Below are 57,671 nucleotides of genomic sequence, written 5' to 3'. Positions count from 1 at the left end.
TTCAAGCAGCCTGCTGAAATAAAAACACGCATCATACCGCTTGAGACATTTTTGGTGGGAATAGAGGACGATGAGCAAAACAATGGTTTTATCTATGCGCATTTAAAAATAATGACCGGACGTGATATGGACGTTCGCAATCAGCTCGCTGAGCTATTGACGACCGCTATAGAAAATACGCTAAGTGCCGCGCAATCAGGGCGCGCAGCATTACAGATATGTGTAGAAGTCGAAGAGATTAGTGCGGTATATCATAAGAAGATGCTGGGCAGTTAAGAGCATTTGTACCTTCCATTAAGTATAAGCTGTAGCCATTAGTCATAAATGGCTACAAGTTCCTGCATAAGGACTCGCTGGCATACTTCGGTAATATCACCATCTCAACCTTGTAACCAGCAGTCTTACCCTCGGTGGCCATGAGATTACGTGCGATACGTAAGCGATACGCTCCTGTTTTGGGCAAGCAGCCTTGATAGATAATACCGCCTTTAGTGCCATCATAAGTACCATTTGGCATATGCAGTATGCCAACATTCGCCGTTTCGGGCGTGCCTGCTAATGGCAAAATATTAATGACGGCATATTGCGAGCGTTCTGCCTGAAAATGATACCAGCGCTCATTTTCATTGGGATTTAGCTTACCAGTAGTGGTGCTACTAATAGCGCCTTTAACAAATTGAATAGGGATGTCGCTACTTTTAGCCAACGCACTATTTGCGCTAACGCCTATCAACGTGGCGCTAAGCAATAGCGTTTTTAGCACTCGTACGGTTAATGAGTTGGTTTTATTATTAATGGAAAACATAATTGTCTCCTAACTGAGTTTGTAATCTATTCGATATAAAACCGATGCAAAGTGCGGGTGGGATAAATTTTTTGTAGCCTCTGTGACGCTTGCGAACAGCAAGCGAGAAAAATTTATCCCGACAGCACGAGGATATTAGTATCGACTGTATTTGGAATGAAATGCATTTTGAATTGACTGTATTTCCAGTTCTAGTATTTTCTGACTTTTAGTTAAACACAAAAAAGCGCCTAAAGGTTAGGCGCTTTTTTTATTAATGGTGGATTTTATCGAATGTTAGTCTAGAAAAGCAAAGTTATCGATTTCCATAGAGGTCATGCTTTCGCTTGGTGCGACCATCGCTTCGGCGTGACCAGAGGTACGTGGTAACAGCTTGTCAAAGTAGAATTCTGCGGTTTGAATTTTGGCTTTGTAGAATTCTGGCGATTCAGTGCCGCCGTTTTTCAGCTTGTCATAAGCGACAGCCGCCATACGCGCCCAATGATAGCCCATCATCACATAGCCTGAGTACATCAAGAAATCGTCTGAGGCGGCAGAGATGATTTCACGGTCTTTACGAGCCATGAGCATCAAGCGCACAGTCAGCGTGTTCCACTCAGCACATAACTTGGTTAGCGCCCAAACAAATTTACGCATATCTTTATCAAGGGCGTACTCACCACACCATTTCATGATGCTAGAAGTATAATCGCGGATGATTTTGCCTTTGGACTGCAAGATCACTTTACGACCTAATAAATCGAGCGCTTGTACGCCAGTCGTGCCTTCGTACATAGTAGCAATACGTGCATCACGAGCGATAAGTTCCATACCCCATTCTTTGATATAGCCGTGACCACCATAAACCTGCTGACCATGTTTGGCAGCTTCGATGCCCAGTTCCGTCAAGAAGCCTTTTAGGATAGGGGTATAGAAGCCCAGTTTGTCATCCCATTTTTCGAACTCTTCATCATCACCATTGACGATGCCTTGCGCCATCTTATCGGCATAGCGCGCAGAATGATAAATCATTGAGCGGCCACCTTCGGCGAAGGCTTTTTGCGTCAATAGCATACGGCGTACGTCGGCATGATGAATGATAGCATCAGCCACTTTTTCAGGGTCTTTAATACCTGATAGTGTCCGCATAGAACGACGCTCTTTTGCATACGGTAGGGCATTTTGGAAAGACAGCTCAGTATGCGCTAGACCTTGGATACCAGTACCGATACGAGCAGTATTCATAAAGGTAAACATGGCTTTTAGGCCTTTGTGTGGCTCGCCAATCAGGTAGCCGACTGCCCCATCAAAGTTCAATACACACGTTGAAGAAGCGCTGATACCCATTTTGTGTTCGATTGAACCACAAACCACACCATTGCGTTCACCAGACTCACCTTCAGCGTTCGGTATGAATTTTGGTACGATAAATAGTGAAATACCGCGTGTGCCTTCTGGTGCATTCGGTAAACGGGCTAAGACGATATGGATGATGTTATCTGTTAAGTCATGTTCACCACTTGAGATAAAAATCTTAGTACCACTGATTTTGTAAGTACCATCATCCTGCGGAATGGCTTTTGATTTAACTTGACCCAAATCCGTACCACACTGCGGCTCAGTCAGACACATGGTGCCTGCCCACGTTCCTTCGACCAATTTAGGCAAGTAAGCCTTTTTTTGTTCGTCTGAGCCATACTGGAGTAGGGTATTGATACAACCAGTTGATAGACCAGAGTACATCGCCCACGGCCAGTTGGCAGTACCAATCATCTCAGCTTTGATCAGATTGATTGATGTTGGTAAGTTCATACCGCCATACTCTTCAGGGTACGAGATGCCTTGCCAGCCGCCTTCGACAAACTGGTTATAAGCTTCTTTGAAGCCTTTAGGCGTGGTCACCACACCATTATCAAAATGACAGCCTTCTTCATCACCTGATTGATAGATAGGAGCAAGAACATTTTCAGCAAAATCAGCCATGCCTTGTAAAATCATATCTACCGTTTCAGGGTCAGCGTTCTCGCCATTGTCCAGATCTTTATAATGCGTCTGAAAATCAAAGACATCGTTAATCAAAAACTTGATATCACGCAAAGGTGCTTTGTAAGTTAACATAGTCGCTCTCTATAGTTAGTCGTTATCAGAAACGGTTGGCTTGGTAATCAAAGCCCCATTTACACAAACGAGTATTTCATTATTTGGAGTAAAGGTAGACAATATCGCTGATTATCAATTAGGTTTGTTAAGAAAATCTTATTTATTTTGATTACTGTTAAGAATTTTTTGATAAAAACAGCATTTACGACAGTACTGTCAGTATAAGTCTTCTCTGACGACAAATATACAACCAATAACTAATATTCATATTTTTTTTACAAAAAGAAAATAATAAGTTATCAATAAAACAGTGGCTTTCTAAACACCCTCTTTGTAACCAACTATTTATTACAAATACAGTCGTAGCAAAAACACGATAAGTAAGGGCATTGACAATATAAGGAACGCCAATCATGAGTGCATTAAAGCGCGAGGCAAACCGAGCCTCTTGGCTAACAGCGTTATTTGCTCGCATAAGAGTTTTAATGAATGGGGAGATGAACCATCTACTGACTATAAACCGTAGCAAGAGACCATGGCATATGCCGATTGTCGCCGCTATCGCCATTAGTTTTCCTGTCTTTGTAGGGGCTTACTTTGGCACGTTGCCATCGGGTATCAAGGCATCATTAGGGGCGATGGTTATTTTAAATACCCCTTTGGTTGGTAAGCTGTCCTATCGGTTAGTGACAGTGATGACATGGGGCTTTGCGATGTCTCTGTGTTTTGCGCTGGGGTTGATTGCGCAGCAAATCCCTATATTAAAATTACCAATATTTACTCTAATGGCTTTTGGTATTGTGATTTTTGGGCGTTATTATCGTCAGCCACCGCCAGCTGGACTTTTTGTGATGATGGCAGGTGCTATTGCCTTATTCATTCCCATGCCTTTAGCAGACATTATGTCAGCCACGGGACTGGTGATGTTGGGTAGTGGTTTTTCTTTTGTAATGGCGCTACTGTATTCTCTGTTTTTATTAGCGACGCGCCCATCTACTCCTACGCCCACTTATAGCTACGAGCCAGATACGATCAGTGAGAGTGTGATTGTGGCTGGTTTTGTCAGTTTGACTTTGCTGATAGCATTAGCCTTGAAACTATCCAATCCTTATTGGGCAGCGGTTAGCTGTTTTCTGATTATTCAAGGTATCCATTTACGTACCATGTGGATTAAGCAAATACATCGTTTGTTAGGGACAATAGTTGGCGTGCTGCTGGCTGGTTGGATGTTGTCTTGGGGGCTGTCGATATGGGGCGTGGCACTGACGATCTTGTTAATGATGCTCTGCATTGAAAATTTGGTTGATCGGCATTATGGGCTGGCAGTGATATTCATCACGCCGCTAACGATATTTATTGCTGAGTATGGCAGTGGTTTGCCGTTTTCTGAACAAGCCTATCAAATGGTGATTCGGGCGCGGTTGTTTGATACGGTGATTGGCTGTTTGATTGGACTGAGTGGCGGGGTAGTGATGCATTCAACCAATCTGCGTACGCCGCTACGGCGTATGGAAAACTGGCTACTGGGTCGTTTTGGCTAAGGTGTTTTGAGTGAAATAACAATAGACAATAAAAAGGCGTATGAGCTGGATTCATACGCCTTTTTATTCACCATATGGCCTTAGCTCTTATTCAAGATGGCAGTCGCTTGTGCCACATCGATAGTGTGTCCCGTCCAACGCTCAAAACTTAAAGCGGCTTGTCCAATCAGCATGCCATAACCATCAGATGTCTGAGCACTGCGGGCGGCAAAATGTTGCAAAAACGGCAGCGGGCGACCGTACATCATGTCATAAGCATACTGACAGTTTAGTGATTCGCTAAGCGGTAGTGTATCAGCGGACAAGCCAATAGACGTGGCATTGATAATCATATCAAACGATCCGCTTAGTTGCGCAGTCTCACAAGCGTCAATGTGCTGCTCAGCAATCATAGGGCTGGCAGCACTTAGCTCATTGACCAACTCGGTTGCCTTATACAGTGTGCGATTGGCGATGGTCAGTGATGCAATACCTGCTTCTATCAACGGCAGGACGATCCCGCGAGCGGCGCCACCTGCGCCAATGAGTGCGACACGAGCGCCTGTTAGCGGCCAACCCAAGCTTGTCATGTGATTGATCAGTCCTTGACCATCCGTATTATCACCATAGAGTGCCTCTGCTATCGGCGCACCCTTATCCAACAATGCTTTATTTAACAGGAGCGTATTGACTGCGCCTGCAATTTTGGCATGCTCTGATAAACCACCACGCGATAGGCAGCAATCATAAGCGACTTGTTTGAACGGCACGGTCACATTGGCACCCACGCCGCCGCCATGAAAAAACGCCTCAACGACCGCAGTAAAGCTGGCATTGTCATCGGGACAATACTGGCGTTGATAACGGATATCAATGCCCGTCTGTTCGGCAAATAGCGTATGGATTTTGGGAGATTTACTATGGGCAATCGGATTACCAATAACGATAAAATGCTGAGTCATAACGGTTCCACTGGCGGTAAAAGGCAAAAAACCCTTGATAAAGGTGTCTGTAAAACTCAATCATCATAAGGGATACTATGACATTTAACAAACCTAAGACTGAGTAAATGACTACTTGAATAGGTCGGAATTTTGCAACGTGAGGTAATTAACAAATCTGTACTCGCTGGGAGTGTTATCCGTAACGTAAAGGGTGGTCAAGCGTTAAGCAGTTGGGTAAACTATAGAGCAAGAAAAAAATGCTATAGTCGATCCTAAATAAAAAACAAGGTGCGTTATCAGCGGCATATTTGCCAGCTCGTTAATACTATTTTGAGACCAATCTAAAAGTGTGAGTAAATTGTCCATGTGGAATAATAACCTACAGACCCTTCTGGTCGGTACAATAATGGCGGTCAGTGTGTCGCTGAGTGGTTGTGATAGTAGCCAAGGTGATGCCCAAAATCAAGACACGAATGCCGATACCAGTGAGCAGACAGTCGCTGAGACAGCCCCAGTAGAGGACAGCGCATCAGCTGATGCTGACTTAGATGGTGCAACTGCCGAGCAAGGTACGCCCATCAACTATGACGTGTCGGCATGGAGCACTGACAACGTAGAGCCGTTGAGTGTTGATGAACTAGATGGTCTCCAATCAACTTTTGGTAAGGTGCTGACTACTGACGAAAACAGCCTAGACTATGCCAGTAATCCTGCGACCAAATATCGTTTTATGAATGACGATGAGCCTTATTTAGATCTTATCGATTCTGAGAAATATCTAGAGCTTGGCTGGTATTTTGCCAATCCTACCGACTCTGATCAAGAAAAAGAGCTGAGTCAAAACCATGCCAAAAAATCTTATAAACTGGCGCGGCAATTGATGGGTGATGAAGGCGGTAAGTTGATAGCTGATATGCTCAACGGGCAAATCATCAAAAACAGAGTCGTTGGCGGTCAAAAAGTAGAACTGGCAAAATGTGAATTTTATAGCTGTATGCTGGTCATCAATAAATCTGCTGCTCAAACAGACAATAGCTAAGCTGTGGTAGCCACAATGCCGCCCAACCACTGGTTATGTTTACATTCTTCAGGCCAAAATGAGAATGACGTGGCAGTGCCAACATTGCTAGACAATCGCGGACTGGCGTATGGTGATGGGTTTTTTACCACCATGGGTGTCGTCGATGGACAGATATTATGGCTAGATTATCATCACCAGCGTCTTATTTCTCATGCTGAGGCTTTGCAATTGGTGCTCGACAGCGACGCACTGCTAACGACCTTACAAATCTATGCTCAGCAATTGCAGCAGGGCATGCTCAAGCTTATCGTGACCCGTGCCAAGCAAGAGATTCGCGGTTACGGTTATACCCCCAGCAGGTCCGGCAGCGCTTGCGAAATTTGGCTAACATCCTCAGTGATGACAGTGGCTACAACCAAGCAGCTGCACTTAGCTGATGGGCGCTCAATCCCTGTACAGCCTACCAGCGCTGCCATTTGTTTGTCTTCCCAAATTGCCTGTCTGCCGCCGTCTCTTGCGGGCTTAAAAAGTCTCAATCGCCTTGATACGGTTCTCGCTAGTGGTGAATTACAACGCATCAAAGCCGACTCATTATCATCTAGCTCATTGCAACCTAAATCGTTAAAACATCAATTACTAGAATCAGCCAAAGACTTACCCATTGGGGAAGGGCTGCTGCGTGATATGAGCGGAGACTGGGTAGAAGGCACGATGAGTAATGTGTTTTATCAACTAGCAGATGTATCCGCGTTGCTATGCGCGTCCGAGCCACCAGCAGTAAAGCCAAGAAACCTGTTTGATGATAAAAAGAACCACGCCGACTATCTAATCAATGGTCAATGGTACACGCCGTCTATGGCACAATCGGGCGTGGCTGGCGTGATGCGGCAAGTGATTATTGATGCCTTATCCAGCACCGCATATCCAGTCGTGATAAGATCGTTACAGGATGAAGATTTGCCTCGATTGACCCAGTTCTTCTTTTGTAATGCACTGCGCGGTGTCATGCCTATGAGTAGTCTGACGTTATTGTCTAGTGAGGTTGTAGGGTTTTAAATATTAGGCAAAATACAGTCAGCTGTCTCGGTCAAAAATATTAAATTTAGTCTCAACAAAATCATCTGGGTACAGAACAACTTCTTCGTTCCGATATTTTTCTTGCGCTTTTAGCAGCGCTTCTTGCTCACTTTCAGCCACAATGTCCACGATATTGCCAAGCGTTTCGACAATTTCTATTTGAAATTTTTTCACAGCGCTACCCTCATCTTTATCATTGCTACCAAATCATTTTGATCGTTTATGTCCGCTAGATTAGCAAAAGGGCTAAGAAGAAGTGATCGTCTTTTGTTACATGGACTTGTGCTATAAAGCAAATCGATCAATGATCCTGCTTAACCAGAACAAGTTAAGAGGAGACATATAGATGCGCCCAGTCTATGAAGAAACGAGAATCCCAGTCCAAATTCGTCGCTTAATGATTTTTGATGAAATCTGCCGACTGGCAAAAAGCAAACCTGATGAAATTGTGCATTTATCGTCTTATACTCAATTAGCATTTGGTGTTATGTATTTACAAGATTTCAAAAGGTTCGTTGCCTTTGGCGGTGTGTTTGAGTATGCGCACACGCGTGAGGAAGTTATTGAGCAGCGTATCCATTTAATACCGAATGATGAGGTTGTTATGTGTGCGTTGACGGTGAATTTAAAACCTTTTACCAAACCAGCGCGCCATCCTACGCAGCTTTTATGGCAGTGGCATGGTTATGTAAAAAATAGAATGCACGCTTATATCGACTATCGTGAAGAACATTTTTTCAGAATTAACGATGAGATAGATTGTGAATATCCAGTGCATAAATTTCATGAGCGCCTCGTTGCCACGTCGCGGCTACCCTTATGGGATGATAGAGATGAGTTGGTTGCTGATATTTATCGTGATAAAAAAGGCCAACCAAAACCTGAGCGCTATAATGAAAAGCGTTTAGTGTAACTTTCGATAATGACCACGGCTCAAAAACTCAATAATGCCCTTATCTCGCAAGACCTGTAATTGCTGACGGATTTTGTCAGGAATGTGGTTGTTATCAGGATATTTGAGTTTTAATTCATCTTTAAAAGCATAAACCTGATTTAAAGAAAAGGTAGTATCGAGCCTATCAATACATTGCAGTATATCCAATGTCCAACCACGTGAGGCTGTGGATTGTCCGCGTAAAAATAAGGTTTTTTGAAACTGTTGGGTGACGTTTTCGCGTGGTATTACTTGCTGGTCTTTGACCAAAAACACTTTTCCAGATTCGGGTACGTGTCGCAAGTCGATATTACAGCCGACCCAGCCTGCGCGTTTGGCAGTTGCTGACAAAGGTTTTCGCTGAATAATAATATTGGGCGTAAAAAACTGCTTAGGAATAATCAAAAAGTTGTTAACAGTCAGCTCTTTAGAGTACGTCAAAAAGAAGAAGCTGGGATTATTCTCACTATTGATACGTTCAATCATGGTCTGATAAGCGCCATCATTGATAATGTTACCTAACTTCCTTTGTTTACTTTTTAGCTCATACTGCTCGTCACAATTTGAGCAGTAAAAATCAGCGACAGGTTTGTTGTTCGCGTATTCAGTTAAGGGTTGGGTGCTACAGTGAGGACAGTAGCTTTGACTAGCAACCCAATCTTCACTTAACACTCTGATTATCTGGCTAGGTGACTGATAATTTTTGGCAAGATTTTGATTAAAGTTTAGATTCATAATAAGTGTTCGTTATTAATATATGTTCGCAGAAATGCCTGTAAAAGGTGAGAGTATTAAGCCATAATTTTTAGTGTCAATATCAAGTTAATTCATCAGCTAAGCAAATAACATTGAAAATCAGACGTTTCAATGCTAAATTCTAGCAAACATCTGCCTCGCGAGTTGCCATGAGTAAGCTTACCCCTGAAACACCTCCTGAACGTCCTAATAGCCCATTGAATAATCAAGATGACACCGCGCTACCAAACTCCCAACCAGCAACAGAGGACGTAAAGGAAATCCCAGCGACAGATGTCTCGCTCATCAGTGGCGCCAGTAAACCCCGTAAATATAAAGCGGACAATCCATCGTTTTTTATGCAGCGTGGTTATCAGGTATTACTCGTGTTGGGGCTTATTGCTGGGTTTTTCTTGGTGATGGTCTATCAAACGTTGTTTGGACGTATTGACCAGCCACAGCAAATGGTCACCATTGAGCAAGGTCAGACCTACTACGGATTATTGCCGCAGTGGCAACAGCAGATACCTCTGTTTTCTGCCAGTGTGGCCAAGCTTTATATCAAGTCGCAAGTTGATGCACCGCTCCATGCCGGTATTTATCAATTACCGGAAAACCCAACCATTGCTGAGACACTGCAAGTATTAGAGCAGGGCGCAAAAGCCGCGATGGTCAAGATACAAATTATCGAAGGTAAAACCTCTAAGGATTTGTATCAGACACTACGTGAAAATCCGGGCATCAAAAAAGAAATCCTGACGGCTGACAGCGACAATGCCAGTATTGCCGAAGCGTTGGATTTGGTCGGTATCTTGCCAGATGCGGTAATCAATAGTAACGATCCTATCGTCAATCACAATCTTGAGGGCTGGTTTGCCCCCGATACCTATTATTATGGTGAAGGCACCAGCGATAGGCAGGTGCTGACGGATTTATATAAGCGTCAGCAGCAAGCACTCACTAAAGCATGGGAAAACCGCGCGTCCAATTTGCCTTATAACAACCCTTATGAAGCGCTAGTGATGGCTTCTATTATCGAAAAAGAAACCAGCGTTCCTGAAGAGCGCCCGTTGGTATCTGCGGTATTTAACAACCGCTTGAATAAAAACATGCGTATGCAAACCGACCCTACCATTATTTATGGCATGGGCAGTCGCTATGAAGGCAATATTCGCCGCCGCGACATCGACGAAAAAACATCCTATAATACCTACCAAATTGATGGTCTACCGCCAACACCAATCGCTTTGCCTTCGGCGACTGCTATAGAAGCAACCTTGCATCCTGCCGATAGTGAGGCGCTATATTTTGTGGCAACTGGCACTGGTGGTCATAAATTTACCAATAGCTTGGCGGAGCACAATCAAGCGGTAAGAGACTATCTAAGCGTCATGCGTGAAAAGAAATCGCAAACGCCGCCGCAGTAAGTAATTTTTTCGCATTATCTTTCATCAAGCAACCTATCATCCAATGAGTGTTATACAAAAAATATAACGCTCATTAATGACATAAGGTCATATCATGTCAGCCTCTCTGCAAGCCAGTTCAGCACAATCCAATGTGCCTCAAACTTCCTCAGCTTTTACCCAAGGTCGCTTTATTAGCTTTGAGGGTACAGAAGGCGTGGGTAAAACGACGGCTATCGAGCAGTTGTGTGCGCGCTTGCAAGACAACGGCATTGATTACTTGCGTACGCGTGAGCCAGGTGGCAGTCCGTTTGCTGAACGTTTACGCGCTATATTACTAGATCCAGCGACTGATATTACGGACGATACAGAGTTATTGTTGCTGTTTGCAGCGCGCTGCGATCACATGCAGCAAGTGATTTTGCCAGCACTGCAACGTGGTACGTGGGTGATATGCGATAGATTTACCGACTCGACCATTGCTTATCAGGGTTTTGGACGCGGACATGGTGATAAGGCGATGCGTGCCAAGATTGATACACTCATTGGCCAGTTTGTCCCGCAATTACCGGATTTGACAGTGTGGTTGGATTTGCCTGTATTAGAGGGTATGGCACGCGCCAATAAACGCAGCACTGCCGATCGGTTTGAGCAGCAGGCCACTGAGTTTTTTACGTGGGTGCATAAGGGCTTTTGTACTCTTGCCAGCGAGTATCCTGCGCGGATACAGCGTGTCGATGGGTCAGGCACCGCAGATGACGTGAGCCTGCGAGTGTGGCAAACGGTACAAGATAAGTTGGATGTTAAGGCGTGTTGAACAACCAGCATAAAAAAAGCCCCAATATTGTGTTGGGGCTTTTTTTATGCGCTGGCAAGACAAAGGAAGTTAAGGTTTATCTACATAATCGTCCGAGATTTTTTGCTCTTTCTCTTTAGTAAGATTGACATCAGAGTTGGTAGTATTATCTTGACCAGAGTCGGGCAGACGGTTCGGGTCAAGCGCGCCTTTTTTGTTTTTAGGGGCACTGCCATTACCATTGGTATTGCCTGTGATAGAGGTTTTGGTTTTTGACGTTGCTGTGGAGTTGGCAGACATTACCCCTTTATTAGCAGTATTAGCAGATGCATTTTTCGGCTCTGCTGCTTTGTTGTTGGCCGTTGTTTCACTTGTCTTAGGTACGGATTGGCTGATTGAATTTGCTGATGAGTCACTAGTAACAGGTGGCTTGGCCTCTGTCTCCCTATCTGTGACAGAATCTGGCTTTAATTCAGTCACGCTATCGTCGTTCAGCTCTATTGATTTGCGCTTCTCAGGCGCTTTTGAGCTGGACTCAAAGTCGGCATCTGCTGCCATACGCGCTTGCTCTTGCTTCAGCGTCACGTCTACAGGTTTTGGTTGTACTTCGTCTTCTACCACCAATGAGATGAGCTTGCGGTCACGTGGTACGTTGCCATCGAACTGGTCTGTAATGACGTGCAGCTTACCTTCTTTGTCTATGGTATAGAGAGGTACAAACTGTTTGTTATCGGCTTTATATTGCTCAAAACTATAACTGTCAGTGATGTTGGTGATTTTGATGCGGGCTTTTTTTGACAGCATACTGGCAAGCTTGGTATACGTCACGTCTTTGCCAAACAACCACTGCGAATGAAAGTTTGATTGTTTGTCATCGCGCTCGCTTTTGACTTTTTCGTCACTGAATTTGAGACGATACAATTTGCGCTCACCAAACTCATGACGGTAATGAATCTCAGATAAAGTGTTCATCTCCTTATCCATACTCATGGCAAACAGGCGACCAATACCGATAAGGTCAAGATGGCGGTCAGCGTGGTCTGAGATGGGATTACCAAAATAGGTGCGCAGACCACTCATGCGTGCGCGGGCAATATTGGTATAGTTATTATGCGCGACGATAACATCAAAGCCTTGCTCTTTTAGTGAAGTGGCAATCAAAAGTGCGATTGGATTTGAGCCGACGATAAGGATACCATTGGTCTCAGGCTCACGTACGCCCAGCAGATTTCCGACGATTTTTGACCCCAAGCCCTGAATCATGACTGTGCCGATGATGACCATAAAGACTAAAGGAACAAGCAGCTCAACACCTTGAATATCATACTCTTGCAGACGAATAGCAAACAATGAAGAAATAGCAGCCGCAACGATACCACGCGGGCCAATCCAGCTAATCATCAGCTTTTCATTGGTCTTAAGGTTTGAGCCGATAGCCGATGCCCACACCGATAAAGGACGCGCCACGAACATCACGATGGCGAGTAGTACTAAGCCTGCAAAGCCAACACTAAGCAAGCTTGCCAGCTCCACACGGGCCGCAAGAATAATAAAGAGCACAGAAATCAGTAAAATGGTTAATGACTCATTAAATTCAAGAATCGTCTCGCGCGGGAATTTTGGCCAGTTTGCCAATGCCACACCCAGTACTGTGACTGTCAATAAGCCAGACTCATGCTCTAAATGGTTCGATACAGAAAACAGCACCAACACAAAAGCAAGGGTAAAAACATTGCGCAAAAATTCAGGAACCATGTGGCGGCGCATCAAAAATGCCAGTAACCAAGCACCTGCTAGACCAAGTGCAGTCGCCAATATCACAATCTTGGCAAACAATAAGATACTGCTGGCTTCACCACCTGAGATGATGTATTCATAGACCAACACCACCGCGATCGCACCGATGGGATCAATGATAATGCCTTCCCATTTTAGGATATTGGATATCGTCTTATTGGGGCGTACGCTGCGCAGTAAAGGCATGATGACGGTTGGGCCTGTGACGCACACCAGCGCGCCAAATAGTAAGGCAATCAGCGGGTCGACATCAAATAACAAATACGTTGATAACGCGACGATAGCAATAGTAATAAGAACGCCAACCGAGACCAGCATCTGCACAACCGTACCGTGTTGCTTGATTTCATCAAATTCTAGCGTCAGCGAGCCTTCAAATAAAATAATTGCCACCCCTAAAGAGATGAAAGGAAACATCAGCTCCCCCAACACCAAGTCAGGGTCAAAGACACCCAGCACTGGCCCAACAATAATGCCAATCAGTAATAAAAATAAAATGGACGGTTGCTTTAAGTACCAAGCCAACCATTGGGCAGCAATACCAATCCCAACCACACCGGATAATAATAGGGCGGTATCCATAAGTGAATCCTTTTATAATCTTGTCATACGTTATATCTATCAAAAGCTTTTACAGAATAACAGGCACAGGCAAATTTTTATAAAATCTGAGCCATACCCATGCTATTCATCATGAGTCACAACATGAGCCAGATATGATATAACTACTATAAAGTAGTGAGGACAAAAGCTTTTCCATATATATGGCGTCGCTTTGGACATGCAAAAATAAAAAATATGGGTGATGATAGCCAGTGTCATAAACTTATCACTATAAATAAACTTGTGTTCATTCATAAAATTATTTGGCTTATCATCATATCATGGTTTTATTTCATGACTATCACGGCTGACCCAAACAGGATGTCATCAATCTGCCTTAGCACCGATAAGAATAAGTGTAAGTAAAATATAGTTAGGTCAATATAAAAGAGAGTCAGTGAGACTGGGATAAACTTTGGCTGCAACGACACAGCAAGCAAAAAAAACAGGCAAATAGCAGTGTGGCGCTTTTAAAGCCTTTTAACTGTAGTAAACTGCTTTGACTATATTATTTAATATCGCTTCACCTGATAAAAACGACCTTATTTTATACAAGTCGCTATCAGTAATTGCACAACATCATTCTTAATAATAATAATCGACCACTCACGTGGAGGACAATATGCCTATCAACATGTCTATCAATACGTTTAAAGCACACTCAGAGTTTCGTCTACAATATTGGTTGCACCGTAGTGCGCTGGCGCTCGCTGTCAGTACAGCAATGGTCACTGGTATCACAGTCACGACCATGACCCACGCGCACGCCGCAGTGACCACGGCAGACTTTTCTGGCTTAGTACAACAAGTCACGCCAGCGGTTGCTCGTGTGAACGTCACAAAAACGGTTAGTGAGGCCGAGCTTGCCAAGGCACAGACTGCTGAGTTGCTGCGCCAGTTCTTTGGTGATCGTCTGCGTATCCCAGATCAGGCGGTCACGCCAGCGATTGAGCACGCGTATGGTACTGCTTTTTTTATCACATCCGATGGTTATATGCTGACCAACCATCATGTCGTAGAAGGTGCGGATAAAATCACGGTCACGCTCAATGATAGAACGGAGCTTGATGCAACCTTAATCGGTAGTGATGAGCGCTCAGACGTGGCCGTGTTGAAAGTCAAGGGCAGTCAGTTCCCAGCATTACCTATTGGTGATTCAAATGCGTTAAAAGTAGGGGAGCCAGTGCTAGCGATTGGTTCGCCATTTGGTTTTGATTATTCAGCATCCGCTGGTATTGTGAGTGCCAAGTCACGCAGTTTTTCGCGTGAGACCAGTGTGCCATTTATTCAAACGGATGTGGCGTTGAATCCTGGTAATTCAGGTGGTCCCCTCTTTAATCAGCGCGGTGAAGTCATCGGTATTAACTCGCGTATCTTTAGCGGTACTGGCGGTTATATGGGTCTGTCTTTCTCCATTCCAATTGACGCTGCCATGGATATCTATGAGCAACTCAAAAAAGATGGTGAAGTGGTGCGTGCCTATTTGGGTATTTATCCACAAGATATCGATCGCAATCTGGCCGAAGCCTATAATTTATCGCGTCCGCAAGGTGCGTTACTGACCCGTGTCTCGCCAGATTCACCCGCACAAAAAGCAGGCCTAAAAGCTGGTGACATCATTTTACAGTACAACGATGTGCAAATTATGCGCGCCTCAGATTTGCTGAATCTACTCAATCGCGCAAAACCCAGCGATGCATTCCGTGCACAAATCCAGCGTAATGGCAAGCAAATGACCATTAGCGGTAAACTCGCTTATGCACCCAGTGACGTCAGAGCACAAGGCGGCGATCAGCAGAATGATGATGTGCAGCTGGGCTTGCGTTTACGAAACTTGACTACTGACGAACAAACAGAAATCTTATCGGACAATAAAACAGGAATTTTGGTTACCACAGTTGATCCGACTGGACTGGCTGCGCGCTCTGGCATATTGGCAGGGGATGTCATCACCAATTTCCACCAAAAACCGATTAAAAATGTCACAGACTTTTCGAGTGCGATCTCATCATTACCCAAAAAAGGGGTGGTGACGATTGAGGTCATTCGCCAAGGTATCCCAGCTATTATTGGCTTACGCATCGAGTAAATACTAGGCGGTTAGCACGTTACAATGCTTGTCTTTCTTTTATTTGGGATGAACTACACAAAAGCAGCAAGAAATAATGGCTGGTTTGGTGGTAATTGATTGATAGCGGTCAAATCAAAATATGCTACACTAGTAGGCGTTTTTATGACTAAATATTGATTGTTTCATTGGCATCATTGATCGTTGGCAAAAACACCGTCAATACGAATTTAAGCACATAAGCATTTATGCTGCGAACGCCTTTATAATAAGCAAACATTTAGCACTACTATCAAGCAAGATATGGCCAAAATAGTTGATAAATGCACCCATTATGCGTGCGGATATAGACAAAAAATTGGCACTTGCAAACGACCTATCATGTGACAGCTTTGACAAAAGCTAGGATAATACAGTAAGGCACGGTTATGAGCACAGCATACGACGAGATCAAAACCCGACTACAAGGCTCAATGGTAGCTTTGGTAACGCCCATGCACCCTGACGGCACGGTTGATTATAAAGGTCTGGCAGACCTCATAGATTGGCAGATTGAGCAAGGCACACATTGTTTGGTTGCGGTTGGCACCACTGGCGAGTCAGCGACATTGTCTATGCAAGAGCACAGCGATGTCATCCGTTACTTTGTCCAGCATGTCAAAGGTCGCGTACCAGTGATTGCTGGAACAGGCGCCAATAATACGATGGAAGCCATCAAGCTGACCCAAGATGCAGCTGATGCCGGTGCAGACTGCGCTTTATTGGTCGCGCCCTATTATAATAAGCCGCCACAAGAAGGCTTGTATCAACATTATAATGCCATCGCTAAAGCGGTGAATATACCGCAGATGCTTTATAACGTGCCGGGACGTACGGTCGTTGATATCGCGCAAGAGACGGTTGAACGCTTAGCGGATATAGATAATATCGTCGCGATTAAAGACGCAACCGGCTCAGTAGTACGCGGTGAGCAATTGATCAAAGCCGTTGGCGATAGAATGGTTGTGCTGTCAGGTGATGATGGTACGGCGCTTGAACTGATGAAATTTGGCGGCAAAGGCAATATTTCAGTGACAGCCAACGTAGCACCCAAAGCCATGAGCGAAACCTTCGGTGCAGGATTGCGCGGCGATTTTGACGTAGCCCATAAAGTACATGATGTCGTCAAGCACTTACACCGTGATTTGTTTATTGAATCAAGCCCTATTCCAGCGAAATATGCCCTGCATAAAATGGGTCTGATAGACACAGGTATTCGCTTGCCATTGGTGTGGCTAGCTGAAAAACATCATGCGACTATTGATGAAGCCTTAGTGCGTGCAAAATTAATATAGTGTCGTGCGAACTTACTATAGTTTTGTATGAACTTAAAAAATAGTCCTATAACTGCTAACTCAGAGAGATAACATGATGAAAACATCATCAATAAATGCAAAGATATTCCCTACGATGCTGACCTTAATTATGGGAAGCACTTTGGTATTGAGCGGCTGCCAAAGCACAAAAGAGTTACTTGGCAAACGTGATAATGGTAGCTTAGAGTATCAGCAAAGCAAAAAGCTTGCGCCTGTAGAGCTACCAGCTGACCAAGAGACGTTGCCTTTTGTGCCTTTGTACCCAACACCTAGCACTGGGGCAAACACACTCAAACTACAGAACGAATCAGGTAGCCAGTATCAACTGCCAAAGCCTCAGCGTGCGGTGAGCAGTCCTTCAAATTAATGCTATTTCCCTATTTATACCGCTGGCTTGTTACTGTTATTTCTTTACATATGATAAAGACGGTAATATAGACTCAGCGGTAGCTGCGCGTTTTTACCACATAAGCTTGAACGAACAGGAACTCCCATAATGCAAAAGCAACAACTGCTGTATAAAGGCAAAGCCAAATCTGTATACGAAACAGAAGACAACGATCTTTTGATTTTACACTTCCGTGATGATACCTCAGCGCTTGATGGTAAGCGTATCGAACAGTTGGCACGCAAAGGCGTCGTCAACAATCGCTTTAATGCGTTTATTATGCAAAAATTGGCGGACGCTGGCATCGAAACGCATTTCGAAAAGCAATTGTCTGAAGACGAAGTTTTGGTTAAGCGTTTAGAGATGATTCCAGTTGAGTGTGTGGTTCGCAACTTTGCGGCAGGCAGTTTGGTTCGTCGTTTAGGCTTAGAAGAAGGCCAAGCATTGACACCGCCTACGTATGAGCTGTTTTATAAAGATGATGCACTTGGTGATCCAATGGTCAATGAGTCACTTTCTGTGTCACTGGGCTGGGCAACTCCAGAGCAGTTGGCTAGAATGGAAGCACTGACTCATCAAGTGAATGACGTATTAAAAGCTTTGTTTGATGCAGGTGATTTGATACTGGTAGATTTTAAATTAGAGTTTGGCGTGTTCCATGACCGTATCGTTTTGGGTGATGAGTTTTCACCAGATGGTTGCCGTATTTGGGATAAGACTACTAAGAAAAAGCTAGACAAAGACCGTTTCCGCCAATCATTGGGCGATGTCATCGAAGCCTATGAAGAAGTGGCTAACCGTATTGGTGTGCCATTAAGCTAAGTATTTAATACCTAGCGTTAAATAAAAAAACTGAGCCATGCGCTCAGTTTTTTTATGCAAAAAGTTAGTTTTAATATACAAAAATCTATATGTGTGTGGATTGTTAGTTTAGATATGTAGTTAGCGTATTCTAAAATGTACCTGTTGCGATAATTGAAAGTGTATAAGTGTTTAGTACCAAATCGCATCTTTAGGTAAATATTTATAAAACTGTATTCTAGAATAAAGATATTGACCTGCAATTTCTGTATTGGCAATTTGACTTCTATGGTCGTTAGCAATGACACTAAATCCAGTTTTTCTATGTGCCATGATCACTTCTATTCGTCTATAGCCAGCAAACCTTGAAGTAATGACTCCTACATTAGGAAATTGGATAAATTTTTGGGTAATCTGACTATTTCTCAGTCCCAGACCGTCTTTATAGTCTATTGGTGACTGCGGGGTTAGCAAAATATGACAGTCGTCAGGACGATCTTTAATAAGAGTCTGGCATTCTTCTTGAAGGAAATCAAAAAGTAATTGATAAGCATCACTCTCACTGTGTTTCAATAAAGCAGATAAATGAACGAAAGTATATCCTTTTCCTTGGTAAGATTCTGAGTAGACTCCTGACCATTCTAAGCCTCTTGTATTTTCATAGAAACCCATCAGTATTTTAACCATTCCACCTACCCATTTTAGGCATGTTTCACTCTGATTTTCAGTGTAAATTTCTATATAGGCATTTGGCACTCGAAATCCTTATAAAGCTGGAATTAATATAGGATATATTCTAAGGGAACTGGGTAATTGTGCCTAACAGTAAGACTATAAACTATCATTCTAGTTTAAACAGCTTAAAAAAAATCAAACATAGCGTAAACATTGTCCTAAATATCTTATCTAGTTTTTATGCTAACTTATTAACGTTTATTCATATTAATAATTGTATAAAAATCAGATAAGGTGTCTTCTAATGTCCACTGCTTCATCAACTGTTTTAGACCCTAGTTGGTTTACTCGTCCAACCTGTCTATCAGGCAAATTGAATATTTAGGTCGCTTTATATGATTGACAGAAATGATTGATAATATGGTTTTTAGCGAAATACATTTTAAATACTGAATATCTATTTCCAACCATAAGTTTATACATTTGTACACCTAAAAACAAACACTAAAGGTTCGTTGGAGAGCCTACAATAAGTCTTACAGATCTGTAATAACTACTCCTTGGTTCTTTAAAATAAGTGATACAAAATGAGTAACGACACAAGATTGACCGTTTACGAGTTAGGTATAATTAAGAATTTCCTGAGAGATCAATTAATATCGATAAAAATAAAAGAGTTTTCAGTTGCTTATCCATCTGAAAATAAAGAAGAAAAGGATGAGCGAGCGTGTACTTTTGGATTAGAATTAACGGCAATTAGGGATAAAGTCGAAGTAATGATTTCAAATCGATTGGATGGAAATAACCAACTGATAACAATCTTACCTAATAGTAAATTCATTGCTAAACGTGCTGGAATGTTATGAAAATTAAGCTCATTTCTAAATATTAGAACCACGACAAGTCGTGGTTTTTTCGTTTCTTTAGCTTAAACACTTAAATAGAAAGTTTGATCATCGTTTGTTACCTTGGTAGCCAAACCAGTTCTATATATGTAGTTCCGAGGATATATCCTACAGGAACGATCAAAACGGGCCTCTTAATCAATTAATAGACGACTCATAATAGACTGACATAATGCAACCACTCAAAACAGACTACGGTTTTTGCCCATTTATCAATAATGATTAAGGACAAACTTCTCTCTAGCCATAATTATTGATGTTTACCACAGGGTATTAACATTACCCTTTTAAGCACAGGCTTGTAGCTTAACTCGTATAAAAAATCAAACATAGCATCAACAGTGTCTTCGATACCTTATCTTACTTTTATGCTAACTTGTTAATGCTCACCCATGTCAATTAGATGATAAAAATAAGAAAAGGTTTCGCTAATGTCCACTGATTCATCAACTGTTTTAGACCCTAGTTGGTTTACTCGTCCAACGTGTGTGGTTGCCGCTGATTTGGTCGGTAAGGTGTTGTGTAGAAAGCTTATAGATACGGATGGTGCAGCTAAAGTATTGCGTATGCGTATCTCAGAAACCGAAGCCTATATCGGTGAGGATGACCCTGCCTGTCACTCGCATGCAGGTACAAGAACAGCGCGCACCGAAATTATGTATGAGCGAGGTGGCGTTTTTTATGTTTATTTGACTTATGGTATTCATCATATGCTCAATATGATTACTGCGGCTGCCGAGTCACCTGAGTCGGTGCTGATACGGGCAGGATTTTTGACAGAAGACAGTGACCGTTTGCTCGATGAGCAAAGGCTAAGCTTAGACGAACAGCTTAGCCATCCCAAGCAGTTTGCAGGTCCAGGAAAACTGACCAAGCGTTTACAAATTGATCGCCAGTTATATGGCAAATCTATTGAACCTTCATCCGAGGTCTGGGTAGAAGATGATGGCTGCACACCGCCAATATCATTGCGTCCACGTATTGGTATCGATTATGCTGGTGATGCCAAAGAGTGGCTGCTACGCTATGTATGGACGGATCATCCTTCTTTATCCAAAAAGTAGCTGTCTCTTTGCTTACTTTATTTAGGATCAACAATATGTATAAACTAACCGTATTTATTCCCAATGAAGCATTAGAGGTAGTGAAGTTTGCCTTATTTGCGGCTGGTGCAGGAACCATGGGGCATTACGAGCAGTGCTGCTGGCAAGTACAGGGGACAGGGCAGTTCAAACCATTGGTAGGTAGTACGCCGCATATCGGCGTACATGACAACCTTGAAAGCGTTGATGAGTGGCGCGTTGAGATGGTTGTTGCCGAAAATGCCATAGAGGCTGTTATCACTGCTCTAAAGAAAGTCCATCCTTATGAGACGCCCGCTTATGATGTGCTAAAAGTATTGGCGTTTTAAGCGAATTAATATAGTTGAAAAACTTTAAAGTCCCAGCAGCACGTTCTGTATCGATATTACTTTTCACCGACTATATTTCTCAACGTATAAAAATGGTCAAACACACCAAGCACTAATGAGTTTGACCAAAGGCATCAAGAAGTTAGTAATGTCAAAAACTTAAATTTACTTCAAAATTAATGATGCTTATTGTACTTGCCTTTATGCTTACCATTGTTTTTGTACTTATTTTTTTGAGTATGTTTTTTCTCATATTTTTTGTGTTTATCGTTATTAGACCAAGAGGTTCTGTTTGAGCTAATAAGTTTAAGGCTTGGATAAGCATATTTAAGCTCATAGTTTTGATTGTCTTTTCTAACATGGGCAGTGAGAGCTCGATTACCGCGATAATTATCAGACCTGATATCCATGACTTGATAGCCTTGACGGCGTAAGTTTTGGCGTAGCTGTTGGCTGACACGATTGTAGTCGGCATTGCTATAAATATCACCACCACGATATACCGGCTGATTTCCATAGCCTGAGCTTGCAACGGTACAGCCGACGGTAGTGCCTAATAAGGCCACCACAAGGCTAGTAGATATGACACTTTTAAATGAGAAAGCCTTTAACATACTCATAATCTGATATCCTATTGTATTTTTCAAATTGCTTGCGAATAGGTACTATGATAGTCGCGCGCATCATTGTCAGTTTTTAAGGAACTTTAGTTATATAGTTAGAAATATTTGCTTACATTCAATATGATAGAGCACAAAACTTGATAATAAGTGTCTTCTGCGTTAGTAAGTTGTAATTCTTTCAAACAATAAGATGGTTGTAAGCATATGCTTACACGCAATGACGCTTATACGACTTAACATCTAGCTAATAATTAGGCACTATAGTCATACGGCATTAGGGAATGTGACTCAAGGATTGAGTTGACCGCATTAAGGATAATGATTCGCTTATTGGCATCAGGATGATAATATTAAGTGAAGTAAGGACGCGTGACCTCTGCTGATAACAGTAGTTAATGCTGTTAAGTGTAGTAAAAGGGCAGGATGCCCAGTATCACAATATACTGAATATCATGCAAGGACGTATGGGAAGCAGTCGTGATAGGTAACAGGGATGGTTAACAATAAAACCGCATAACAATTCATTGCTATGCGGTTTTATCGTGTCTGGGGATTGCTAATGCGTTCATCTCTAATCTAAGCAATTTAGAGCTGTATAGATTCACAATGGATTTAGGACACGCTATAGGTGTCATTAAATAAAAAACCGCCTGTAATTACAGGCGGTTTTTTTATATCAATTGTCTAAAATCAAATGCTTTAAAATAAAGTCATTATACAACTGATAGCTACGCAATCAAAAATTGATTAATATTTATTTTCAGTGCGCCAATCATCTACTTCGCGTTCAGCGTCTTCCTTAGCATGACCATAACGTTCTTGGACTTTGCCTACTAGCTTGTCGCGACTGCCTTCAACATGTAATAGATCATCATCAGTGAGATCAGCCCATTTTTGTTTTACTGAGCCTTTCATTTGATTCCAGTCACCTTTCAAAGTCTGTTCATTCATTATTATATTCCTTATTTTATTATCAGATTGGTTGTTGAGACAATTTTTCCATCTGGCTTCAATTTATTTACTACTTAGTAGCCATAAGTATCAGCAGACCAGTTAGTAAGACCTAATATAGGCTCTCGAAATTGCCTTGTCTGTATAAGCAATGTTTAGAGTGTTTCTTTATGATAAGAATTCGCTCGCTTATGTTATAAACAGCTTGTTTGTGTAATGACAAACGTGTTTTGTCAGCGATTTATGTAAAAGCCGCCAAGAAACAGGAATTAAGCTGTGGGTGTTATGGTCGCAGCTTAGTGCATTACTCTTAATTAAATGAATGCTACTAATGATTTACCGATAGACTTATTATTCAAATGACTATAGGCTTATAGTTAAAATAAAAACAATTATTATATGAAATCAGGACAACTCGACAGTGAATTCACCCAATACCCTCATTGCTACAAACGCAATTTTAGAGCCACCGATAGAGACTAGGCGTACGCTGGCAAAAACCAAAACGCGTCGAGCCTTGCTAAAAAGTGCTTTGCAGTTGTATAGCTTAGACGGCGCTAGTGGCATGAGTATGAATAAAATCGCCAAAGGCGCAGGAATTGCGCAGCCAAGTTTTTATAACCATTTCGATGACTTAGAGGCGTTGCAACATGAGTTGGGTGAGCAGCTCAAACACAATTATCTGTCTCCCATACGTATGGCTTGGATAAACATGCTAAAAGATTATACAACGCTGACTAACGAGCAGTTCAATGAGCGTTGCCAGCACTGTTTGACCATGATTTTTGATGCTGCATTCCAAAATATTGCCCTATTTCAGCGCTTAATCGAAGACAGTCTGGGCAGTAGTGCAATGCAAGAAAACCAGCGCTCGACAATGGGCTCGTCTAAAAATAGTCATCTCGTCAATAAAGGCCTAGGTCGCTTGATTGGCGAGATAAAAGAAGAGTGGGTAGAGATATTTATTCAAGGACTCTCGTCAGCCGAGCGCACTTTTGATGTGTCTGAGATCAATCTCTGTGTCGATATCGCTACTGCCCAAGTACATGAGTTGATATTGGGCTGTCATCACGGACGTTATTCACGGCAGCAAGCAATTGCCATGCTGTGCAAGAATTTTGATGCACTCTTTAGCAGTTTTGCTCAAACAAACAGCAAAGGATAAGTGCTTAATGATCAATTATTAATCACCAAACGTATAAGTGATGAATCATTAAAATTCTCTGACGATAAGATACCAAAACGATCAAAACCATTAAATGGATTTAATAGTGAAAACGATAGTCAAAAATAACAGGGAGCGTGACCATGAGCAGTGAACCCACCCAAGTGAACGAGCAGACCCACTTTAGAACCTGTAACTTATGTGAAGCGATGTGCGGTATCGTCATCAAGCACGATGGCGAAAAAGTCTTGTCGATCAAAGGTGATAAAGACGATCCATTTTCGCGAGGGTATATTTGTCCAAAAGCGACAGCCTTACAAGACTTGCACGAGGATCCTGATCGCCTGCGCCAACCTGTAGAGAGAACGGCGGACGGTTGGAAAGAAATTAGTTGGCCGGAAGCTTTGGATAAAGTCGCTGCAGGTATCCAGTCCGTTCAGCAAAAATATGGTAAAAACGCGCTTGGTATTTATTTGGGCAATCCAAATGTCCATAATTTGGGCGGTATGCTGACGATTAAGCATTTATTAACCAGTATAAAAACGCGTAGTCGTTTTTCTGCCACTTCCATCGACCAATTGCCGCATCACATCGTGTGTATGCATCTGTTCGGTCACATGCTGCGTATTCCTGTCCCTGATATCAATCGTACCCAGTATATGCTTATCATCGGTGGCAATCCGCTGGCGTCTAATGGCAGTATCATGACCGCGCCGAATATGCGCCAAAAGCTAAAAGATATTCAAGCCCGCGCAGGCAAGGTAGTAGTGATTGACCCAAGACGTACGGAAACAGCGGACATCGCCAGCGAGCATCATTTTATTCGCCCAGCGACCGATGTCTTATTGCTATTAGCGATGTTGAATGAAATCTACATGCAAGGTTATGCCAAAGAGAATAGAGCGACGGCATTAGCACCAGATATCGAGCGGCTAAGAGACTTTGCCAAAGACTACCGTGCGGAATCAGTTGCCAGTATAACGGGCATTTCTGCCGCCGAAATCAAACGTATGGTAAAAGAGTTTTGTGAAGCCGAAAGTGCTGTCTGTTATGGCCGCATGGGAGTGTCGGTACAAGAATTTGGTTTACTAAGCCAGTATCTGATTATGGTAATAAATATAGTCACTGGCCGTTTGGACGAAGTAGGGGGTCTCATGTTCCCGAATCCTGCGGTCGATGTGGTGAACAATTCAGGGCCAGGTTATTTGGGTAAGCGCCATAGCCGAGTCAGTCATTTGCCTGATTTTAATGGGGAGTATCCCGTCGTTACCATAGCGGATGAGATGCTGGTCGAAGGCGAGGGACAATTAAAAGGTTTTATGACGGTCGCTGGCAACCCTGTACTGAGCACGCCCAATGGCGAAAAATTAGATAAAGCCTTAGCAAACTTAGACTTTATGGTCTCATTGGATTATTTCGTCAATGAAACCAGCCGTCATGCCAATATTATCTTGCCGCCAGTATCGCCACTAGAGCGCGATCATTATGACATCACTTTTAATGGTTTTGCTGTGCATAATGTGGCCAAATATTCACCAGCCTTATTCCACAAAAAAGATAATGAAAAACACGATTGGGAGATTTATTTGGAGCTGGCAGAACGTCTAGACAAAGAGGCATCAGAAGCGACTACAGCCGAACGTGCATTGACGAAAAAGCTAGAGCCTAAATTCTTGCTCGATCAAGGCCTAAAACATGGGCCTTATAAAGCGCTTACGTTAGAGAAACTGCTTGAAAACCCTCATGGTGTGGATTTAGGCGCATTACAAAGCATGTTGCCGCAAGCGTTAAAGCATGCAGATAAGCAGATTCATCTCAATGTCGATTTTTATCAAGCAGATTTGGCGCGCGTGCAGCAAATGATGCAGAACTATGATGATGAGCAGGTTTTATTGATAGGCCGTCGTCATGTCCGTAGCAACAACTCATGGCTGCACAACAGTCATCGACTGGTCAAAGGCAAGTCTCGTTGTACGTTGATGCTGCATCCAGACACAGCCAAAGCATATGGTATTGAGGATGGCCAAGCGGTAAAAGTGACGTCACGCGTCGGTAGCGTCATTATCATTGCGGAAGTGACAGATGAGCTAATGCCCAAGGTCGTGAGTATTCCGCATGGTTTTGGTCACGGTCGCACAGGGGTAAAGCAAAAGACAGCGCAGGCACATGCAGGCGTTAGTGTGAATGATCTGACAGATGATACGCTCATCGATCCGTTAAGTGGCAACGCAGCGGTAAACGGCGTTCCTGTAAAATTAGAAGCAATCGTGCCAGAAGTAACTAAGTTGGATACGACAGAGTTAGAAATGACCAATTTAGAAAATGCCGAGTCCGAGACTAAATCCAGCAGTGCGGCATAAGACTATGCAAGCTTTATCTACATCTACTTTCATATGACTCAGAAAGGCGCTTAGCTACAGCGCCTTTTTTTATGCTTTTATTCCCACAAAATCAAAATCAACCAGTGGCGTCTCGCCTTGTATCAGTAAGCTTATTGCTTTTGCCGAACCGCAAGCGTGCGTCCAGCCAAGCGTACCATGACCCGTGTTGAGCCATAAATTGTCAAAAGTGGCATTCACATTATGACTGCCGTGACGGACTTGACCGCAATGCGCGCGTCCAATCAATGGCACATTTGATGGCGTCATCGGGCGCAGTCCTGTCCAATATTGAACGGAGTTTGCAATAATACCTTTGGGAAACAATTGCTGGACACGCTGCGTAATGGCTTCACAGCGAATGGCATTTAAATCCAAATTATAGCCATTGAACTCAGCTGTGCCTGCGACCCGTAATTTATCGCCAAGGCGTGAGGTGACGAGTTTATACTCGTCATCAATGAGACTGACAAAAGGCGCAAGGTGCGGGGCGCGAGGATTGACTTGATAGGTGGCTGAATACCCTTTTGCCGGAAAGATAGGCAGATGCATATCAAGTGGCTTCATCAGCGCCACACTATAACTGCCAAGCGCCAATACATGACTGTCTGCGCTAAAGGTTTGCGCGTTTTGACCTTTGGGTCGAATGGTAATACTGTGCACGTGCGGACGACTTGCTTGCGTGTCCGTATTGATGGCCAAAATCTCGGTGTCATACAAAAACTGCACGCCAGCCTCAATGCAGCGTGCAGCTAAGCGCTGAGTAAATAGATGGGCGTTGCCTGATTCATCACGGCTGGTGTAGGTTGCGCCAATAAGCTTGTGGGCAATGGGATAAAGTGCTGGCTCAAGACTGACCGCGTTATTGATATCGATCACATGACGTTCGCAGCCAAGCTCCTGCATGCGCTGCGTTGGCGCAATAGCCGCATCAAACTCCGCTTGGTCAGTATAAAAATGCATGATGCCGCGCGTTTGCTGCTCATAATTGATACCGATATCGGCGCGCAATTGCTGCAAGGCATCGCGCGAATACAGCCCCAAACGTACCATTTGTACCAGATTGGCGTCGGCGCGGTCAGCGCGGCACTCCTGCAAAAATTGCAATGCCCATTTAAGCTGCGCCTTATCTGCACGTAAGCGATACAGTAGCGGCGCATCTTCTTTAAACAGCCATTTGAGTGCTTTCATCGGCGTAGCAGGGTTGGCCCAAGGAGTCGCATGTGAGACCGATATTTGACCACCATTGGCAAATGATGTCTGCAATCCTGCGGCCGACTCACGTTCAATCACAGTCACGTCATAGCCTGCTTGACGTAGATACCATGCAGTGGTCACGCCCACCACGCCTGCTCCGAGTACCGCAATATGTGTCATAGACTGCTCTGCTACGTTTTAGTAAAAGTACATGAAAAGATGCTTATCATTTGGTTTTACTTGGGGCGCGCGACATCGGCTTGTAGCGCAGGTGGTAAATCTAATACAGTCAGCTCACTATCAGTAAGATGCTCTGGACGAGCCACCACGAGTGCTTCAAAGCCCTCAGCTGTCGTGACTGTGTTGACCACTTGAATTTTATCCAGTTTCTCACCAGCTGCTGGGACATCGCCTGCGCCTGTTACATAATGCAAAAACGCTTTGGGCGCTGATTTAAAGTAAATACGGGCAATGACTTCTTGACCAAGATAGCAGCCTTTATCGTAGTCCATACCACCGCGCTGATGTAGACGCAGCTCTTGCGGTTGAAATTCCCCTTGAGTAGCGGCCACGATCCAGTAATTACCGGTAGCAATGCTGCATTGCATCCACGCCTGTGTGTCATCAAGCGTATTGTGATCATCCTTGTGGCTAAACGTCGGCAAATCTGCCAGTACGCAAGGATAGATTGGCGTTGGGGCGCTGGTCTCAAATTTAGAAAATGCCCCAAACTTTTTTAAGTGGTTTTGTAACGATTCAGCACAATCGGCACTAATGACCACGTCATACTGTTTTTCTGCTTGTTTTTTGAGCCAAATGCCAAATTCAATCCGCCCTTTTAAATTGCCAATCGCCGCAGCTTGATAGCTAAGCCCGAGTTTGGTGACATCACAAGTCAATTGCCCTTGTAAGAATTTTTCGGCATCCTCACCTTGAATGGTCAATTGGGCGAACTGCGGTATTGTCGATGTAGTTGAAAATTGAGTCATTGTTATTATCCTTCTGATGGGCGCTGATTTATCGAAATATGGGTGTCAAAAACAGGTAATAAAAACAGGTAATAGAAAACAGTCACTAGGCTTTTATCACTGACAGAACCAGTGAATAGAAAAGTCATTGAGGCTAAGAAGAGTACCACAAAAAACAGCTTCATAAAAAACGTCGTGGTTAAGATATAAGTTGGGGGTAGCGCCCAATTTTCAACGGTACAAATTGGTTAAAGGTGATGAGTTACGGTACAATGCTAAGTCTAGAATAAACCTAACGTATGATGGCTGCCGAGGAAACGATGAGCTTACCAAATTGCCCGAAATGTGATGCTGAATATACGTACGAAGATGGTGCGTTACTGGTATGCCCCATGTGCGCTCATGAATGGACGGCAGCAGAAACGGATACAGCCGTAAGCGATAATGAACAAGATGCCGTCATTCGTGATGCCGTTGGTAACGAGCTGCAAGACGGCGATGCTGTCACTGTGATTAAAGACTTAAAAGTTAAAGGCTCCTCCCTCGTTATCAAAGTAGGCACGAAAGCGAAAAGTATTCGTCTGTTGCCAGATGCGTCGGATGGTCATGATATTGATTGCAAGCTTGATGGCTATGGTCCGATGAAGCTTAAATCCTCTGTGGTTAAAAAAGCTTAAGCGATCAAACTTCGTTAAAAAGCTTGATAAGAGTCAAATAAAAAATACCGTTTAATAAAATAATAGAGAACCGTTATGAGTACTAAAAACGAACAGCTATTCGCGCAAGCCCGCAAACATATCCCAGGCGGTGTCAACTCGCCAGTCCGCGCCTTTGCTGGCGTGGGTGGCACACCAATCTTTATGCACCGTGCTAATGGCAGCAAAATCTATGACACCGAAGACAACGCTTATATTGATTATGTGGGTTCTTGGGGGCCGATGATTTTGGGCCATGCCCATCCAAAAGTCATCGATGCGGTCAAAAAAGCGGCTGATGATGGTTTAAGCTTTGGCACACCAACGCCGTTTGAAACGACGGTTGCTGATAAGATTTGCGAGATTGTCCCGAGTGTTGAGATGATTCGTATGACTAGCTCGGGTACAGAGGCGACCATGAGCGCGATTCGTTTGGCGCGTGGTTATACTCAGCGTGACAAAATTGTCAAATTCGAAGGCTGTTATCACGGTCATTCAGACAGCTTGCTAGTAAAAGCGGGTTCGGGCATGCTTGATATTGGTGAGCCAACGTCAAAAGGTGTGCCAGCGGATTTTGCCAAACATACCATTACCATTCCTTATAACGACCCACAAGCGATCAAAGACTGTTTTGAAAAATGGGGTGACGAGATTGCTTGCGTTATTTTGGAGCCAATCGCTGGTAACATGAATATGGTCATCCCAACACAAGAATTCCATGATACGTTGCGGACAGAATGTACCGCAAACGGTGCTGTGCTTATCTTTGATGAAGTGATGACAGGTTTCCGTGTGGGACTTGGCGGCGCGCAAGCGCATTTCGGCATTGACCCTGATTTGACGTGCTTTGGCAAAATCATTGGCGCAGGTTTGCCAGTCGGTGCTTTTGGCGGCAAAAAAGAAGTCATGTCTTGTATCGCGCCACTTGGCGGTGTGTATCAAGCAGGTACGTTATCAGGTAACCCGCTGGCGATGCGCGCTGGCATTGCGATGTTTGAAGATTTAACTGTTGATGGTTTTTATGATGAGCTTTCAGCAAAAGTCGATCAGCTGATTGATGGTTTTCAAGCCGCGGCTGACAAACACGGCATCAACCTTCGCACCAATAAGCTGGGCGGTATGTTTGGGATGTTCTTTGTCAAAGACAGTGACACCGAAGCGCCAAAGAACTTTGATGAAGTCACAGAATGTGATATGGATGTGTTCAATACCTTCTTCCACGGCATGCTCGATCGCGGTATTTATCTAGCACCATCTGCGTATGAAGCGGGCTTTATGTCTATCAAGCATAGCGTAGAAGACATTGATGAATCGATCAAAGCTGCCGATGACATCTTTGCAGAAATGGCAAAGGCTTGAGGTCTGAGATTTTAAATTTTAATATGCCCTAAAATAACAACCAGCATGAGTAAATACATTACGATGCTGGTTTTTTTGTGACTATTATAAATAATAGCTAAAGACTTAATGGGATTTTCTGGCTTTGTCGTACTTGCGATCTGTTAAACTTAAGTGGCCGCGCAGTACATCGCCATACATACGAAAATCACTGGCAAAGCTTTTTAGAGGAAACTTAAAAGAAGCTGGCTTGTTTTTTTCGAAGAAAAAATGACCGACCCAAGCACAAGCATAGCCAGCAGCAATGCCTTTGAGTAAAGGTTTTGGTGAGCGGGTTTTGACAGATTTTGCCAATCCTAATAAGCCGAAGCTACTGCCAGCAAAATGTAGACGACGGCACGCCATGTTTTGATGCTCTTCTAAGTAAAAATCATAGAAATTTTGTTTTGCAGGCTTATCAGTTTTTATGAGATCGTTTTTAGTATTAGCCCTAGTCGGAGCATCTGCGGTCGTTATCGAGTTTTGCGTGTCAATTTGGCTCATTGTATTAGCGTCCTTGCTAGTCATTTGTTAAATACCAGTCGCACATGGCTATTCGCGTATCGATTTTATGTTGAACTGCTTATATATTAGATATTGATAAATAATCAGATAAGTTGCTGTTATTTATTATAATATTAATGCTCTTCAATGTAGCAAACGAATAGGGTTAACACAAGTGATAGATGTCGAGCGTACGTCTGTTATTTTATGGGTTATTGGCTTGTCCTTGTGCTAAGGCTTTGTGTCACTTGCCAGTGTTTGGCATAAATGCTTTAATGGCAAAAATTGTATCGATTCGTATGGATGTCATTCGCTTACGCTCCAATGATTTCATAGACGACAAGCGAAGAAAGTCATATCAATGGTACAGAACTATTCACGTAGAGATTTTATGTTGTACTGACTATTAACCCTTTCTTTTTTCATTTATCTAACATGGTAATGACCTCTCTTATGCCTATTGATTATCTTAAAAATCCACCACTCACTGATGACGAAATGATGGCGGCCATTGATATCGGTTCCAACAGTTTTCACTTAGCCATTGCTCGTCTAGACCATGGTGAAGTGCGAAAAGTAGTCTCTATGTCTGAAAAGGTTCAGCTTGCCGCTGGGTTGGACGAAAATAATATTTTGAGTGCGGTGGCTGAAAAGCGTGGTCTGGAATGTTTGAGTCGTTTTGTTGCTCGTTTGGATTCGGTGCCACCGGAACGTCTTCGTGTGGTCGCGACCAATGCGTTACGCCAAGCCAAAAATGCCAATGATTTTATCGCCCATGCCAATAAAATTTTGCCAAAGCCGATTGAAATTATTGCGGGACGTGAAGAAGCGCGATTGATTTATTTGGGCGTCTCGCATACCAACGCCAGTAGCGACAAGCGTTTGGTTATTGATATTGGTGGTGGTTCGACAGAGTTTATTATCGGTCAAGAGTTTGATCCCTTATTGACTGAGAGCTTGCAGATGGGCTGCGTTGCCTTTACGCAAAAGTATTTCATTGATGGACTGATTACCAGAGAAGCTTTCAATAATGCCATTTCAGGTGCGCGCAAAGAAGTGCTGGCGATTAATGGTCGTTATCAAAAAATGGGCTGGAGTAGTGTGGTTGGCTCTAGTGGTACGATTAAAGCAGTACGTAACGTCCTTGTCTCCAAAGGCTGGGCCGATGAGCAAGAACGCATCACTTATGTAGGCGTCAAAAAGCTTGAGCGATTACTGCTGAAAATTGGCAACGTTAACGATATCGATTTAGAAGGGGTGAAAGAGCACCGCAAAGCGATCTTCCCAGCAGGTGTCGCCGTGCTGCGCGCTGTGATGAAAGTATTGGGTATTGATACCATTACTTACTCGGATGGCGCGTTACGTGAAGGCGTGATGTATGACATGCTCGGACGCTTTGCTAGCGAAGATGTACGTGATCGTAGTGTATTGGCACTGATTAAGCGGTATTCAGGCGACAAAAAGCAAGCCAAACAAGTGGTAAAAACCAGTCGCAATTTGTTTGAGCAAGTAAAAGATAAACTTACTCTCAGTAATGATGACGGTGACTTGCTCAGACGGGCGGCATTTTTGCACGAAATAGGTCTAGCGATTAGTCATAGCAGCTATCATAAACACAGCGCATATTTGCTCGAACATTCAGATATTCCAGGGTTTTCGCAAGTTGATCAAAAGCGCATGTCGCAGTTGATGCTCAATCATCGCCGTAAGCTCAAAGCCGATATGTTAGAGCAGACTTGTAGTATCGGTGGTAATCAGCTGGTTTATCTGTGTTTGCTACTGCGCCTCGCGGTTCTGGCGCATCATAGCCGCAGCGATCAAGAATTGCCAGAATTACAACTAGCGATTATTGATGATAGTTGCTGGCAAATCGCCGTGGCCGACAGTAGTGAGCATTATGCTTTTTTGTTGCCTGATCTGCATACTGAGATTGATCAGTTCGCTAAATGGGGCATCAATCTGAGTGTTGTCGAAGCTTAAATCTTTCAGCGATGTCTATTTGTAAGTAGTTGACACTTCCTAGCCAAGTCAATGTAAAAGAGAGTCAGCGAGACTGGGATAAATTTTTTGTAGGCTCTGTCTGCAACGGCACAGTAAGCAAGAAAAATCCGTACCAGTCTCGCGTCATAATATCGACTATCCATTTTATTCAGTATCGACTGTGAGTATCGCGTTAAAGATTAACGTAACAAAAGCAGCTTTGTCGATAATGCCATGCCATATAAGATGTGCTACTATAGCTTCTATTGAGTTTACAACTGTACTGTCATTATCTGAATACGGATAACGATATTATTCTTAAACATAAATACATTAAGTATCATTATTAAAGGGAAGCGTCTATGAGCACTGTCTGGGATAGTGTGCAGCTTGCACGACATGCCAAGCGTCCATTATTTATGGACTATGTTAATCAACTATTTACCGAATTTGATGAGTTGCATGGCGACCGAGCTTATGCCGATGACAAAGCTATTTTGGGTGGACTGGCGCGTTTTGACGGTATGCCAGTCATGGTTATCGGTCAACATCGTGGTCGTAGCACTCGCGAGCGTATCGCTCACAATTTCGGTATGGCCAATCCTGAGGGTTATCGCAAAGTGATTCGTTTGGTCAAAATGGCTGAGCGTTTTAATATTCCGGTGATGACTTTTGTCGATACCCAAGGCGCATACCCCGGCATTGGTGCCGAAGAGCGCGGACAAGCGCAAGCAATTGCCGAAAGTATCGCCGTTTTTTCTAGCCTAAAAGTGCCTATTATTGTAACCATTATTGGTGAAGGTGGTTCAGGTGGCGCGCTGGCAATTGGCGTAGGTGATAAAGTCAACATGCTACAAAACAGCATTTATTCGGTCATTTCCCCTGAAGGTTGTGCGTCTATTTTGTGGAAAACGGCTGAAAAAGCACAAGATGCCAGTGAAGCCCTGAAATTAAACGCGATCAACCTCTATCAGATGGGCTTGATTGATGCCGTCATTGAAGAAGGTGAAGGCGCTCATATTCAGCCGCAGCCAGTGATGACTGCCTTGAAAGCACTTATTGCTGAGCAATTAGATGAGATTAAAGATTTAGACGCACAAGCGCGTTGTGAGCTACGTTACGAGAAGCTGAAAACCTTTAACTCAGAAGTGATGTTGCCTTGTTAATGAGCTAACGTGATCGCTACTTCTTACTTCGGAATGGTTTAATGATCTGTTTTTAAGAACACGCTTTTCATATTAGAGACTCAGCCTTAATGCTAAAATAATAACGTGTCATTCGATGGCGCGTTTTTTTATGTCCAATAACTAGGGGCTGTATAGAATTCACAAATAGGCACTGCTGATCGCTAAAACGGTTCCAGACAAGGCGCAAATCGATGATAATGTTAATACCTTAGCAAGACTTGCAACACCGTATGGGGCAGTTTTAGCATCAGCCCCACTCATAAAAACAGGGGACAGGACTCTTTTTTGCCGCTTCATTGCTAAAAACAGCCGTATAGAATGACTATACTTACTATTTTTACCTTCGAATCGTCTAAAAAATAGTCTCTGTCAGTGCCATGGTCGAATCCTATACAGCCCCTATATGATCCCCAAATAACTAAGGCTCATTATGACGAGCAGCGCAATCATTCCCAATGCTATTGAGCCAATAGCAGACCTACCGATTGATGATGGCTTGGCAGCGGCATTATTGAACAGTGTGGCTGAGTATGGCGCACAATTACACGGTCGGCGTGTTTGGCTGGCTTGTAGTGGCGGCCGTGATTCATTGACACTTGCGGCGCTATGCGTGCAGCTGTATCGTCAAGGTCAGCTGCCATTTTTACCACAGCTTTTACATGTCGATCATCGTCTGCAAGCCGATAGTCAGCATTGGGCTGTGCATGTCGCTAACTGGGCACAAGCGCAGCAGATACCATGTTATATTTTATCAGCACAAGTAAAAGGCCACGATGAGCAAGCAGCACGGCAAGCACGCTATGACGTCATGCGCGCGCATATCAATCAAGAAGACGTTTTGTTATTAGGTCATCATGCCGATGACCAAGCAGAAACCGTATTGATGCGGTTGATTCAAGGAGCAGGCGTCAACGGTCTGTCAGGTATGCAGCCTTGGCGAATACAAACGCAAGGCGCGCATCGAATAGCGTTGTGGCGACCTTGGCTCACTGTACAGCGTGCTAGTATCAGTGCCTATGCCCAGTGTTTAAAGTTGCCTTATATCGATGATCCTACCAATAATACTGGCGATAATGTCCGTAGTGGACTGCGACGTGACATCATGCCAGTATTGGCAAAATACAATCCAAATGTCATAGATAATATTGCTCGTAGCGCCCAGCTATTAGGTGATGCAGAAGCAACCATCCGAGCACAAGCCGTACAAGACTTGCAACAGACGGTCATGAGTTCATTGCAATTGCCTCCAGCACAACGGGTGCTAAATATTGATGAGCTAGAGACGTTACCTCTTTATCGCCAACGCCAACTACTGCACTATTGGTTAGGACAAGATGAGCCATTACCGCCCACCAAGCAATTGATAGATGAGGTATTAGGGCTAAGTCAGCGTAAGGATCATGACCATCAAACTGAGCTGTTTTGGCAAGGTCGCAAGCAGTCATATATCATTCGTCGCTATCGTCAGCAGCTGTATCGCCTAAGCAGTGAGTGGTTGACGTGGCTCAAGATGCCGCTTGAGGCACAAACGTATAACTTATCTGATCTCATTGTGGCTGCTGCTCATTCAGCGGACAATCCCTCCGTCTCAATCTCTTTACGTACAAGCAAGCACTTTACTTGGCAAGTGCAAATGCTGCCACACGCATTGGCGGAAATGTTAAAAATTGACACAGACAAAGTTGAGATTAAAATTGCGCCATTAGATCGGCAGCAGCGCGTACAAATTGCAGGGTCATCACGTCCTCAGTCAGGCAAAAAATTATACCAAACACTTGGAGTGCCTATATGGTTACGCGAGAGTTTGGTTGTGGTCAGTGTGGTTTTATTGAATGAAGAAAGCACTGAGCAAAGTAAAAATGAGTCAGTAAAGGATATTCCTATATTATTAATGTCGCCCTTTGATAGTTGGATACTAGGCCAGATATTAGATTCTGACGATTTCATCCGTCATAGTGAAAATGATGCATTTTCTAAATACATTCACAATCATTTAAGCGTAGATAATAGCTGCTAAAAGCGTGGTTTGTACATGCTGTTTGCCTGGGGGTTCGTCAGCTTGAGACGCTGAGGCACTGTTCGAATTTATCAAACGATGGCAGTAGCAGTATGGTAAACTGAATGTCATTTTACCTATGATTGTGTTAGTTTGAACATCTTTGAATTTTTTGCGTAGGAGCGAAGTATGTCAGTATTGGATAATAAAAAAATCAGCTTTATCGGCGGCGGAAACATGGCACAAGCGCTTATTAGCGGGCTTGTGGGCTGCGGCATTAAGCCAAACCTTATCACGGTCGCCGATCCTAGCAGCGAGATCCGTGAGCAACTAGTGGCTAAAGGTTTAAATACCGTTGACCCAATGGCGGATGCCAAATCTGCTGTGGTCGATGCTGATATCGTGGTACTGGCCGTAAAACCACAAATGATGAAAGTGGTGGTTGGTGCTTTTGCTGATTCATTAGATACGCAATTAGTCATCTCAGTAGCAGCAGGTTTGTCAACTGACCTGTTGTCTAATATGTTGGGCGGCTATAGCAATATCGTACGCGCGATGCCCAACACGCCAGCTATGATTCAGATGGGTGCCACGGGTCTCTATGGTGCTGATAATATCTCAGCTGAACAAAAAGAGCTGGCAACTGCGGTGATGGAAGCGTCAGGGCTGGTCATGTGGGTTGAAAACGAAACGCACATGCATGCGGTCACAGCCGTATCAGGTTCAGCACCGGCTTACATGTTTTATTTTATTGAATCGATGGTCGATAGAGCGGTTGCTTTAGGCTTAGATCAAGAACAAGCATCGGCGCTGGCGCTGCAAACCATGATAGGTGCGGCAAAAATGGCCATGGATAGTGATGATGCGCCTGCTGAACTGCGTCGCAAAGTGACCTCACCGAATGGTACAACCCAAGCAGCGATTGAGTCAATGCAAGCCAATGACATCGGTCGCCAAATAGGTGAAGCCATGCAGGCTTGTTATGACCGTAGCCAAGCCCTAAGTGAAGAGATGAGTAAATAAACATCGATATCAGGCGCGTTATTTGCCAAAAGTGAATGACGCGCCTGTATGCCGCGCTTGCATGACACAGTACTAAGCATCTAATCATGACACTCGTCATCCCCAAACCTGTTAATAATGTCACATTGAGTAGCACTTCATGAACAACATGTTATTTCAAATCTTTGATTTGGTCACCACCTTCGCCATGATGTTGGTGTTTATTCGCTTTATGCTACAGTTTGCAGGCATGGATGCGAGCAATCCTATGATTGCGCCTGCTTATAAAGCGACCCATATTGTCGATGTGTTTGGGCGTATTTTTCCAACGGTTGCACAAGGGCGTATCAGTCTGGCCGCTATCGTGCTGATGTTTTTGATTCGCTTGATTGATATCTCTGGTAAAGCAGCATTAACGCATAAAGGCATTGCGCCTGTACCGTTATTTTTTACTGGTACAACCAGCTTGATCTTAGACTTTTTGCGCCTGTGTCGTTATTTGGTGATAGGGTCTATTATCGTCAGCTGGATTGTGGTGTTTACCAGATCTGAGCATCCAATTATCGGTATTATCATTAACCTCGCTGAGCCTATCTTGGCACCGTTTCGCCGTATCACACCAAACTTAGGCATGCTTGATTTATCGCCAATGGTCGCTTTCCTTGCTTTTTACTTGCTTGAAATCTTCATTGGTGGTTTGACAGCCAGCCTTATGCCAATGTTAGGTTAAACCAACGATTATCAGTTGAAGAAAAATTTACTACATCATAAAATACTCAAGTAAAAAGGCGCTCTATTTATAATAGAGCGCCTTTTTTGTGCCTAACTATTAATCGATTTTACTTTTCACTATCTCTAACAAAACGATTGGGTATTAATTGGGCTTGAGCATTATCAGGATGCGGTGCATCAGCAGCGCGCAAAGTTTGAGTAATCCAGCTGTCTGCTGTCTTGACGGCATTGACAAGCACATCTCCCATTGCCAAGCGCCCAGCGATAAAGCTGGCCAGTGAGCAGCCTGAGCCATGGAACTCACCCTCCAGACGTGGCAAAATGCTTTGATGCACCATTTCACCTTTTACATATAGATACTGCTCGATATCACCGCTATCAAAGTCGTGCGAGGTTTTCAACAATACCGCATAGGCACCCTGCGCGCACAATTTTTGCGCTCCAATATGCAAGTCTTGTTCACCGCTCAAAGCGCGAAGCTCGTGGGTGTTTGGGGTGATTAAGGTGGCATAAGGTAATAGCGCCCTAAAGGCGGTCACCAAGGTTTTTTCATCGCCTAAGCTGCCACCACTGTTGGCGACCAATACAGGGTCTAACACAAAAGGAGTGCCGTCAGCGATAACACGATCGGCAAACAAACGGGTCAGCATCGCAATATTGTCGGTGGTGCCAAGCATACCTGATTTGATAGTGGCAACAGGTAAGTCATCAAGTACGGTTGTGGCCTGCGCCTTTACCAAGCTTGCCGCACAAGCTTCAAAGCCAAACACTTGCTGCGAGTTTTGTATCGTAATCGCGGTACAAGCAATGGCGGCATGCGCGCCTGCTTGGCCGATAGCCTCGATATCTGCTTGTATTCCAGCACCGCCGGATGGATCCAATCCTGAAAAGCACAGTACCACTGGTCGCATAAAACTTCCCTTTACGTATTCCAAAATAAGTAACGAATACTATAGCCATCCATTACCAAAAAAGCCATAGCAGCCCAAATAGTAAGTTTAGATAATTCAGTCACCAGTTACGCACTACAATGTTGCGCATCCATTTTATTAAGTATCGACTAAATTACAGCTCAAATACTGATTTTTATCATTGTTTTACTCTTTAAAAGCTCATAAAGTCAGATAAATGAATAATTATGATAAAAGCAGCATTAAAACGGTAGACAACGCTTGCAATTCGTTTTGGCTTTGCTATAATACTCGCCCACGGCATAAGACGTATCGTTAGCATCGATACTGTGTTTATAGTTATTTTATAAGCGTTTTATATCGTTCGGTGAAGTGGGTGAGTGGCTGAAACCAGTTCCCTGCTAAGGAACCATACGTGTAAGCGTATCGAGGGTTCGAATCCCTCCTTCACCGCCATTTATTCAGTTGTTGTTAGAGTAGTATCGCAGTATATTGGCGTTAACGACCTTTAATTTTATTAAAAAAATTAATTTGATTTTAATAAAAAAAGATGTTGACACAAGCGATATTATCTATATAATGACCAACCTAATTTACTGCAAATGTTTTTAACTATGCAGTAAGTGATGTGCAAAGTACGCGCTTGTAGCTCAGTTGGATAGAGCACTTGGCTACGAACTAAGGGGTCGGGAGTTCGAATCTCTCCAAGCGCACCATTTGCATAATAGCTTATTTATAAGCTTAAGAAACACTAAATTAATCGCCTGTCTCATGACAATTCGGCGATTTTTTTATGTCTGCTATTTTTGTCTGATGTCGTTATGATGTGGCTAAGTGGCATCTTAGGATAATGTACGATACAGCCGTGAATTACGGTACAATAGAGTCACTATTCACTGCTTGCTATGAGCTTTTACCATGCCAAAGAGTTTACCTAAACGCCCGTCAAAAGCTGCCACTAAATCAAAGACTCAACATCATCCCTCTATGCAGCAAATCTCTGATGAAGAACCGACGATTGCTAAGCCAACGACACGCGTCGTGGCCATTCTTTATGATGGTATGTTAATTTTGGCGTTGCTATTCTTAGTGGGAACGGCGTTGACTGTAATTGGTACGTTGCTGACTATGGAGACGGGCACGCAATCATCGCAAGCGCAGTCATTGCCTACATGGTATCAGAACGTTATCATGACACCGTCTTTTGTACTGACGCTGGTGGCTTTTTATGGGTTGTTTTGGCGCCGCGGTGGGCAAACCCTAGGTATGCAAACATGGCGATTAAAAACGGTGAATAACTCAGGTCATTTGCTGACGTGGGGACAGTCTTTTAAGCGGATTTTGGCGGCTTGTTTGATGCCATTACTTTTTGGCATTATTGGCAGTTTAATCGGTGGCTCACGCGCTTTACTATTAACCAGTGCTTTTTTGGGTTTAATATTTAACTATGTGTTTTGCTTGTTCAATCGACGCGGCTTAGCGATGCAAGACATGCTATCCAACACCATTACCCTCAAAATGCCAAAAGTGGCGCATGAAGGGTTATGGCGTGGTTTTAAAAACCGCAAAAAAAATCAGTAACTTTATCAATGTATAAATGAGCTAAACTGATAAAATTTAAGTGGCTTAGCGTTTGCTGCTCTAAAGACTGAAAACTACATATTGACGGTTTGAATTAACCATCCTGTGTAACCCACAAAGAAGAGCACCAATGTAGTGCCAGCAATACGACCAAATGGACGTTTTGTCATATAGGCAAAGACGCACAGTACCATAAGCAACAAAGTAATTAATCCCATTGTTAGCACATCACGAGACAAAATAACGGGATTGACAGTGATCGGTACTATAATTGCGGCGAGACCGACGACACCCAACGTATTAAATATGTTAGAGCCAATAATATTGCCCAGTGCCATGTCGTGCTCGCCTTTGCGTGCTGCGGACAAGCTTGATACCAGTTCAGGTAATGACGTACCAACAGCGACAATCGTTAATCCAATGATCAGCTCGCTGAGTCCCCAAAACGTTGCCAGTTCGACGGCACCCCAAACGATCGCCCGTGAGCTTATCACCAGCATTAATATACCAATGAATAAGCTGCCGATACCTCGTGCAACGCTTGGTTCTATATGATGTGGATCAGTACTCTCTACTATCACATCATCTTCATGCTCATGATAGCCTTCGCGTAGGCTGAGCACAATCTGCATTCCTAATACAACGACTAATAACGCAAATAATATGAGACCATCGGTTAAGCTTAGCATCCCATCTCGCAGCTGCCATGCGGCTACTGCTGTAACTATCACTAGAAGAGGCAGATCGCGCTTTACGATGGCCTTACGAATGATAATAGGACTGATCAGTACTGTGGCGCCCAGTACTAAGGCAATATTGATAATGTTAGAGCCATAAGCGTTACCCAATGCCAACTCAGGGCTGCCTTCTATCGCTGCTAGCACTGACACTACCAGCTCAGGTGCTGACGTACCTATTCCTAATATCAAAACACCGATTAAGAAGCTAGGTACTTTAAACCTCTTTGCTAAAGCTGTCGCCCCATCAATAAAAACATCCGCACTCCAAACCAAAATTGCCAATCCAACCAGTATTGCAATCACTGCCAACCACATTCGTATATTTCCTTATTTGTCATAAAAAGTATAAGTTCGCCATATAAAATGGCAAAAAAAAGCTGAATCTTAATTTGGATCCAGCTTTTATATTAGCATAAAGGTTTTAGTAAAATAATAATAATAATTTCAACGGTTTAGGTGATTATCTACCCTTGCGTTATCCAAAACCTCCTTTGCTCCGTCATTTTAAGCCACTTGCACAGGAATGATATTGGCAGTGTCTTTAACCGTATTGTCTTCGTTGCAATAGACCAATTTTGGCTGATACGTCGATGCTTCTACTTCATCAAAATGAGCATAAGCACAGATAATCACGATGTCACCTAAATCTGCCATATGAGCCGCAGCACCATTTAACGAGATGATTCCAGAGCCTGCTTCAGCACGGATAGCATAGGTGCGAAAGCGTTTGCCATTGGTCACATTATAGATGTCGATGGACTCATTCTCGCGCAGACCAGCAAGATCCAATAAGTCACCGTCGATACCACATGAGCCTTCATAATGAAGTTCGGCATGAGTGACGCGAGCACGGTGTAATTTGCATTTAAGCATATTAAGTAGCATAAGTTGCTTCCTTGGCGTAACGGAGATAATTTAACTAAATCAAATGGTTAATGGGGATTGACTTGCTAAAATAAAAGGCCACTATAACGGACGTGCTATTTATTCAGGCATTTTAAAGCTATTGATCTGTGAACGTGCTTTTTCGACATCACCATCTAGCAACAACGGTAATGCCTCAAAAGCCGCTGTCAATGCGCTGTCGATGGCAATTTGCTCGTCGGGAGATGCTTTGGACAGGACATGCCCACTGACTTTAGACTTGTGACCAGGGTGACCGATGCCCACACGCAAGCGATGAAAGTCATTGCCGATATGGGGAGTAATATCACGTAGACCATTATGACCACCATGACCGCCATCGGTTTTGAGCTTGATACTACCTGCTGGAATATCTAGCTCATCATGGGCAATCAACAATTCGTCATTTTTGATGCCATAAAATTTCACCATGGGCACGACTGACTGACCAGACTTATTCATAAAAGTCAGTGGCATGAGCAGACGCACATCAGATCCGTGAATTTGCCCGCGCCCTGTCACTCCATGAAATTTTTTGTCATGAGCGAGAGTGATATTAAACTGCTGAGCCAAATGATGGACAAACCAAAATCCAGCATTGTGACGCGTAAACATATACTGCTGACCAGGATTACCAAGACCGACAATAAGCTTTATGGCCATAAAAACACCCTGCTTGGATTTAGTAAATGAGTGATGAGGTTTGTCACAGCACAAGTCACAGTCGATTTCTATCAAAAAGAAGGCGCTATCGCCAAAAATTCTTTATCTTTATCTGACTAATCGTTGTTTTCAAACCTTAGTTACAAAAACAGCAGGAGATATGAATCACCTGCTGTTTTCTTGACTGAATATCTCATTAACCATACACACTACCATAGGTAGCTATATGGTTGGATGATTATTCGCCGTCTTTGTTGTCTTCAGCGTCAACTTCGCCATTTTGCTCAGTAGCAGGTACTTCGTCCGCATCCACGTCGTCAGCAACTTCGTCAACTTCTTCAACCGTTGGTGGCTGCATGTTAACGATAGTGCGATCATGGCCATCTTCTAGCTCAAGCTCATGGATAACCACACCTTCAGGAAGGGTGATGTCTGATAAACGGAACAAATCACCGATTTCCATACCAGATACGTCTACTTCTAGGTACTCAGGTAACTGTGATGGTATGCAGATGATTTCGATATCAGATACTAGTGTAGATAGTACACCAGCAGCAGCAGTACCTGGCGCATCTTCACGACCAACAAAATGCACAGGAACATTCATGTGGATTTTTTGACCTTTTACAACGCGCTGAAAGTCAGCATGCATTGGGAAGCCTTTAGCAGGGTGACGTTGCAAGTCTTTAATAACGGCTTGATGTTCTACGCCGTCAACAGTGATAGTCAAAATATGTGAGAAGAATGCTTCGAATTCAAGTGCTTTTACTAGCTCGTTGATTTTGATAGAGATAGAAGTAGGTTCTTCGTTACCACCATAGATGATAGCAGGCACTAGGTTCTGCTTACGTAGGCGGCGGCTCGCACCTTTACCTTGTTGTTCAGCAGAACGATTAACGGCGTTTAGTTCAAAATGATTAATGCTCATGGATATAATCCTATAAAAAGAATGATGAAGTGTCTGGTCATAAAAAAGTGGATTTGCGACCAATCCACTAATACGTGATGATAGCTATGATTTATCGTTGCATAAAAATTGCACAATTTCCAAATATAGCCATTTGCTTACTAATAGTGATTTTTATGATAACAATTAACATAATAGTCGCTATTATTCAGCATGATCAGCACTTTTAATAATGCCAACCTAATGAAATCAAATAAAAGGTCGGCACAGGCGCGCATTATACGTGTTTTTATAACAATAATAAAGACCTACGCAAAATGACTGTGCAACACGAATAGGCAAAAAAGCGCCAAGTAGTTACACTTGACGCTTTAGTTGTACTTCTTTTATTTTGAACCGACTGTATTAAGAATCAAACATTGCACTAATAGATTCTTCGTTATTGATACGGCGTAAGCTCTCAGCCAGCATCGGTGCAATGCTTACCTGACGGATTTTGCTACAAGCTTTAGCAGCATCTGATAATGGAATCGTATCGGTCACGACTACTTCATCTAACGCCGACTCACTGATGTTTTTTAGTGCGTTGCCTGATAAGACAGGGTGGGTAATATACGCCAATACACGACGTGCGCCATTTGCTTTTAGGGCTTCTGCTGCTTTACATAACGTGCCAGCGGTATCGACCATGTCATCCACAATCACGCAATCACGGTCACGAACGTCACCAATGATATGCATGACTTGTGATTCATTGGCACGGGCACGGCGCTTATCAATAATTGCCATGTCGGTATCACCCAATTGCTTGGCCATCGCGCGCGCACGAACCACACCGCCGACGTCAGGTGAGACGACCATGATATTGTCATAATCTTGTTTTTGTAGGTCGTTCAATAGCACAGGTGTGCCATAGATATTATCAACAGGAATATCAAAGAACCCCTGAATCTGATCTGAATGCAAATCGACCGTCATCACGCGATCGATACTGACGATGTTCAACATATCAGCGACTACTTTGGCTGAGATAGGAACGCGAGCTGAGCGTGGACGGCGATCTTGACGGGCATAACCAAAATAAGGCATGACGGCGGTAATACGGCCAGCACTAGAGCGACGCAAAGCATCGGCCATCATCATGATTTCCATTAAGTTATCGTTGGTTGGTGCACAAGTAGGCTGCATGATAAACACGTCTTTACCACGAACGTGTTCTTTGATTTCCACGGCAATTTCGCCATCAGAAAAACGCGTGATGTCAGCTTTACCAAGAGGTATATGAAGATGATCGGCTACGGTTTTTGCTAATTCAGGGTGGGCATTACCCGTAAAAATCGCCAAATAAGGCATGACAGAAGTCCTATTGATTGACTCAAGCAGCGACCGCTAAGCAGTGTCAAACTGCTCAAATTCAGAAAAGAGTGGTGAAAAGTTTTGATGACTACTATTACAGTAAAAAATGGCAGGGGTAGCTGGACTCGAACCAACGGATGTCAGGATCAAAACCTGATGCCTTACCAACTTGGCTATACCCCTGTAATGTCTAGGCTGCGACTGTCCGATATCTAATAGCAACTTTATAATAATTACGCTTAGAATGGCGTCACGACCTGTCAGTTATCTAAAAAACGGATAAACCGTTTAAAACATAACTTTTCCCTAGCGGTGTCCATTGCGAACTATACCGAAACTGGGATAACGTTGTCAATGACATTAAGATAACAGGCTGTTTATAAGCCGTCTATAATCAATACATATCAAACGCTTTGAACTTAAAAGTGGCAGGGGTAGCTGGACTCGAACCAACGGATGTCAGGATCAAAACCTGATGCCTTACCAACTTGGCTATACCCCTATTGAGGCGACCTATTATAAGTAAATTTTCAGACTTTGCAAGTCATTTGCGCTTTTTTTGGATTTTATTCGTAATTGATTGATACGAGTATTATTTCAGTAAGTGAAGCTTGTTAACGTAATCACTGTTTTCATTTAGACCAGTGGTGGTTTAGAAGTTACAGTTTTTGCGCATATTCCCAGCTAAATATCCTGCACAAGGCGCGTCTTTAACCCACTTTGCCAAAAGCGGTTTATCGGTAGCCACACTCGCATCCAACGGTAAAAATACCGCGCTACCAGAGCCAGTCATGCGTGCTGTACCAAGTGCTTGTGGTTCTAAACCTTGTAAATGCTTCAATGCCTCATCGACCGCAGGCGCAAGACTTGTCACCACTGGCGTAAAGACATTTTGATAAGCTATGCTTAGATGTTGCAAATATTCATTGGACTGGTTTTTAATGGTTTCAATCGATAGAGGGTGGATATCGCGCTGTAGTTTGGGATGGGTGAACAGCTTGGCAGTATTCACATGCGCGTTTGGTGTGAGAATCAAATAGTGCTGGTCGGGTAAATCAATGTCAGTCAATTGCTCGCCAATACCTGTGCCGATGGCATCTTGACCAAAAATAAAAATGGGTACATCCGCGCCTACTTTCGCACCAATTTTTATAAGCTCGTCACGATTGAGATTAAGCTGCCAAACGTCATTAAGTACAAGCATGGTCGTTGCCGCATTGGACGAACCTCCACCTAACCCTGCGCCCATTGGCAACTGCTTGTCTAAAGTAATGTGGACTGGTGGTAGCTGGTCAGGTAGGGCCTCTAACTGTACGGCAGCGACCAGCAATGCGCGCGCTGCCTTAAATATTAGATTGTCCTCTAGGCTGGTCGTGATGGCTTCTGCGCCAGTTAACACGAGTAATTGACGGCAAATCTTATCAATATCTAATGGATTATCTGTAGTCGATAATGCGGCATTCTCCATGACTGAAAAATGCAAATAATCACCCCAATTAAGCAAGCGAAAAACCGTTTGCAAATCATGATAGCCATCAGCCCGCTTGCCAGTGATATGCAAAAACAAGTTGATTTTTGCTGGTGATAAGCGGGTGAGAGTAGAGGCAGGCGGTACGGCTAAGTTTTCGGTCATAAACAACTATCTTGATAAGCAGGGTTTATTCGGTAAAGGTCTCACGGTCGATTGATGACTGATTAATGGTTAATCGTCATGACGACCTTGTTGCCTTGTGGTTGAACAGCACTGATCTTGCTTGGTAATTTATCAGCGCCACTGTAGGTAAAGCTGGCACGCCAATCGCCATTGACCGAACTGATTAAACGGTTTTGTGCATCGAGTTGCGGTTCGCTGTCTGAAGGGGCAGGACGACCAGATATCCAGTATGGCATTTGCGAAATAGGTGCTTGCCAGCCTGTGGCTTTTTTCAATAATGTCTCAGGATCATCGGCTGTCAAGGTGCCTGTTTTTTCACTGACCAATGTGGCCGTTTGCCCGTTGTATTCGATGTTGGTTTTACCGATACCCAGCGCCCCAATCAGTTCAATCGCAAAACGATCTTTTTCTTGTCCCCATGCATAAAACGCACTACCACCTTGGGTTCCCGTGCTGTCATTAGCAGGAGTCGTCACGCCAATCTTGCCCGTGATATTAAAACTTTCAAGCTTTTGTGGTTGTGCTGTGTTTTGACCTTGCATGGGAGTCGGCTGAGCGGCGGCACTGCCGGTTTTTAGTGACTGACAACCAGACGTGATTGCGATCGCTGTGGCCATGGCAGTGAATAGGGTTAACTTATTAGGTTTATAAGGAGCGGTTAGTACCGACATGATGTTTCCTCAAAAATGGACAAATTTATAAAGATACTGGGGCGTGTTCTCAATTCAAACGATAATATCTAAATGGTCATAAAAATGGCTAAATTTTGCCAAACATCGTCAAATAGCTGATTAATATCCCGATATTATTTGCGCTATTTTCCTCGTTTGACCGCAATTTATCTCATTTTTATGACCATTTTTAAAATAAGAACACGCCCTAGCTTAAATCTTATTTGTTACTCAGTTATGCGTGGCTGTTAGCTTCTTATACATGCCTTGTAATCATAAGACTTCAATACTGTATCTTGTATAACATGCCCTAATATAATTGTATGCGGTCATTAATATTGTGCTGGCCGAATGAGAACCGTTGCTGCAAGTCTGTGAGTAATGATTCGACTTTTTCATTGTCACCTAAGCCTTGATAGGCGCGCAGTAGCAAAGTTCCTGAGCGTAATGTAGGCAAGACATCATAAGGTGTCTGTAGATAGTCGATGACTTGCTGATAGTTTTTGTTGGCTAAGGCGTTGCTTGCCAGCACATTGAGCGCTTGTAACTGTAGCTCATTATCATAACGTGGGTCATCGTAGCGAATTTGCATAATAGACGTTGCCAGTGCCAAACCTTGTTCAGAGCGACGATCATTGGCCAGTAGTAGCTGAGCGTAGCTAAGCTGATAAGCCAAATTGCTAGGATCTAGCGTTTGCAAATGATTGAGCAATGCTCGTTTGACAACATAATCATTCTGATCATCAAGTAACTGCGTGCGTGCAAACAATAACGGCTCATTGTCAGGGTACTGACGTGCCGCCTGCGTTAATAGCTGTAAGGCTTCTTCTGGCTCATTTTGCTGCCATAAAATATCGGCTTGTAGCACGAATGTATCAGGCGCAAAAACCGTAAAGTCTTTACGCAGTTTTTCTAGGGTGGCGATGGCAGCATCGACATTGTCGTTAAGCAATTCAAAAGCCACCACTTTTTTGCGCGCTTCTAGCACTAAGTCTTTTTGCATGACACCGTTGAGATAGTATTTGGCTTGTTCAAAACGCTGCTGGCGCTCGGCACTGATACCAAGATAATAATAAGCTTGATCAAGGTAAGAGGGAGATTTGGCGAGCATATTGAGCAGCTGGTCAGCGCTCTCGTATTTTTCAATATCCAAACTGACCAATGCAGCTAGCAAGGTGATTTCGGCGTCATCACTAAAGCGATTGTGTGCTTCAAGCAACAACTGCCATGCTTTTTGGCTTTGCTTTAAATCCAGTAAATAGCGAATCTCATATAGATATAGGCTTTTATCATCAGGATTACGCAGGCGAGCTTGACTGACATAATTGATTACGGTTTCAGCCGTGACAATTTTGCGCAATATATCGGCTTTTAAGGTAATAAAAGGCACATAATCCGGTTGACGCTCTAATGCGCGGTTGATATGGACAATAGCAATTTCAGGCTCGTTAAACTGATAAAGCAAACCTGCTTTTAAGACCGACAACGAGGCATTTTGTTCGCTATCTATGGGCTGTAATGCGGCGAGGAGTTCGCGTTTGTCCTCATCATTGTTGGGATAGATGCCAATCAAGATTTCACTTAAGTCTGCGCGCGGATCATAACGCAAAATACGATTTAGCGTTTCACCAGCGAGCAGGTAATCATGTGCTCGAAGCGCTAAATGCGCCACATAAAACCAAGCAGGTACGTGATCAGGGTTTTGGTCTTGCCATGATTTGGCAAACTGTAATGAGTTCTCAACCCGATCAGTGCGTAAAGATAGGCTAAGTGCTCTCTCAAATACTGCTGTCGCATCGTCCTTGAAAGATTGCTGCTTATAAATAGTCAGTGCTCGTTGCTGGTTTCCACGATCTGCGGCAAACTCCGCATCCAATAGCGCATACAAGCTTGGCTCGCTCAGCTCAGGTTGCCATAAGCTTGCTGGTGCTAAGCCATTAATATTCTCTACATTGTCTGTTTGCGGCGCACTTTTATAAACACGTGTGCCAGTCAAGACGCTGTTATTGAGCGTGTTGTCACTTTGGCTGGCGAGTGATACTTTGGCAGCATTTGCCTTTGGAGAGACTTTTGGATGACTGGCATGGACGGGTGTTGATAGGCACAGACAAACAGCCAACGATAATGTTAGCTTGTAATATTGGTACAACCGTTCAATAACGATCTCTAATAAGTCACGAAGGCTAGATTGCTCGCCATGTGCGCGTTGAGATCGAAACTGTGATCGAAATAATGATCCAAAAAAAATCATAGATAGCCGCATTCGCCCATTGCTTTATCTATAGGTAACATACAGACAAAGCAATTATATGTTAATCATTTTAAACCAAATATTGATAACGAGTACTCATGGTAATCATTATATGAGTAGATAGATGTGATAAACAATAGTGCCCGTGTTACTGCCATTTAGTCGCTCTCGTTCAGATTGAGGACATGCCCTAGTATCGACTATATAAAAATATAGCAAGTTAGCGGGTCGTAAGCGAATAATTTATGCCTATTTCTATTGCCCTTCGCTAAAATTCAACGATTGGTTTTATAAATCATATAGGTAGTTGATTTGTTAAATTCGTGCCCAGATACAAGCAAATAGCCGCCATAGATGGGTGAGTGTTAATTAAAGCTGGCAATAATGATATAATAAGCGGTTTTTAGGGTCTTCCCCTCAGCGCTGTCGTCAAAAACTGTCTTTTAAAAATAATAAGATAGCTTGGCTGGCAGGTGAGCGTCATGTTTATGGTCTATCAATAATGAGATTAGTGGTCATTGGAGTCAATCACAAAACTGCACCAGTCGCTCTACGAGAGCGCTTGGCACTTGTGGGCGACGATGTAAATGTCGCTCTCAAGCAGCTAGAGGCGTTCACTGATGGTTGTGTGATTGTGTCGACCTGTAATCGTACTGAGATTTACGCGCTAGTCCCGCAGAACCTAACGTTGCAAAATCCAGAATCACCATCTAGAGAGACGCAAGGCGCAGAAACAGCTGCGCAGGCAGTTACTAATCCGACATTTAGTAGCAGTGCCAATATCTCCTCTGCTGTCATCAGCGCTCACATTGTCAAAATTAAAACATGGCTGGCCAATTTTAAGCAGTTGCCACTCACTGAGATTGACTCCTATCTCTATGTGCATCGTGATACTCATGCCTTAACCCATTGGCTCAGAGTCGCCGCTGGGCTGGACTCGATGATATTGGGTGAGCCGCAAATACTGGGGCAAATCAAGCGCTCAGTACACCTTGCGCAAGATCAAAAAGCATTGAGTAACCAGCTCGGCTGGATCGTCGATCAAGTGTTTGCAGCGGCAAAGCGTGTGCGCAATGAGACCAAAGTTGGGGCACAAGCTGTATCGCTCAGTTTTGCGGCGGCTAAGCTAGTCACGCAAATATTTGATGACTTGCCCAGTCGCACCTTGCTGGTTGTCGCGGCAGGTGAAATGAATCGCTTGGTCGCGACTCATATCGCTGGACTTGGGGTAGGGCGCGTGATCATTTGTAACCGCAATCCTGAGCGAGCAGAGGCGTTGGCTGCTGAACTGCGTCATCCTGACCGCCGAGTGGAAGTCAGAACATTACAAGACTTACCGCATATACTGGCAGAAGCCGATATTGTCAGCAGTTGTAGTGGCAGTATGGATATGTTGATTGATAAAAACATGACGTTGCAAGCGTTAAAGCGTCGTCGCTATCAGCCCATGCTGATGATTGATTTGGCTGTACCTCGCGATATCGACGCCAATATTAGTCGAATAGATGACGTTTATCTGTATTCTGTCGATGATTTACAACACGTTATTGCAGGTAATATTGAGCAACGTCGACAAGCGGCAGTGGATGCCGAACTACTGGTTAGTCAGCTAGTCGTTGAGATTGATCGTCGTTTTCGAGTGCGGCAAGTAGGTAAAGACATTCAGCAATATCGCGTGCGTACCCATGATCAAGTGGACAAGCTACTACACGAATCCATTGCCAAGTTACAGCAGGAAGATGTTAATCCTGAGGACATTCTCCTTGAGTTATCACACCGTTTGACTCAGACATTAACGCACGCCCCATCAAAGCTCATGCGCAAAGCCGCTCGAGAAGGGGATAGCGACTTGCTGGATTTTGTGGTATCAGGATTGCAAGATGCCCACCGCGGTCGTTAATTGTCGTCTACGCCTTATCAAAAAATCTCACGTTTTCCACGCTCTATCGTTATGTAAACATATCGTTGTCAACCTATAATATCAATGCTAATATCAAACTGTTATGAGTATCATAAGTGCTGATAATTTTTTGTTATAGTTGATTCTAAATAAAATAGATACCTTATATTTTAATGCTGAACTGGGTTGAATTTTTCTGGCTTGCTATGCTTTTGCAGACAAAGGCCGCGAAACTTCTTGTTTAAAGATAAGCATTCCAGTCCCGTTGACTCTTTTTTATCCTGAACTCACTATATAAGCCAACTGTTTTTCTCTAACCAAATGTGAGAAGCATCAAATTACCTAACCATTAACTGGGAGCATTCCATGACTGCATTACGTCAAGACATTGATCCAAACGGCTTATTAGAATATTCCGTGGTCTACACTGACCGCGCGCTCAACCACATGTCTAAAGCCTTTCAGCAAGTGATGAATGACCTATCTAACGATTTAAAGTCGGTCTATAACGCTGAAGCTGTCGTGATTGTGCCTGGTGCTGGAACTTATGGTATGGAAGCGGTTGCGCGCCAATTGGCACAGAATGAAGACTGCTTAATCATCCGTAATGGCTGGTTTAGCTATCGCTGGACACAAATTTTGGAAAAAGGCAAAATCGCTAAGTCATCTACCGTGTTAACCGCGCAGCGTACGGACGATAGTGAGTTGCCAAAACCCTTTGCGCCAGTTGATATCGACACGGCTGTGGCGACAATTAAAGCAGACAAGCCCGCCGTTGTTTTTGCTCCGCATGTTGAAACCTCATCGGGTATTATCTTATCAGCAGATTATATTAAAGCCTTGAGTGACGCTGTCCATAGCGTGGGTGGTTTGTTGGTTATTGACTGCATCGCCTCAGGTTGCGTGTGGCTGGATATGGAAGATTTGGGCATTGACGTTCTTATCAGCGCCCCACAAAAAGGCTGGAGCAGTACCCCATGCGCGGGTTTAGTGATGCTAAGTGATGCCGCCGTCAAAAAAGTAGACAGCACCGAATCTGATAGCTTTAGCCTAGACCTAAAACAGTGGTTAAACATCATGCGTGCTTATGAAAATGGCGGACATGCTTATCATGCAACCATGCCGACAGATAGCTTGCGTCAATTCCGCGATACCATCTTAGAAGCTAAAAACATTGGCTTCGATAAACTGTGTGATGCACAGTGGGAATTGGGCAATCGTATCCGTAAAATTTTGGCAGAAAAAGGCGTTGAAAGCGTCGCGGCCAAAGGCTTTGAAGCGCCAGGCGTGGTCGTCGCTTATACCGATCGTGACAATATGCATAAAGGCAGTGCCTTCGCTGCCGCGGGTATGCAAATCGCTGCTGGCGTCCCCTTAAAAGTAGGCGAGCCTGATAATTTTAAAACGTTCCGTTTGGGTCTATTTGGTCTTGATAAACTAACCGATGTGGATGGTGCGGTACAGCGTTTTGAATCGGCGCTTGACGAAGTGCTGGCTAAATAGCACTCATTCAAACAGCATGATTGGCGATATCTGGCTTAAAAACTACTGAGCCTATGTAATTGTACTGAACCTATATAACTATGATGTGGGTTCAGTATTTTTTTACCTTTTCATTATATTTTATAATATAATGTATTAATATAAAATGAATAATGAATCTACTTTTAATCATAATCCGTTTAGGTACATGTCATGAGTATAGAAATAGACTGGCAAGCATTTACCCCAATCTCTTTAGTCGGTGGTCTGATACTGGGCGTCGCGACGGTCATACTGCTGCTGGGTATCGGCCGTATTGCTGGTATTAGTGGTATTTTCTCAAGTTTGCTGAAGCCCAAGCGGGTGGAGATGTGGCAGGTGCTATTTATACTGGGTCTTGTCGTCTCGCCATTGTTATATGGTTTGGTCAGACCGTTACCTGATGTAGAGATTAGTACGTCTTTGCCATTGCTCATTGGGGCAGGACTGCTGGTCGGCTTTGGTACGCGTCTAGGCTCAGGCTGTACCAGCGGGCATGGCATTTGCGGTAATGCGCGACTGTCACCACGCTCGATGGCGGCAACGGCAACCTTTATGTTATTTGGTATCGTGACGGTCTATATCGGTCGGCATGTCTTAGGATTAATTTGAAGAACATAGCCGCACGTTGCGAAGACAGTGTTTGGTACGATTCACACAAGACCATAGTGAGACAGAGCAATGCTAAAAAATATAATTGGATTACTGGCGGGATTATTATTCGGCTTTGGACTGCTGATATCTGGCATGACTGATCCTGTTAAAGTACAAGGGTTTTTGGATGTTTTTGGCGCGTGGGATATCTCTCTTGCGCTGGTAATGGGTGGCGGCTTAATAATCGCGATTATTGGCGTGCAGCTGGCCAAGCTTCAACCAAGCAGCTGGATTGGTACGTCAATTGATATGCCAAGCAAAACCACTATTAATAAAAGATTGCTTATCGGTGCTATGCTGTTTGGGATTGGTTGGGGGCTGGTCGGTATTTGCCCAGGGCCAGGTATTGTGCTGTTAGGGACGGGGCAGTGGCAAGCATATATATTTATCCCAGCGATGGTGATGGGTATGTTGATTTATCAATGGTTTGAGCCTAAGCCTGGGTAAGGCTTTGATTTGCTACCTATAGTTGAAATACTTGAAAGTCGCTACAGTATTGCTGGTGTAAATTTTTTGCAGCCTCTGGCAGCAACGGCACAGCAAGCAAGAAAAATTTGCATCAGCAGTACATGTTGTATCGATATTGCTTTTCACCGACTATAGAGCAAGTAGTTTGACGAACATAGTGCTCACTCATCAGTCGCTTGTCTGCGTAGCTGAGAATAATGGCGGTGTGTTACGATGACAGTAACGCTAACTCCTATCGCATGTTTAGTCTCACAACCGCTTCATAAGGAAAATGATATGCCAGCCAGCTCGACTGCCAATACGATTGACACTGCCAGCACCAACGAACATTATCCGCATTTGTTCGAGCCGCTAGATTTGGGCTTTACCACGCTAAAAAACCGTTTGGTCATGGGTTCTATGCATACTGGACTTGAGGATCGTTTTTATAATTACGGTAAACTGGCTGCGTATTTTGCGGAGCGTGCCAAGGGCGGCGTCGCCATGATGATTACAGGCGGTATCTCGCCTAACCGTGAAGGCTGGTTACTTCCTGCTGGCGGCACGATGAACACAAAAGCTGACGTGATGAATCATCAGCGTGTCACCCGTGCGGCACACAAATACGACAGCAAAATCATCATGCAGATCTTGCACAGTGGTCGTTACGGATATCATCCATTTGTGGTGTCGTCAAGTCCGGTCAAATCACCCATATCACCTTTTAAACCACGCAAAATGAGTATCAAAAACATTGAGCAAACGGTGAAGGATTACGCTCGATCCGCAAAACTTGCCAAGCAAGCGGGTTATGATGGCGTTGAAATCATGGGGTCTGAGGGCTATTTGCTAAATCAATTTTTGTCGCGTCACGTCAATAAACGTACGGACATTTATGGTGGTGATATTCAGGGTCGTATGAAATTTGCTGTCGATGTGGTGAAAGCCATACGCGAAGCAGCAGGAGAGGATTTTATTATCCTGTTTCGCCTGTCCGTGATTGATTTGGTCAAAGATGGCAATGTTATGGATGAAGTTATCACTGTCGCCAAAGCTCTAGAAAAGGCGGGCGTGACCATCATGAATACTGGCATTGGCTGGCATGAAGCGCGCGTACCGACCATCGTTACCAGCGTGCCACGAGCTGCCTTTGTTGATTTTAGCGCTGAAATTAAAAAGCATATCAGCATCCCTATGATGGCGGCCAATCGTATCAATATGCCGGATACGGCTGAAGAAATCATCGCCAATGGTCAAGCAGATATGATTCAGATGGCGCGTCCGTTCTTAGCCGATGCAAATTGGGTTAATAAAGCCAAAAATGGCCAAGCAGAGCGCATCAATACCTGTATCGCCTGTAACCAAGCCTGCCTTGACCATACCTTTGAGCACAAACGCTCGACCTGTTTGGTCAATCCACAAGCGTGCTACGAGACTGAATTGGTCTATAAAAAGGCAAAAAAACCCAAAAAAGTCGCGGTCATTGGCGGCGGCGTTGCTGGTATGTCAGCGGCGCACGTGGCGGCGCTACGCGGTCATGAAGTCACACTATTTGAAGCCAAAGACATCTTGGGCGGACAGTTTAACTACGCCAAAGTTATCCCTGGTAAAGAAGAATTCTTTGAGACGATTCGCTACTATATCAATGAGCTTGCGCACTTAGGTGTTGAGGTTAAACTCAATACCAAAGTCGATAAAGCCATGTTAGAAAAAGCCAAATTTCATCATGTCATCGTCGCGACAGGTGTGGTGCCAAGAAGCTTAGCAGGTAAGCTTGAAGGGGCAGATATGCCACAAGTGATGAGCTATGCTGAATTGCTCTCTGGTGAAAAATCAGTCGGTGATACCGTTGCGGTCATTGGTGCAGGTGGTATTGGTTTTGATGTTAGTGAGTATCTCACCGCTCGTCATGGTCAGCCGCTTGATGAACTGGGCCCTGAGTTGCTAAAAGATCCAAGCTATCGTCCAAAAGCGCAATCGATTAGTGAGTGGCGCGAAGAGTGGGGCGTGACTGGTGATACCGACTATCAAACTGATGGCGGACTAATAAAGCCTGAAGCCATTAAACCTATCCGCCAAGTCTATCTCATGCAACGTAGTAAAGGTCGCTTGGGTAGCGGTCTCAATAAAACCTCTGGCTGGGTACATCGTGCTCACGTCAAATCGCATGGTGTCATCCAAGTGTCAGGCGCGCAGTACGACAAAATCACCAATGAAGGGATTTGGATTACCAACAATCAAGGCCAAACGCAGTTGTTGCGTGTTGATAGCATTGTCGTCTGCGCTGGTCAAGAATCAGTGGTCGAGCTGATGCCGAATGTCGGTGATGCACCAGATGCGCAGTATCATCTAATCGGGGGTGCAAAATTAGCAGCTGAGCTGGATGCCAAACGTGCGATTCGTGATGGGGCGGAAGTTGCGGCGGGGATTTAAGGGTGAAGGTTTTAAGTTAAATATCAAAGCGGCAAGATTGATTATCTTGCCGCTTTTTTTACGTTAGAATTCATTACTACGTAGACGATAAAGGGGAGCTTTAGTCTGACCTATGTGTTACTGCTTCGTACTTTCTTTCGTCCTATACTTTTCATCCTTACATATTTTGGATAGCTTATCATACATATTTTTCAATTCTTTCTCATAAGGACTGAGTTCTAAACCTAAGTCGTAAAATGCTATACACGCAGAAAGTATAGTTGAATATGCAAGTCGAAATGGGTCAAAATCTAACCTCGGTTCATAATTTTTACAAATACTTTGTGAGCCATGAACAAGATCTGATCTTAATTTATAAACTTTTTTAGCCTGACGCTCCCATTCTTCGATTTCGCCATGGAATATAGCAATCAAGCAAGAAATTCTACGAGAAAAATTTTCTGTTATACCTTCGTTTTTTTCTTTATCTTTTATAGTGACTAGTCTTTCCATTGCTGTAACTAGCTTAACAACTTGAGCACTATTATTATTGTCTCTAGAAGCATCGCCGAACCAATAAAAAGCATCAATTAGACGGTCAGCCAAACACTCTTTGTTAGTAGGAGATGCTGCTCGTAATATAAGTTTTTTAATAACGAGCCCTAAATATGTTTCTAGGTCTTCTTCAAAAAAATTCCAGAAATCTTGTAAATCTTCGCCAAATGAATATGAGCCACCAATCCAATATTCACCGTAAGTACTTGCAATATAATGATTGATATTATTTTTAGTGGGATTGTTCATTAAATTTACTTGACTAGCTTTCATTCCATAAGAAGTAGTAAAAACTTTAATAACGCCATAGATAAGTGCTGCAACATTTTGCGCTCTACTTTCACTCATTTTATCTGAGCATTTTGGTATTGTAATACTAAGAAGACAATTGAAACTATCAGGGTTGTTGTTTTTTACAAAAAGATCATAGTAACTATCATCTTTGACTTCCGCATAAATATTATCTTTGT

The 57,671-nt window shown here is 43.6% G+C and carries 51 protein-coding genes and 4 tRNA genes (1 of these 55 running past the window's edge); 31 read left to right on the top strand and 24 right to left on the bottom strand.

Annotated elements, in window-relative coordinates; all coding sequences use genetic code 11:
- On the top strand, positions 1 to 276 hold the 3' portion of the coding sequence (locus tag M917_RS06705; RefSeq protein ID WP_021814037.1) for a 5-carboxymethyl-2-hydroxymuconate Delta-isomerase. It extends 99 nt beyond the left edge of the window; the window shows 276 of its 375 coding nt (coding positions 100–375); the start codon falls outside the window, past its left edge; it ends in the stop codon at positions 274 to 276.
- A 52-nt stretch (positions 277 to 328) separates the two neighbouring features.
- Here M917_RS06705 and M917_RS06700 read toward each other — a convergent pair whose 3' ends face one another.
- Together M917_RS06700 and M917_RS06695 are read right to left on the bottom strand one after the other, a co-directional pair.
- A complete protein-coding gene (locus tag M917_RS06700) occupies positions 329 to 805 on the bottom strand; it encodes a hypothetical protein (protein ID WP_021814036.1) in 477 nt (158 codons plus the stop codon).
- Positions 806 to 1,081: 276 nt separating this feature from the next.
- Positions 1,082 to 2,902 carry an acyl-CoA dehydrogenase C-terminal domain-containing protein gene (locus M917_RS06695; protein ID WP_021814035.1) on the bottom strand — a complete coding sequence of 607 codons (1,821 nt, stop codon included), beginning with the start codon at positions 2,900 to 2,902 and terminating at the stop codon, positions 1,082 to 1,084.
- A gap of 395 nt (positions 2,903 to 3,297) precedes the next feature.
- On the opposite strand from M917_RS06695, the gene M917_RS06690 reads away from it, so the two are divergent.
- Positions 3,298 to 4,425 (top strand): FUSC family protein, encoded by a 1,128-nt coding sequence (locus M917_RS06690; RefSeq protein WP_021814034.1) that lies wholly within the window; start codon positions 3,298 to 3,300, stop codon positions 4,423 to 4,425.
- 80 nt (positions 4,426 to 4,505) lie between these two features.
- Here M917_RS06690 and aroE read toward each other — a convergent pair whose 3' ends face one another.
- On the bottom strand, positions 4,506 to 5,366 hold the full coding sequence (gene aroE, locus M917_RS06685; protein ID WP_021814033.1) for a shikimate dehydrogenase: 861 nt from the start codon (positions 5,364 to 5,366) through the stop codon (positions 4,506 to 4,508).
- A gap of 346 nt (positions 5,367 to 5,712) precedes the next feature.
- On the opposite strand from aroE, the gene M917_RS06680 reads away from it, so the two are divergent.
- Both M917_RS06680 and M917_RS06675 read left to right on the top strand, forming a co-directional pair.
- The gene (locus M917_RS06680; RefSeq protein WP_040642240.1) at positions 5,713 to 6,387 is read left to right on the top strand and encodes a hypothetical protein; all 675 of its coding nucleotides are present in this window, start codon (positions 5,713 to 5,715) and stop codon (positions 6,385 to 6,387) included.
- A gap of 15 nt (positions 6,388 to 6,402) precedes the next feature.
- Positions 6,403 to 7,425, top strand: coding sequence for an aminotransferase class IV (locus tag M917_RS06675; protein ID WP_021814031.1), 1,023 nt, complete (start codon positions 6,403 to 6,405; stop codon positions 7,423 to 7,425).
- A gap of 18 nt (positions 7,426 to 7,443) precedes the next feature.
- Here M917_RS06675 and M917_RS13985 read toward each other — a convergent pair whose 3' ends face one another.
- Complete coding sequence (locus tag M917_RS13985) at positions 7,444 to 7,620, bottom strand: DpnD/PcfM family protein (protein ID WP_021814030.1); 177 nt, start codon at positions 7,618 to 7,620, stop codon at positions 7,444 to 7,446.
- 172 nt (positions 7,621 to 7,792) lie between these two features.
- Here M917_RS13985 and M917_RS06670 point away from each other — a divergent pair, with 172 nt between their 5' ends.
- A complete protein-coding gene (locus M917_RS06670) occupies positions 7,793 to 8,359 on the top strand; it encodes a hypothetical protein (protein ID WP_021814029.1) in 567 nt (188 codons plus the stop codon).
- On the opposite strand, the gene M917_RS06665 is transcribed toward M917_RS06670, so the two are convergent.
- Entirely contained in the window at positions 8,351 to 9,115 is a 765-nt protein-coding gene (locus tag M917_RS06665; RefSeq protein ID WP_021814028.1) for a DpnI domain-containing protein, read from the bottom strand. The genes M917_RS06670 and M917_RS06665 overlap by 9 nt on opposite strands.
- Positions 9,116 to 9,285: 170 nt before the next feature.
- On the opposite strand from M917_RS06665, the gene mltG reads away from it, so the two are divergent.
- Positions 9,286 to 10,542, top strand: a complete 1,257-nt coding sequence (mltG, locus tag M917_RS06660; RefSeq protein WP_021814027.1) for an endolytic transglycosylase MltG — start codon at positions 9,286 to 9,288, stop codon at positions 10,540 to 10,542.
- A gap of 94 nt (positions 10,543 to 10,636) precedes the next feature.
- Positions 10,637 to 11,338 (top strand): dTMP kinase, encoded by a 702-nt coding sequence (gene tmk / locus M917_RS06655; protein WP_021814026.1) that lies wholly within the window; start codon positions 10,637 to 10,639, stop codon positions 11,336 to 11,338.
- Between the two features lie 69 nt (positions 11,339 to 11,407).
- Here tmk and M917_RS06650 read toward each other — a convergent pair whose 3' ends face one another.
- On the bottom strand, positions 11,408 to 13,696 hold the full coding sequence (locus tag M917_RS06650; protein WP_021814025.1) for a cation:proton antiporter: 2,289 nt from the start codon (positions 13,694 to 13,696) through the stop codon (positions 11,408 to 11,410).
- 643 nt (positions 13,697 to 14,339) lie between these two features.
- On the opposite strand from M917_RS06650, the gene M917_RS06645 reads away from it, so the two are divergent.
- From M917_RS06645 to purC, 4 genes are all read left to right on the top strand, one after another.
- Positions 14,340 to 15,806: a Do family serine endopeptidase gene (locus M917_RS06645; RefSeq protein ID WP_021814024.1), complete on the top strand. Its 1,467-nt coding sequence runs from the start codon at positions 14,340 to 14,342 to the stop codon at positions 15,804 to 15,806.
- A 407-nt stretch (positions 15,807 to 16,213) separates the two neighbouring features.
- Positions 16,214 to 17,119, top strand: a complete 906-nt coding sequence (gene dapA / locus M917_RS06640; RefSeq protein WP_021814023.1) for a 4-hydroxy-tetrahydrodipicolinate synthase — start codon at positions 16,214 to 16,216, stop codon at positions 17,117 to 17,119.
- 73 nt (positions 17,120 to 17,192) lie between these two features.
- Complete coding sequence (locus M917_RS06635; protein ID WP_227500821.1) at positions 17,193 to 17,507, top strand: hypothetical protein; 315 nt, start codon at positions 17,193 to 17,195, stop codon at positions 17,505 to 17,507.
- Positions 17,508 to 17,636: 129 nt separating this feature from the next.
- On the top strand, positions 17,637 to 18,350 hold the full coding sequence (gene purC, locus M917_RS06630; RefSeq protein ID WP_021814021.1) for a phosphoribosylaminoimidazolesuccinocarboxamide synthase: 714 nt from the start codon (positions 17,637 to 17,639) through the stop codon (positions 18,348 to 18,350).
- 171 nt (positions 18,351 to 18,521) lie between these two features.
- Here purC and M917_RS06625 read toward each other — a convergent pair whose 3' ends face one another.
- A complete protein-coding gene (locus M917_RS06625) occupies positions 18,522 to 19,085 on the bottom strand; it encodes a peptide chain release factor family protein (protein ID WP_040642231.1) in 564 nt (187 codons plus the stop codon).
- Positions 19,086 to 19,591: 506 nt separating this feature from the next.
- Here M917_RS06625 and M917_RS06620 point away from each other — a divergent pair.
- From M917_RS06620 to M917_RS06610, 3 genes are all read left to right on the top strand, one after another.
- Complete coding sequence (locus M917_RS06620; RefSeq protein ID WP_040642229.1) at positions 19,592 to 19,870, top strand: hypothetical protein; 279 nt, start codon at positions 19,592 to 19,594, stop codon at positions 19,868 to 19,870.
- Between the two features lie 470 nt (positions 19,871 to 20,340).
- The gene (locus tag M917_RS06615) at positions 20,341 to 20,973 is read left to right on the top strand and encodes a DNA-3-methyladenine glycosylase (protein ID WP_021814019.1); all 633 of its coding nucleotides are present in this window, start codon (positions 20,341 to 20,343) and stop codon (positions 20,971 to 20,973) included.
- Between the two features lie 35 nt (positions 20,974 to 21,008).
- Complete coding sequence (locus M917_RS06610; protein ID WP_021814018.1) at positions 21,009 to 21,320, top strand: hypothetical protein; 312 nt, start codon at positions 21,009 to 21,011, stop codon at positions 21,318 to 21,320.
- Positions 21,321 to 21,496: 176 nt separating this feature from the next.
- Here M917_RS06610 and M917_RS06605 read toward each other — a convergent pair whose 3' ends face one another.
- A complete protein-coding gene (locus M917_RS06605) occupies positions 21,497 to 21,940 on the bottom strand; it encodes a hypothetical protein (protein ID WP_021814017.1) in 444 nt (147 codons plus the stop codon).
- 750 nt (positions 21,941 to 22,690) lie between these two features.
- Positions 22,691 to 22,894, bottom strand: a complete 204-nt coding sequence (locus M917_RS06600) for a CsbD family protein (protein WP_021814016.1) — start codon at positions 22,892 to 22,894, stop codon at positions 22,691 to 22,693.
- A 421-nt stretch (positions 22,895 to 23,315) separates the two neighbouring features.
- Between M917_RS06600 and M917_RS06595 the strand changes: the two genes are divergently transcribed.
- On the top strand, positions 23,316 to 24,059 hold the full coding sequence (locus tag M917_RS06595) for a TetR/AcrR family transcriptional regulator (RefSeq protein WP_021814015.1): 744 nt from the start codon (positions 23,316 to 23,318) through the stop codon (positions 24,057 to 24,059).
- A gap of 143 nt (positions 24,060 to 24,202) precedes the next feature.
- Positions 24,203 to 26,419 (top strand): molybdopterin oxidoreductase family protein, encoded by a 2,217-nt coding sequence (locus tag M917_RS06590; protein WP_021814013.1) that lies wholly within the window; start codon positions 24,203 to 24,205, stop codon positions 26,417 to 26,419.
- 69 nt (positions 26,420 to 26,488) lie between these two features.
- Here the strand turns inward: M917_RS06590 and M917_RS06585 are convergent, their stop codons facing one another.
- Both M917_RS06585 and ygfZ read right to left on the bottom strand, forming a co-directional pair.
- A complete protein-coding gene (locus tag M917_RS06585) occupies positions 26,489 to 27,814 on the bottom strand; it encodes a D-amino acid dehydrogenase (RefSeq protein WP_021814012.1) in 1,326 nt (441 codons plus the stop codon).
- Positions 27,815 to 27,870: 56 nt separating this feature from the next.
- Positions 27,871 to 28,623: a CAF17-like 4Fe-4S cluster assembly/insertion protein YgfZ gene (ygfZ, locus tag M917_RS06580; RefSeq protein ID WP_021814011.1), complete on the bottom strand. Its 753-nt coding sequence runs from the start codon at positions 28,621 to 28,623 to the stop codon at positions 27,871 to 27,873.
- Positions 28,624 to 28,922: 299 nt separating this feature from the next.
- Here ygfZ and M917_RS06575 point away from each other — a divergent pair, with 299 nt between their 5' ends.
- Complete coding sequence (locus tag M917_RS06575; RefSeq protein ID WP_021814009.1) at positions 28,923 to 29,279, top strand: zinc ribbon domain-containing protein YjdM; 357 nt, start codon at positions 28,923 to 28,925, stop codon at positions 29,277 to 29,279.
- Positions 29,280 to 29,354: 75 nt separating this feature from the next.
- Positions 29,355 to 30,656, top strand: coding sequence for a glutamate-1-semialdehyde 2,1-aminomutase (hemL, locus tag M917_RS06570; protein ID WP_021814008.1), 1,302 nt, complete (start codon positions 29,355 to 29,357; stop codon positions 30,654 to 30,656).
- 105 nt (positions 30,657 to 30,761) lie between these two features.
- Here hemL and M917_RS06565 read toward each other — a convergent pair whose 3' ends face one another.
- Positions 30,762 to 31,178 (bottom strand): DUF962 domain-containing protein, encoded by a 417-nt coding sequence (locus M917_RS06565; protein ID WP_021814007.1) that lies wholly within the window; start codon positions 31,176 to 31,178, stop codon positions 30,762 to 30,764.
- A 453-nt stretch (positions 31,179 to 31,631) separates the two neighbouring features.
- Between M917_RS06565 and ppx the strand changes: the two genes are divergently transcribed.
- The 5 genes from ppx (at position 31,632) to M917_RS06540 (ending at position 38,073) form a co-directional block, all read left to right on the top strand.
- A complete protein-coding gene (gene ppx, locus M917_RS06560; protein ID WP_021814006.1) occupies positions 31,632 to 33,158 on the top strand; it encodes an exopolyphosphatase in 1,527 nt (508 codons plus the stop codon).
- 362 nt (positions 33,159 to 33,520) lie between these two features.
- The gene (locus M917_RS06555; RefSeq protein ID WP_021814005.1) at positions 33,521 to 34,324 is read left to right on the top strand and encodes an acetyl-CoA carboxylase carboxyltransferase subunit alpha; all 804 of its coding nucleotides are present in this window, start codon (positions 33,521 to 33,523) and stop codon (positions 34,322 to 34,324) included.
- Positions 34,325 to 34,775: 451 nt separating this feature from the next.
- Positions 34,776 to 36,362 carry a tRNA lysidine(34) synthetase TilS gene (gene tilS / locus M917_RS06550; RefSeq protein ID WP_021814003.1) on the top strand — a complete coding sequence of 529 codons (1,587 nt, stop codon included), beginning with the start codon at positions 34,776 to 34,778 and terminating at the stop codon, positions 36,360 to 36,362.
- A gap of 168 nt (positions 36,363 to 36,530) precedes the next feature.
- A complete protein-coding gene (gene proC / locus M917_RS06545; protein ID WP_021814002.1) occupies positions 36,531 to 37,364 on the top strand; it encodes a pyrroline-5-carboxylate reductase in 834 nt (277 codons plus the stop codon).
- 139 nt (positions 37,365 to 37,503) lie between these two features.
- Positions 37,504 to 38,073, top strand: a complete 570-nt coding sequence (locus M917_RS06540) for a YggT family protein (protein ID WP_021814001.1) — start codon at positions 37,504 to 37,506, stop codon at positions 38,071 to 38,073.
- A 109-nt stretch (positions 38,074 to 38,182) separates the two neighbouring features.
- Here the strand turns inward: M917_RS06540 and M917_RS06535 are convergent, their stop codons facing one another.
- Entirely contained in the window at positions 38,183 to 38,986 is an 804-nt protein-coding gene (locus M917_RS06535) for a hydroxymethylpyrimidine/phosphomethylpyrimidine kinase (protein WP_021814000.1), read from the bottom strand.
- A 366-nt stretch (positions 38,987 to 39,352) separates the two neighbouring features.
- On the opposite strand from M917_RS06535, the gene M917_RS06530 reads away from it, so the two are divergent.
- The 3 genes from M917_RS06530 (at position 39,353) to M917_RS06520 (ending at position 40,567) form a co-directional block, all read left to right on the top strand.
- Positions 39,353 to 39,442: transfer RNA gene (locus tag M917_RS06530), tRNA-Ser, on the top strand.
- Positions 39,443 to 39,625: 183 nt separating this feature from the next.
- Positions 39,626 to 39,702: transfer RNA gene (locus M917_RS06525), tRNA-Arg, on the top strand.
- Positions 39,703 to 39,904: 202 nt separating this feature from the next.
- Entirely contained in the window at positions 39,905 to 40,567 is a 663-nt protein-coding gene (locus M917_RS06520; RefSeq protein ID WP_021813999.1) for an RDD family protein, read from the top strand.
- Between the two features lie 74 nt (positions 40,568 to 40,641).
- Here the strand turns inward: M917_RS06520 and M917_RS06515 are convergent, their stop codons facing one another.
- The 10 genes from M917_RS06515 to M917_RS06470 all read right to left on the bottom strand — a co-directional run bounded on the left by M917_RS06515 (position 40,642) and on the right by M917_RS06470 (position 49,712).
- Complete coding sequence (locus tag M917_RS06515; RefSeq protein WP_021813998.1) at positions 40,642 to 41,622, bottom strand: calcium/sodium antiporter; 981 nt, start codon at positions 41,620 to 41,622, stop codon at positions 40,642 to 40,644.
- Between the two features lie 189 nt (positions 41,623 to 41,811).
- Positions 41,812 to 42,192 carry an aspartate 1-decarboxylase gene (gene panD, locus M917_RS06510; protein ID WP_010196068.1) on the bottom strand — a complete coding sequence of 127 codons (381 nt, stop codon included), beginning with the start codon at positions 42,190 to 42,192 and terminating at the stop codon, positions 41,812 to 41,814.
- A 99-nt stretch (positions 42,193 to 42,291) separates the two neighbouring features.
- On the bottom strand, positions 42,292 to 42,873 hold the full coding sequence (pth, locus tag M917_RS06505; protein ID WP_021813997.1) for an aminoacyl-tRNA hydrolase: 582 nt from the start codon (positions 42,871 to 42,873) through the stop codon (positions 42,292 to 42,294).
- 238 nt (positions 42,874 to 43,111) lie between these two features.
- Positions 43,112 to 43,801: a 50S ribosomal protein L25/general stress protein Ctc gene (locus M917_RS06500; protein WP_021813995.1), complete on the bottom strand. Its 690-nt coding sequence runs from the start codon at positions 43,799 to 43,801 to the stop codon at positions 43,112 to 43,114.
- A 384-nt stretch (positions 43,802 to 44,185) separates the two neighbouring features.
- The gene (locus M917_RS06495; protein ID WP_021813993.1) at positions 44,186 to 45,133 is read right to left on the bottom strand and encodes a ribose-phosphate pyrophosphokinase; all 948 of its coding nucleotides are present in this window, start codon (positions 45,131 to 45,133) and stop codon (positions 44,186 to 44,188) included.
- A 110-nt stretch (positions 45,134 to 45,243) separates the two neighbouring features.
- A tRNA-Gln gene (locus M917_RS06490) sits at positions 45,244 to 45,319 on the bottom strand.
- A gap of 243 nt (positions 45,320 to 45,562) precedes the next feature.
- Positions 45,563 to 45,638: transfer RNA gene (locus M917_RS06485), tRNA-Gln, on the bottom strand.
- A gap of 150 nt (positions 45,639 to 45,788) precedes the next feature.
- Positions 45,789 to 46,769 (bottom strand): 4-(cytidine 5'-diphospho)-2-C-methyl-D-erythritol kinase, encoded by a 981-nt coding sequence (gene ispE, locus M917_RS06480; protein WP_021813992.1) that lies wholly within the window; start codon positions 46,767 to 46,769, stop codon positions 45,789 to 45,791.
- Between the two features lie 62 nt (positions 46,770 to 46,831).
- On the bottom strand, positions 46,832 to 47,461 hold the full coding sequence (lolB, locus tag M917_RS06475; protein WP_021813991.1) for a lipoprotein insertase outer membrane protein LolB: 630 nt from the start codon (positions 47,459 to 47,461) through the stop codon (positions 46,832 to 46,834).
- Between the two features lie 310 nt (positions 47,462 to 47,771).
- Complete coding sequence (locus tag M917_RS06470) at positions 47,772 to 49,712, bottom strand: tetratricopeptide repeat protein (RefSeq protein WP_021813990.1); 1,941 nt, start codon at positions 49,710 to 49,712, stop codon at positions 47,772 to 47,774.
- 502 nt (positions 49,713 to 50,214) lie between these two features.
- Between M917_RS06470 and hemA the strand changes: the two genes are divergently transcribed.
- The 5 genes from hemA (at position 50,215) to M917_RS06445 (ending at position 56,667) form a co-directional block, all read left to right on the top strand.
- Positions 50,215 to 51,612: a glutamyl-tRNA reductase gene (gene hemA / locus M917_RS06465; RefSeq protein WP_040642223.1), complete on the top strand. Its 1,398-nt coding sequence runs from the start codon at positions 50,215 to 50,217 to the stop codon at positions 51,610 to 51,612.
- 366 nt (positions 51,613 to 51,978) lie between these two features.
- Positions 51,979 to 53,115 (top strand): aminotransferase class V-fold PLP-dependent enzyme, encoded by a 1,137-nt coding sequence (locus M917_RS06460; RefSeq protein WP_021813988.1) that lies wholly within the window; start codon positions 51,979 to 51,981, stop codon positions 53,113 to 53,115.
- A gap of 192 nt (positions 53,116 to 53,307) precedes the next feature.
- Positions 53,308 to 53,745, top strand: coding sequence for a YeeE/YedE family protein (locus M917_RS06455; RefSeq protein ID WP_021813987.1), 438 nt, complete (start codon positions 53,308 to 53,310; stop codon positions 53,743 to 53,745).
- A gap of 69 nt (positions 53,746 to 53,814) precedes the next feature.
- On the top strand, positions 53,815 to 54,234 hold the full coding sequence (locus M917_RS06450) for a DUF6691 family protein (RefSeq protein WP_021813986.1): 420 nt from the start codon (positions 53,815 to 53,817) through the stop codon (positions 54,232 to 54,234).
- 297 nt (positions 54,235 to 54,531) lie between these two features.
- Positions 54,532 to 56,667, top strand: coding sequence for an NADPH-dependent 2,4-dienoyl-CoA reductase (locus tag M917_RS06445; protein WP_021813985.1), 2,136 nt, complete (start codon positions 54,532 to 54,534; stop codon positions 56,665 to 56,667).
- 117 nt (positions 56,668 to 56,784) lie between these two features.
- On the opposite strand, the gene M917_RS14210 is transcribed toward M917_RS06445, so the two are convergent.
- A partial coding sequence (locus M917_RS14210; RefSeq protein ID WP_040642219.1) for a HEPN domain-containing protein occupies positions 56,785 to 57,671 on the bottom strand: 887 nt, incomplete at its 5' end.

Source organism: Psychrobacter aquaticus CMS 56 (genome assembly GCF_000471625.1).
Lineage (GTDB): Bacteria > Pseudomonadota > Gammaproteobacteria > Pseudomonadales > Moraxellaceae > Psychrobacter > Psychrobacter aquaticus.
This window is presented reverse-complemented; position numbering and strand designations above follow the sequence as displayed.

What these genes read in the sequence shown, in the direction of transcription:
- M917_RS06585 (WP_021814012.1), bottom strand. Translation starts at nt 27,814, where the DNA reads ATGACACATATTGCGGTACTCGGAGCAGGCGTGGTGGGCGTGACCACT.
- M917_RS06455 (WP_021813987.1), top strand. Translation starts at nt 53,308, where the DNA reads ATGAGTATAGAAATAGACTGGCAAGCATTTACCCCAATCTCTTTAGTC.
- M917_RS06460 (WP_021813988.1), top strand. Translation starts at nt 51,979, where the DNA reads ATGACTGCATTACGTCAAGACATTGATCCAAACGGCTTATTAGAATAT.
- M917_RS06665 (WP_021814028.1), bottom strand. Translation starts at nt 9,115, where the DNA reads ATGAATCTAAACTTTAATCAAAATCTTGCCAAAAATTATCAGTCACCT.
- lolB (WP_021813991.1), bottom strand. Translation starts at nt 47,461, where the DNA reads ATGTCGGTACTAACCGCTCCTTATAAACCTAATAAGTTAACCCTATTC.
- tilS (WP_021814003.1), top strand. Translation starts at nt 34,776, where the DNA reads ATGACGAGCAGCGCAATCATTCCCAATGCTATTGAGCCAATAGCAGAC.
- M917_RS06575 (WP_021814009.1), top strand. Translation starts at nt 28,923, where the DNA reads ATGAGCTTACCAAATTGCCCGAAATGTGATGCTGAATATACGTACGAA.
- mltG (WP_021814027.1), top strand. Translation starts at nt 9,286, where the DNA reads ATGAGTAAGCTTACCCCTGAAACACCTCCTGAACGTCCTAATAGCCCA.
- purC (WP_021814021.1), top strand. Translation starts at nt 17,637, where the DNA reads ATGCAAAAGCAACAACTGCTGTATAAAGGCAAAGCCAAATCTGTATAC.
- M917_RS06495 (WP_021813993.1), bottom strand. Translation starts at nt 45,133, where the DNA reads ATGCCTTATTTGGCGATTTTTACGGGTAATGCCCACCCTGAATTAGCA.
- M917_RS06615 (WP_021814019.1), top strand. Translation starts at nt 20,341, where the DNA reads ATGTCCACTGATTCATCAACTGTTTTAGACCCTAGTTGGTTTACTCGT.
- M917_RS06450 (WP_021813986.1), top strand. Translation starts at nt 53,815, where the DNA reads ATGCTAAAAAATATAATTGGATTACTGGCGGGATTATTATTCGGCTTT.
- M917_RS06695 (WP_021814035.1), bottom strand. Translation starts at nt 2,902, where the DNA reads ATGTTAACTTACAAAGCACCTTTGCGTGATATCAAGTTTTTGATTAAC.
- M917_RS06540 (WP_021814001.1), top strand. Translation starts at nt 37,504, where the DNA reads ATGAACAACATGTTATTTCAAATCTTTGATTTGGTCACCACCTTCGCC.
- M917_RS06610 (WP_021814018.1), top strand. Translation starts at nt 21,009, where the DNA reads ATGTATAAACTAACCGTATTTATTCCCAATGAAGCATTAGAGGTAGTG.
- tmk (WP_021814026.1), top strand. Translation starts at nt 10,637, where the DNA reads ATGTCAGCCTCTCTGCAAGCCAGTTCAGCACAATCCAATGTGCCTCAA.
- M917_RS06470 (WP_021813990.1), bottom strand. Translation starts at nt 49,712, where the DNA reads ATGATTTTTTTTGGATCATTATTTCGATCACAGTTTCGATCTCAACGC.
- ppx (WP_021814006.1), top strand. Translation starts at nt 31,632, where the DNA reads ATGCCTATTGATTATCTTAAAAATCCACCACTCACTGATGACGAAATG.
- dapA (WP_021814023.1), top strand. Translation starts at nt 16,214, where the DNA reads ATGAGCACAGCATACGACGAGATCAAAACCCGACTACAAGGCTCAATG.
- M917_RS06650 (WP_021814025.1), bottom strand. Translation starts at nt 13,696, where the DNA reads ATGGATACCGCCCTATTATTATCCGGTGTGGTTGGGATTGGTATTGCT.
- M917_RS06680 (WP_040642240.1), top strand. Translation starts at nt 5,713, where the DNA reads ATGTGGAATAATAACCTACAGACCCTTCTGGTCGGTACAATAATGGCG.
- M917_RS06620 (WP_040642229.1), top strand. Translation starts at nt 19,592, where the DNA reads ATGAGTAACGACACAAGATTGACCGTTTACGAGTTAGGTATAATTAAG.
- M917_RS06675 (WP_021814031.1), top strand. Translation starts at nt 6,403, where the DNA reads ATGCCGCCCAACCACTGGTTATGTTTACATTCTTCAGGCCAAAATGAG.
- M917_RS06445 (WP_021813985.1), top strand. Translation starts at nt 54,532, where the DNA reads ATGCCAGCCAGCTCGACTGCCAATACGATTGACACTGCCAGCACCAAC.
- M917_RS06520 (WP_021813999.1), top strand. Translation starts at nt 39,905, where the DNA reads ATGCCAAAGAGTTTACCTAAACGCCCGTCAAAAGCTGCCACTAAATCA.
- M917_RS06670 (WP_021814029.1), top strand. Translation starts at nt 7,793, where the DNA reads ATGCGCCCAGTCTATGAAGAAACGAGAATCCCAGTCCAAATTCGTCGC.
- proC (WP_021814002.1), top strand. Translation starts at nt 36,531, where the DNA reads ATGTCAGTATTGGATAATAAAAAAATCAGCTTTATCGGCGGCGGAAAC.
- hemL (WP_021814008.1), top strand. Translation starts at nt 29,355, where the DNA reads ATGAGTACTAAAAACGAACAGCTATTCGCGCAAGCCCGCAAACATATC.
- M917_RS06635 (WP_227500821.1), top strand. Translation starts at nt 17,193, where the DNA reads ATGATGAAAACATCATCAATAAATGCAAAGATATTCCCTACGATGCTG.
- M917_RS06515 (WP_021813998.1), bottom strand. Translation starts at nt 41,622, where the DNA reads ATGTGGTTGGCAGTGATTGCAATACTGGTTGGATTGGCAATTTTGGTT.
- ispE (WP_021813992.1), bottom strand. Translation starts at nt 46,769, where the DNA reads ATGACCGAAAACTTAGCCGTACCGCCTGCCTCTACTCTCACCCGCTTA.
- panD (WP_010196068.1), bottom strand. Translation starts at nt 42,192, where the DNA reads ATGCTACTTAATATGCTTAAATGCAAATTACACCGTGCTCGCGTCACT.
- hemA (WP_040642223.1), top strand. Translation starts at nt 50,215, where the DNA reads ATGAGATTAGTGGTCATTGGAGTCAATCACAAAACTGCACCAGTCGCT.
- M917_RS06600 (WP_021814016.1), bottom strand. Translation starts at nt 22,894, where the DNA reads ATGAATGAACAGACTTTGAAAGGTGACTGGAATCAAATGAAAGGCTCA.
- M917_RS06690 (WP_021814034.1), top strand. Translation starts at nt 3,298, where the DNA reads ATGAGTGCATTAAAGCGCGAGGCAAACCGAGCCTCTTGGCTAACAGCG.
- M917_RS06590 (WP_021814013.1), top strand. Translation starts at nt 24,203, where the DNA reads ATGAGCAGTGAACCCACCCAAGTGAACGAGCAGACCCACTTTAGAACC.
- pth (WP_021813997.1), bottom strand. Translation starts at nt 42,873, where the DNA reads ATGGCCATAAAGCTTATTGTCGGTCTTGGTAATCCTGGTCAGCAGTAT.
- M917_RS06565 (WP_021814007.1), bottom strand. Translation starts at nt 31,178, where the DNA reads ATGAGCCAAATTGACACGCAAAACTCGATAACGACCGCAGATGCTCCG.
- aroE (WP_021814033.1), bottom strand. Translation starts at nt 5,366, where the DNA reads ATGACTCAGCATTTTATCGTTATTGGTAATCCGATTGCCCATAGTAAA.
- ygfZ (WP_021814011.1), bottom strand. Translation starts at nt 28,623, where the DNA reads ATGACTCAATTTTCAACTACATCGACAATACCGCAGTTCGCCCAATTG.
- M917_RS06645 (WP_021814024.1), top strand. Translation starts at nt 14,340, where the DNA reads ATGCCTATCAACATGTCTATCAATACGTTTAAAGCACACTCAGAGTTT.
- M917_RS06535 (WP_021814000.1), bottom strand. Translation starts at nt 38,986, where the DNA reads ATGCGACCAGTGGTACTGTGCTTTTCAGGATTGGATCCATCCGGCGGT.
- M917_RS06500 (WP_021813995.1), bottom strand. Translation starts at nt 43,801, where the DNA reads ATGAGCATTAATCATTTTGAACTAAACGCCGTTAATCGTTCTGCTGAA.
- M917_RS06605 (WP_021814017.1), bottom strand. Translation starts at nt 21,940, where the DNA reads ATGAGTATGTTAAAGGCTTTCTCATTTAAAAGTGTCATATCTACTAGC.
- M917_RS06700 (WP_021814036.1), bottom strand. Translation starts at nt 805, where the DNA reads ATGTTTTCCATTAATAATAAAACCAACTCATTAACCGTACGAGTGCTA.
- M917_RS06555 (WP_021814005.1), top strand. Translation starts at nt 33,521, where the DNA reads ATGAGCACTGTCTGGGATAGTGTGCAGCTTGCACGACATGCCAAGCGT.